The sequence below is a fragment of the Nonomuraea insulae genome, assembly GCF_042656245.1.
In genome coordinates, this window is sequence record NZ_JBHSPA010000084.1 from 1 (window position 1) to 55,011 (window position 55,011).

Annotated in this window: 57 protein-coding genes (1 of these 57 only partly in view); 30 read left to right on the top strand and 27 right to left on the bottom strand. The window is 71.5% G+C overall.

Features of this window, described 5'->3' with window-relative positions:
• The 5 genes from ACFPZ3_RS52965 to ACFPZ3_RS52985 all read right to left on the bottom strand — a co-directional run.
• Positions 1-2,483: amino acid adenylation domain-containing protein (locus ACFPZ3_RS52965; RefSeq protein ID WP_379522060.1), on the bottom strand; the 2,483-nt coding region annotated here is incomplete at its 3' end.
• A 43-nt stretch (positions 2,484-2,526) separates the two neighbouring features.
• Positions 2,527-4,302 carry an ABC transporter ATP-binding protein gene (locus ACFPZ3_RS52970; RefSeq protein WP_379522061.1) on the bottom strand — a complete coding sequence of 592 codons (1,776 nt, stop codon included), beginning with the start codon at positions 4,300-4,302 and terminating at the stop codon, positions 2,527-2,529.
• Positions 4,303-4,348: 46 nt separating this feature from the next.
• The gene (locus ACFPZ3_RS52975) at positions 4,349-5,383 is read right to left on the bottom strand and encodes an iron-siderophore ABC transporter substrate-binding protein (protein WP_379522062.1); all 1,035 of its coding nucleotides are present in this window, start codon (positions 5,381-5,383) and stop codon (positions 4,349-4,351) included.
• 120 nt (positions 5,384-5,503) lie between these two features.
• The gene (locus ACFPZ3_RS52980; protein ID WP_379522063.1) at positions 5,504-6,574 is read right to left on the bottom strand and encodes a FecCD family ABC transporter permease; all 1,071 of its coding nucleotides are present in this window, start codon (positions 6,572-6,574) and stop codon (positions 5,504-5,506) included.
• A complete protein-coding gene (locus ACFPZ3_RS52985) occupies positions 6,571-7,626 on the bottom strand; it encodes a FecCD family ABC transporter permease (protein WP_379522064.1) in 1,056 nt (351 codons plus the stop codon). The genes ACFPZ3_RS52980 and ACFPZ3_RS52985 overlap by 4 nt, the downstream gene beginning before the upstream one ends.
• A 75-nt stretch (positions 7,627-7,701) precedes the next feature.
• Here ACFPZ3_RS52985 and ACFPZ3_RS52990 point away from each other — a divergent pair, with 75 nt between their 5' ends.
• Positions 7,702-8,832 carry an alpha/beta hydrolase-fold protein gene (locus tag ACFPZ3_RS52990; RefSeq protein WP_379522065.1) on the top strand — a complete coding sequence of 377 codons (1,131 nt, stop codon included), beginning with the start codon at positions 7,702-7,704 and terminating at the stop codon, positions 8,830-8,832.
• Here the strand turns inward: ACFPZ3_RS52990 and ACFPZ3_RS52995 are convergent.
• On the bottom strand, positions 8,823-9,770 hold the full coding sequence (locus ACFPZ3_RS52995) for a methionyl-tRNA formyltransferase (RefSeq protein ID WP_379522066.1): 948 nt from the start codon (positions 9,768-9,770) through the stop codon (positions 8,823-8,825). The two genes, ACFPZ3_RS52990 and ACFPZ3_RS52995, sit on opposite strands and share 10 nt — an antisense overlap.
• Before the next feature lie 110 nt (positions 9,771-9,880).
• Between ACFPZ3_RS52995 and ACFPZ3_RS53000 the strand changes: the two genes are divergently transcribed.
• The 4 genes from ACFPZ3_RS53000 (at position 9,881) to ACFPZ3_RS53015 (ending at position 13,394) form a co-directional block, all read left to right on the top strand.
• Complete coding sequence (locus tag ACFPZ3_RS53000; RefSeq protein ID WP_379522067.1) at positions 9,881-11,191, top strand: lysine N(6)-hydroxylase/L-ornithine N(5)-oxygenase family protein; 1,311 nt, start codon at positions 9,881-9,883, stop codon at positions 11,189-11,191.
• A complete protein-coding gene (locus ACFPZ3_RS53005; protein WP_379522068.1) occupies positions 11,188-11,475 on the top strand; it encodes a hypothetical protein in 288 nt (95 codons plus the stop codon). Before ACFPZ3_RS53000 ends, ACFPZ3_RS53005 begins: the two co-directional genes overlap by 4 nt.
• A 180-nt stretch (positions 11,476-11,655) precedes the next feature.
• Positions 11,656-12,138: a MarR family winged helix-turn-helix transcriptional regulator gene (locus ACFPZ3_RS53010; protein ID WP_379522069.1), complete on the top strand. Its 483-nt coding sequence runs from the start codon at positions 11,656-11,658 to the stop codon at positions 12,136-12,138.
• Complete coding sequence (locus ACFPZ3_RS53015; protein WP_379522070.1) at positions 12,135-13,394, top strand: MFS transporter; 1,260 nt, start codon at positions 12,135-12,137, stop codon at positions 13,392-13,394. Before ACFPZ3_RS53010 ends, ACFPZ3_RS53015 begins: the two co-directional genes overlap by 4 nt.
• Before the next feature lie 76 nt (positions 13,395-13,470).
• Here the strand turns inward: ACFPZ3_RS53015 and ACFPZ3_RS53020 are convergent, their stop codons facing one another.
• Complete coding sequence (locus ACFPZ3_RS53020; RefSeq protein ID WP_379522071.1) at positions 13,471-15,075, bottom strand: arylsulfatase; 1,605 nt, start codon at positions 15,073-15,075, stop codon at positions 13,471-13,473.
• 18 nt (positions 15,076-15,093) lie between these two features.
• The gene (locus ACFPZ3_RS53025; RefSeq protein WP_379522196.1) at positions 15,094-15,918 is read right to left on the bottom strand and encodes an MFS transporter; all 825 of its coding nucleotides are present in this window, start codon (positions 15,916-15,918) and stop codon (positions 15,094-15,096) included.
• Between the two features lie 5 nt (positions 15,919-15,923).
• On the opposite strand from ACFPZ3_RS53025, the gene ACFPZ3_RS53030 reads away from it, so the two are divergent.
• A complete protein-coding gene (locus ACFPZ3_RS53030; protein WP_379522197.1) occupies positions 15,924-16,232 on the top strand; it encodes an IclR family transcriptional regulator domain-containing protein in 309 nt (102 codons plus the stop codon).
• A 27-nt stretch (positions 16,233-16,259) separates the two neighbouring features.
• On the opposite strand, the gene lexA is transcribed toward ACFPZ3_RS53030, so the two are convergent.
• Entirely contained in the window at positions 16,260-16,868 is a 609-nt protein-coding gene (gene lexA / locus ACFPZ3_RS53035; RefSeq protein WP_379522198.1) for a transcriptional repressor LexA, read from the bottom strand.
• A 185-nt stretch (positions 16,869-17,053) separates the two neighbouring features.
• On the opposite strand from lexA, the gene ACFPZ3_RS53040 reads away from it, so the two are divergent.
• Complete coding sequence (locus ACFPZ3_RS53040) at positions 17,054-17,794, top strand: MerR family transcriptional regulator (RefSeq protein ID WP_379522072.1); 741 nt, start codon at positions 17,054-17,056, stop codon at positions 17,792-17,794.
• 19 nt (positions 17,795-17,813) lie between these two features.
• Here ACFPZ3_RS53040 and ACFPZ3_RS53045 read toward each other — a convergent pair whose 3' ends face one another.
• The gene (locus ACFPZ3_RS53045) at positions 17,814-18,518 is read right to left on the bottom strand and encodes a TetR/AcrR family transcriptional regulator (RefSeq protein ID WP_379522073.1); all 705 of its coding nucleotides are present in this window, start codon (positions 18,516-18,518) and stop codon (positions 17,814-17,816) included.
• A 103-nt stretch (positions 18,519-18,621) separates the two neighbouring features.
• On the opposite strand from ACFPZ3_RS53045, the gene ACFPZ3_RS53050 reads away from it, so the two are divergent.
• On the top strand, positions 18,622-19,041 hold the full coding sequence (locus ACFPZ3_RS53050) for a hypothetical protein (RefSeq protein ID WP_379522074.1): 420 nt from the start codon (positions 18,622-18,624) through the stop codon (positions 19,039-19,041).
• Positions 19,042-19,079: 38 nt separating this feature from the next.
• On the opposite strand, the gene ACFPZ3_RS53055 is transcribed toward ACFPZ3_RS53050, so the two are convergent.
• Complete coding sequence (locus tag ACFPZ3_RS53055) at positions 19,080-19,667, bottom strand: TetR/AcrR family transcriptional regulator (RefSeq protein WP_379522075.1); 588 nt, start codon at positions 19,665-19,667, stop codon at positions 19,080-19,082.
• A gap of 96 nt (positions 19,668-19,763) precedes the next feature.
• Here ACFPZ3_RS53055 and ACFPZ3_RS53060 point away from each other — a divergent pair, with 96 nt between their 5' ends.
• Positions 19,764-20,066, top strand: a complete 303-nt coding sequence (locus tag ACFPZ3_RS53060) for a hypothetical protein (protein ID WP_379522076.1) — start codon at positions 19,764-19,766, stop codon at positions 20,064-20,066.
• Here ACFPZ3_RS53060 and ACFPZ3_RS53065 read toward each other — a convergent pair.
• A complete protein-coding gene (locus tag ACFPZ3_RS53065) occupies positions 20,033-20,575 on the bottom strand; it encodes an LOG family protein (protein WP_379522077.1) in 543 nt (180 codons plus the stop codon). The two genes, ACFPZ3_RS53060 and ACFPZ3_RS53065, sit on opposite strands and share 34 nt — an antisense overlap.
• A gap of 80 nt (positions 20,576-20,655) precedes the next feature.
• On the opposite strand from ACFPZ3_RS53065, the gene ACFPZ3_RS53070 reads away from it, so the two are divergent.
• A complete protein-coding gene (locus ACFPZ3_RS53070) occupies positions 20,656-21,285 on the top strand; it encodes a hypothetical protein (protein ID WP_379522078.1) in 630 nt (209 codons plus the stop codon).
• On the opposite strand, the gene ACFPZ3_RS53075 is transcribed toward ACFPZ3_RS53070, so the two are convergent.
• Both ACFPZ3_RS53075 and ACFPZ3_RS53080 read right to left on the bottom strand, forming a co-directional pair.
• The gene (locus tag ACFPZ3_RS53075) at positions 21,282-21,932 is read right to left on the bottom strand and encodes a phosphonatase-like hydrolase (RefSeq protein WP_379522079.1); all 651 of its coding nucleotides are present in this window, start codon (positions 21,930-21,932) and stop codon (positions 21,282-21,284) included. The two genes, ACFPZ3_RS53070 and ACFPZ3_RS53075, sit on opposite strands and share 4 nt — an antisense overlap.
• A gap of 10 nt (positions 21,933-21,942) precedes the next feature.
• Positions 21,943-22,686, bottom strand: coding sequence for a GntR family transcriptional regulator (locus ACFPZ3_RS53080; protein ID WP_379522080.1), 744 nt, complete (start codon positions 22,684-22,686; stop codon positions 21,943-21,945).
• Between the two features lie 114 nt (positions 22,687-22,800).
• Here ACFPZ3_RS53080 and ACFPZ3_RS53085 point away from each other — a divergent pair, with 114 nt between their 5' ends.
• Positions 22,801-23,913 (top strand): TIGR03364 family FAD-dependent oxidoreductase, encoded by a 1,113-nt coding sequence (locus tag ACFPZ3_RS53085; protein WP_379522081.1) that lies wholly within the window; start codon positions 22,801-22,803, stop codon positions 23,911-23,913.
• Positions 23,914-23,975: 62 nt separating this feature from the next.
• Here ACFPZ3_RS53085 and ACFPZ3_RS53090 read toward each other — a convergent pair whose 3' ends face one another.
• Positions 23,976-24,611 (bottom strand): response regulator transcription factor, encoded by a 636-nt coding sequence (locus tag ACFPZ3_RS53090; RefSeq protein WP_379522082.1) that lies wholly within the window; start codon positions 24,609-24,611, stop codon positions 23,976-23,978.
• A 5-nt stretch (positions 24,612-24,616) separates the two neighbouring features.
• A complete protein-coding gene (locus tag ACFPZ3_RS53095) occupies positions 24,617-25,627 on the bottom strand; it encodes a sensor histidine kinase (protein ID WP_379522083.1) in 1,011 nt (336 codons plus the stop codon).
• Between the two features lie 118 nt (positions 25,628-25,745).
• Between ACFPZ3_RS53095 and ACFPZ3_RS53100 the strand changes: the two genes are divergently transcribed.
• Both ACFPZ3_RS53100 and ACFPZ3_RS53105 read left to right on the top strand, forming a co-directional pair.
• Positions 25,746-26,750, top strand: coding sequence for a hypothetical protein (locus ACFPZ3_RS53100; RefSeq protein ID WP_379522084.1), 1,005 nt, complete (start codon positions 25,746-25,748; stop codon positions 26,748-26,750).
• Positions 26,751-26,999: 249 nt separating this feature from the next.
• Entirely contained in the window at positions 27,000-28,166 is a 1,167-nt protein-coding gene (locus ACFPZ3_RS53105; RefSeq protein ID WP_379522085.1) for a PucR family transcriptional regulator, read from the top strand.
• Between the two features lie 70 nt (positions 28,167-28,236).
• On the opposite strand, the gene ACFPZ3_RS53110 is transcribed toward ACFPZ3_RS53105, so the two are convergent.
• On the bottom strand, positions 28,237-29,241 hold the full coding sequence (locus ACFPZ3_RS53110) for a nucleoside hydrolase (RefSeq protein WP_379522086.1): 1,005 nt from the start codon (positions 29,239-29,241) through the stop codon (positions 28,237-28,239).
• 185 nt (positions 29,242-29,426) lie between these two features.
• On the opposite strand from ACFPZ3_RS53110, the gene ACFPZ3_RS53115 reads away from it, so the two are divergent.
• Positions 29,427-30,956: a serine/threonine-protein kinase gene (locus ACFPZ3_RS53115; protein ID WP_379522087.1), complete on the top strand. Its 1,530-nt coding sequence runs from the start codon at positions 29,427-29,429 to the stop codon at positions 30,954-30,956.
• Between the two features lie 20 nt (positions 30,957-30,976).
• Here the strand turns inward: ACFPZ3_RS53115 and ACFPZ3_RS53120 are convergent, their stop codons facing one another.
• The 3 genes from ACFPZ3_RS53120 to ACFPZ3_RS53130 form a co-directional block, all read right to left on the bottom strand.
• A complete protein-coding gene (locus ACFPZ3_RS53120; RefSeq protein ID WP_379522088.1) occupies positions 30,977-32,173 on the bottom strand; it encodes a glycosyltransferase family 4 protein in 1,197 nt (398 codons plus the stop codon).
• Positions 32,170-33,054, bottom strand: coding sequence for a sulfotransferase family protein (locus ACFPZ3_RS53125; RefSeq protein ID WP_379522089.1), 885 nt, complete (start codon positions 33,052-33,054; stop codon positions 32,170-32,172). The genes ACFPZ3_RS53120 and ACFPZ3_RS53125 overlap by 4 nt, the downstream gene beginning before the upstream one ends.
• Before the next feature lie 75 nt (positions 33,055-33,129).
• Positions 33,130-33,810 (bottom strand): CocE/NonD family hydrolase, encoded by a 681-nt coding sequence (locus ACFPZ3_RS53130; protein ID WP_379522090.1) that lies wholly within the window; start codon positions 33,808-33,810, stop codon positions 33,130-33,132.
• Here ACFPZ3_RS53130 and ACFPZ3_RS53135 point away from each other — a divergent pair.
• Both ACFPZ3_RS53135 and ACFPZ3_RS53140 read left to right on the top strand, forming a co-directional pair.
• Entirely contained in the window at positions 33,703-34,440 is a 738-nt protein-coding gene (locus ACFPZ3_RS53135) for a CocE/NonD family hydrolase (protein ID WP_379522199.1), read from the top strand. The two genes, ACFPZ3_RS53130 and ACFPZ3_RS53135, sit on opposite strands and share 108 nt — an antisense overlap.
• The gene (locus tag ACFPZ3_RS53140; protein ID WP_379522091.1) at positions 34,404-34,592 is read left to right on the top strand and encodes a MarR family winged helix-turn-helix transcriptional regulator; all 189 of its coding nucleotides are present in this window, start codon (positions 34,404-34,406) and stop codon (positions 34,590-34,592) included. The genes ACFPZ3_RS53135 and ACFPZ3_RS53140 overlap by 37 nt, the downstream gene beginning before the upstream one ends.
• Before the next feature lie 10 nt (positions 34,593-34,602).
• Here the strand turns inward: ACFPZ3_RS53140 and ACFPZ3_RS53145 are convergent, their stop codons facing one another.
• From ACFPZ3_RS53145 to ACFPZ3_RS53160, 4 genes are all read right to left on the bottom strand, one after another.
• Positions 34,603-35,016, bottom strand: coding sequence for an ATP-binding protein (locus tag ACFPZ3_RS53145; RefSeq protein WP_379522092.1), 414 nt, complete (start codon positions 35,014-35,016; stop codon positions 34,603-34,605).
• A gap of 89 nt (positions 35,017-35,105) precedes the next feature.
• Entirely contained in the window at positions 35,106-35,912 is an 807-nt protein-coding gene (locus tag ACFPZ3_RS53150) for an SAM-dependent methyltransferase (RefSeq protein ID WP_379522093.1), read from the bottom strand.
• 1,111 nt (positions 35,913-37,023) lie between these two features.
• A complete protein-coding gene (gene argG, locus ACFPZ3_RS53155) occupies positions 37,024-38,490 on the bottom strand; it encodes an argininosuccinate synthase (RefSeq protein WP_379522094.1) in 1,467 nt (488 codons plus the stop codon).
• Positions 38,491-38,840: 350 nt separating this feature from the next.
• Positions 38,841-39,596, bottom strand: coding sequence for an SDR family NAD(P)-dependent oxidoreductase (locus ACFPZ3_RS53160; RefSeq protein ID WP_379522095.1), 756 nt, complete (start codon positions 39,594-39,596; stop codon positions 38,841-38,843).
• A gap of 48 nt (positions 39,597-39,644) precedes the next feature.
• Here ACFPZ3_RS53160 and ACFPZ3_RS53165 point away from each other — a divergent pair, with 48 nt between their 5' ends.
• From ACFPZ3_RS53165 to ACFPZ3_RS53180, 4 genes are read left to right on the top strand one after another with little or no spacing between them, the layout of a single operon-like run.
• Positions 39,645-40,235, top strand: a complete 591-nt coding sequence (locus ACFPZ3_RS53165) for a TetR/AcrR family transcriptional regulator (RefSeq protein ID WP_379522096.1) — start codon at positions 39,645-39,647, stop codon at positions 40,233-40,235.
• A gap of 59 nt (positions 40,236-40,294) precedes the next feature.
• Positions 40,295-40,957 (top strand): TetR/AcrR family transcriptional regulator, encoded by a 663-nt coding sequence (locus tag ACFPZ3_RS53170; RefSeq protein ID WP_379522097.1) that lies wholly within the window; start codon positions 40,295-40,297, stop codon positions 40,955-40,957.
• Positions 40,954-41,148: a ferredoxin gene (locus tag ACFPZ3_RS53175; RefSeq protein WP_379522098.1), complete on the top strand. Its 195-nt coding sequence runs from the start codon at positions 40,954-40,956 to the stop codon at positions 41,146-41,148. Before ACFPZ3_RS53170 ends, ACFPZ3_RS53175 begins: the two co-directional genes overlap by 4 nt.
• Positions 41,145-42,344, top strand: coding sequence for a cytochrome P450 (locus tag ACFPZ3_RS53180; RefSeq protein WP_379522099.1), 1,200 nt, complete (start codon positions 41,145-41,147; stop codon positions 42,342-42,344). Before ACFPZ3_RS53175 ends, ACFPZ3_RS53180 begins: the two co-directional genes overlap by 4 nt.
• Here ACFPZ3_RS53180 and ACFPZ3_RS53185 read toward each other — a convergent pair.
• Entirely contained in the window at positions 42,334-43,515 is a 1,182-nt protein-coding gene (locus tag ACFPZ3_RS53185; protein ID WP_379522100.1) for an ROK family transcriptional regulator, read from the bottom strand. The genes ACFPZ3_RS53180 and ACFPZ3_RS53185 overlap by 11 nt on opposite strands.
• Positions 43,516-43,690: 175 nt before the next feature.
• On the opposite strand from ACFPZ3_RS53185, the gene ACFPZ3_RS53190 reads away from it, so the two are divergent.
• From ACFPZ3_RS53190 to ACFPZ3_RS53215, 6 genes are read left to right on the top strand one after another with little or no spacing between them, the layout of a single operon-like run.
• The gene (locus ACFPZ3_RS53190; RefSeq protein ID WP_379522101.1) at positions 43,691-44,767 is read left to right on the top strand and encodes a substrate-binding domain-containing protein; all 1,077 of its coding nucleotides are present in this window, start codon (positions 43,691-43,693) and stop codon (positions 44,765-44,767) included.
• Positions 44,768-44,798: 31 nt separating this feature from the next.
• On the top strand, positions 44,799-45,836 hold the full coding sequence (locus ACFPZ3_RS53195; protein WP_379522102.1) for an ABC transporter permease: 1,038 nt from the start codon (positions 44,799-44,801) through the stop codon (positions 45,834-45,836).
• A complete protein-coding gene (locus tag ACFPZ3_RS53200; protein ID WP_379522103.1) occupies positions 45,833-46,609 on the top strand; it encodes an ATP-binding cassette domain-containing protein in 777 nt (258 codons plus the stop codon). The genes ACFPZ3_RS53195 and ACFPZ3_RS53200 overlap by 4 nt, the downstream gene beginning before the upstream one ends.
• Positions 46,606-47,574, top strand: a complete 969-nt coding sequence (locus ACFPZ3_RS53205; protein ID WP_379522104.1) for a nucleoside hydrolase — start codon at positions 46,606-46,608, stop codon at positions 47,572-47,574. The genes ACFPZ3_RS53200 and ACFPZ3_RS53205 overlap by 4 nt, the downstream gene beginning before the upstream one ends.
• Before the next feature lie 40 nt (positions 47,575-47,614).
• Positions 47,615-48,499: a sugar phosphate isomerase/epimerase family protein gene (locus ACFPZ3_RS53210; protein ID WP_379522105.1), complete on the top strand. Its 885-nt coding sequence runs from the start codon at positions 47,615-47,617 to the stop codon at positions 48,497-48,499.
• Positions 48,496-49,128, top strand: coding sequence for a nucleoside/nucleotide kinase family protein (locus tag ACFPZ3_RS53215; RefSeq protein WP_379522106.1), 633 nt, complete (start codon positions 48,496-48,498; stop codon positions 49,126-49,128). The genes ACFPZ3_RS53210 and ACFPZ3_RS53215 overlap by 4 nt, the downstream gene beginning before the upstream one ends.
• A 5-nt stretch (positions 49,129-49,133) precedes the next feature.
• On the opposite strand, the gene ACFPZ3_RS53220 is transcribed toward ACFPZ3_RS53215, so the two are convergent.
• Complete coding sequence (locus tag ACFPZ3_RS53220; protein WP_379522107.1) at positions 49,134-49,502, bottom strand: hypothetical protein; 369 nt, start codon at positions 49,500-49,502, stop codon at positions 49,134-49,136.
• 208 nt (positions 49,503-49,710) lie between these two features.
• Positions 49,711-51,207: an alkaline phosphatase PhoX gene (locus ACFPZ3_RS53225; RefSeq protein WP_379522108.1), complete on the bottom strand. Its 1,497-nt coding sequence runs from the start codon at positions 51,205-51,207 to the stop codon at positions 49,711-49,713.
• A 218-nt stretch (positions 51,208-51,425) separates the two neighbouring features.
• On the opposite strand from ACFPZ3_RS53225, the gene ACFPZ3_RS53230 reads away from it, so the two are divergent.
• The 4 genes from ACFPZ3_RS53230 to ACFPZ3_RS53245 form a co-directional block, all read left to right on the top strand.
• A complete protein-coding gene (locus ACFPZ3_RS53230) occupies positions 51,426-52,151 on the top strand; it encodes a class I SAM-dependent methyltransferase (RefSeq protein ID WP_379522109.1) in 726 nt (241 codons plus the stop codon).
• 192 nt (positions 52,152-52,343) lie between these two features.
• Positions 52,344-52,586 carry a dihydrofolate reductase family protein gene (locus tag ACFPZ3_RS53235; protein ID WP_379522110.1) on the top strand — a complete coding sequence of 81 codons (243 nt, stop codon included), beginning with the start codon at positions 52,344-52,346 and terminating at the stop codon, positions 52,584-52,586.
• 104 nt (positions 52,587-52,690) lie between these two features.
• Positions 52,691-54,442: a 3-oxosteroid 1-dehydrogenase gene (gene kstD, locus ACFPZ3_RS53240; protein ID WP_379522111.1), complete on the top strand. Its 1,752-nt coding sequence runs from the start codon at positions 52,691-52,693 to the stop codon at positions 54,440-54,442.
• 76 nt (positions 54,443-54,518) lie between these two features.
• Positions 54,519-55,011, top strand: partial view of an SDR family NAD(P)-dependent oxidoreductase gene (locus ACFPZ3_RS53245; RefSeq protein WP_379522112.1) — the 5' portion only. It continues 221 nt past the right edge of the window; only the first 493 of its 714 coding nucleotides appear in the window; the start codon lies at positions 54,519-54,521; the stop codon falls past the right edge of the window.

Consider the following 55,011-nt stretch of genomic DNA (forward strand, 5'->3'; position numbering starts at 1 on the left):
GCCGCCCGGTCCGCCGCCCGGTCCGCCGCCCGGTCCGCCGCCCGGTCCGCCGCCCGGTCCGCCGCCCGGTCCGCCGTCTGGTCCGCCTCTGGGATGTCGAACCCCCAGCGGTCGCCGCGCACCAGCGTGGCCCGCAACATGTCGTGCCGCCCGACCACGGCGGCGAGGATCTCGCCGAGGGCGTCGGCGGTCAGGTCCGCCGGGGTGTTCAGCACCACGGACTGCACGAAGCCGTCGATCGCGTCCGTGGTCTCGCCGAGCCACCGCACGATGGGCGACCCCGTGACGGGACTGGTCGCGACATCCCCGTGGTCGACGGCGGAGACGTCATCGCGGCTCGCCACCGCCGCCAGCGACCCCACGGTGCCGCTGGTGAAGATCTCCGTGGCCGTGACGTAGAGGCCCGCGTCGCGCAGCGCGCTCAGCAGCGAGATCGCCAGGATGCTGTCGCCGCCGAGCTTGAAGAAGTTCTGGTCGACACCGATCTCCTCCAGCCCCAGCACCGACGCGACCACCGCGCACACCACCCGCTCGTTCTCGGTGGCGGGCGGGGCGAGCGGGCCCGCCTCGATGACCGGCTCCGGCAGCGCGCGCCGGTCCAGCTTGCCGTTCTCGGTGAGCGGGAACTCCTTCAGCACGACGAGGTGCGCGGGCACCATGTACTCGACCATGTGCTCGGCGGCCCACGCCTTGACCTCCTCCGGCCGCAGGCCGTCGTTCCCGGCCGCCGGGATCACGTACCCCACCAGGTAGGTGCCGCCCGCCGTGTTCTTCTTCGCGATGACACAGGAGTGCCGTACGCCGGGGTGCTCGGCGAGACCGATCTCGACGTCCTCGATCTCCAGCCGCATGCCGCGGATCTTGATCTGGTTGTCGGCCCGGCCGAGGAAGTCCAGTGACCCGTCCGGGGCGAAGCGCGCGAGATCACCGGTCCGGTACAGCCGGGACCCGTCCGCCGCGAACGGATTCGCCACGAAACGGGAGGCCGTCAGGCCGGGCGCGTTGACGTAGCCGCGTCCCAGGAGGAATCCGCCCGCGTACAGTTCGCCGCCGGCGCCGACCGGGACCGGGCGCAGTTCGTCGTCCAGCACGTACAACTCGGTGTTGGGGTTGGCCTTGCCGATCGACGTCGACAGGCGTTCGGCCGCGCCCCGGTAGATGACGTGCGAGACGCCGATCGTCGTCTCGGCCGGGCCGTAGCCGTGGTAGAGGGGGATGTCGAGCCGGGTGCGGAAGCGTTCGTACAGCTCCGGGGTCAGCACCTCGCCGCCGCACCACACGTGCCGCAGGCTGTCCAGCCGCCCGGAGTCGCCCGCGATCTCCAGCAGCACGTCCAGCATGGACGACACCAGGTAGGTGAAGGTGACGCGCTGTTCTGCGATCACGCTCAGCAGGTGGTGCGGGTCGCGTTCACCGCCGGGCCGCAGGATCACCAGCCTGCCGCCGCGCACCAGCGGCAGGAAGATCTCGTTGATGGAGATGTCGAACGACAGCGGCGCCTTGAACAACGACGCGTCGTCGTGGCCGAAGCGCAGGATCTCGCCGGCCTGCCACAGCAGGCGCTCGCTGATCGCCTCGTGCCGGATCATCGCGCCCTTGGGACGCCCGGTCGAGCCGGAGGTGAAGATCACGTACGCCAGCGCGGCGCCGGGGATGGCGACCTCGGCCCTCTCGGCAGGGTAGGAGCCGAATCGCCAGTCGTCCAGGTCGACGGCCACGGCCTCCGGTTCGCCCGGGTTCTGCTCGCCGGAGTCGTTGAGCTGCGCCACGAGCCCGGCGTCCTCGATGACGACCGCGCGGCGCGCGGCGGGCCACGCCGGGTCGAGCGGCACGAACGCGCACCCCGCCATGAGCACGCCCAGCAGGCCGATCACCATCTCGGCCGAGCGCTCCAGCGAGATGCCGACGACCTGTTCGGCGGTGAGCCCACGGTCGATCAGGTGGTGGGCGAGCTGGCTGGACAGCTCCGCCGCCTCACGGTAGGTCAGCGACCGACGCTCGTCCACGATGGCCACCGCGTGCGGCCTGGCCCGCGCCTGCTCGTGGAACATCTCCACGATGGTCGGGCGGACCCGGTCGACGTGGTTGTCGTTCCACCTGGCCAGGGCCTCGATCCGGGCCGCCACGCTGGACGGGCTGATGGTTCCCACGGGCCGGTCGGGGAAGTCGGCCAGGTCGTCCAGGGCGAGCTGCGCGTCGCTCAGCACGACGCCCTCGGGGACGGCGATGCTGCGATCGTCCGCGCCGACCTCCCAGCCGGCCCCGAGCCCGCCGTTGCCGACCCACCCGAGGACGTCGGTGAACAGCGTGCCGGGGGTGAGGTCGAGGCCGTCGGGGCTCCGGCCCGTCGCCCAGTACGCCAGTCCGACGGCGCACGCTCCGGCGAGAGTCCCGTCGGAGAATTCGCCGTGTTCGCCGGTCCGCCGGCGCAGGCCGGCGAGGCGCTCGGAGGAAAGCGATACGAGACGAGTGCCTGGTTCCACCATCGAAGACTCAGCCGTCCCTTCCGGGGTGTGTGAAAACTGCCTAACTGCCTTCTCGCCATGCGCGCCACAGCCGCGCGTACCGGCCGCCCAGGGCCACGAGTTCCTCGTGGGTGCCCTGCTCGACCACGCGTCCCGCGTCCAGTACGGCGATGCGGTCCGCCGCCATCGCCTGGGTCAGCCGGTGTGCCACGAACAGCGCGGTACGGCCCCGGCACGCGGCCAGGACGGCCCGTTCCAGCTCGGCGGCGCCCTGGCTGCCCGCCTCCGCGGTCGACTCGTCCAGCACCACCACCGGCGACCGGCCCAGGACCAGCCGGGCCAGCGCGATCTGGGCGACCTTGGCGCCGTCCAGGCGTTCGCCGCCCTCGCCGACCATGGTGTCCAGCCCGTCGGGCAGCGCCGTGACCCACGTGTCGGCGCCGACCGTGCGCAACGCGTCCATCAGCTCCGCGTCCGTCGCCTGCGGCGAGGTCAGCCGCAGGTCGTCGGCCAGCGGGCCGGAGAACACGTGTGTCTCCTGCGTCAGGATGCTCGCCAGGACCCGCGCCCCGGCCTCGTCCAGGCCGGCGATGTCGGTCGATCCGATGCGCACCGACCCGGCCTGCGGGGTGCCGATGCCCGCGATCAGCGCCGCCAGGGTCGACTTGCCCGCGCCCGTCGCCCCGACCAGCGCGAGCGATCCGCCCGCCGGGATCTCCAGGTTGACCTCCCGCAGGACCGGCTCTCCCGAACCGGGATAGCAGAACGTCAGCCCCTCCACCCGCACCGGGTACGGCCCGGCCCGCGCGGGAGCGACGGCACCGCCCACCAGCCGTTCCTCCGCGGCCTCTCCCAGCACCCCGACCAGCCGCGTCAGGCTCGCGCCCGACTTCTGCGCCTCGTCGAAGGTGAACATGATGGCGCCCAGCGGGTTGAACAGCCGGTGGAACAGCAGCGGCGCCGCCGCGGCCTCGCCCAGGGTGACGGCATCGGCCTCCAGCAGCGCGTAGCCCACCACGATGATCAGGACCAGCCCGATGAACTCGGCGCGGTTCTCCCGGCCGACGAACCGGCCGAAGAACCGGAACACCTCGACGCCGAGATCGCGCACCCGCCACGACTCAGTGGTGACCTTCTCGCGGAAGATGCCCTCAAGGCGGTAGGCCCGGACGGTCTCGATCCCGTTCAGGCCGCTGATCAGCGCCTGCGCGCGGTCGGCCTGGGCCTCCCGCTGCCTGCGGTAGAGCGGCGCGGACCGGGGGAGATACCAGCGCAGGGCCAGCCCGTACGCGGGCAGCGCGCAGGCGCCCGCCAGGCCGAGCCGCCAGTCCAGTCCGAACATGCCGGCCGTGGCGATGACGACCAGCACCCCCGCGGAGAACACCGTGGGGAGGGCCGTCCTGATGCCCTTGGACACCACGGCCACGTCGTCACCGACCCTGGACAGCACATCGCCCTGGCCGACCTGCTCGATCCGCGCGCTCGGCATGCCGAGCACGGCCCGGACGGCGCCTTCGCGCAGCCTCGCGAGCAGATCAGCGCCCAGCCGCCCGATCAGGTACGTCGAAGCCGCGGCGGCCGCGGCGCCGAGCAGNGCCGCGGCCACCATCAGCACCCCGATCGTGACCAGGATCGAGTGCGGCTCGTCCGCGACCACGCCGTCGACCACCCGGCCGAGCAGGAGCACGGGCAGCACCTGGAGTGCCGCCCCCGCCACCGTGGTGAGCGCGGTGGCGGCCGTCAGCCCCCGGGCTTCGCGGCAGCGCGCGCCGACCCATCGGCCGGCCTCGCGTCCAGTCGCCGTGCGCAGGATGGCGGCGCGGGTGTCGGTGCTCACATCCGGACCGCGGCGGGCCGGGGATGGGACATGTCCACCGGCACCTCTAACCGACCGACTTGACGAGCTCGTCGATCGCGTACGGCAGGGACAGGAGCGTGCCCTGCGACATGGCCGCGCCGATCGCCGGGCCCTCGCTGTCCAGCAGATAGGACACCTTGCCGTCCTTGACCGCGGGCAGGTTGGCGAACAACTCGAACTTCTTCAGCGCCGTCTGGTCCGCCTGGTCGGCGATGACGAAGATGTGGTCGACGTCGATCAGGTCGATGCGCTCGGGGGACAGCACGGTGTAGAAGCTGCTGCCCGCGATCTTGTCGATCTCCGGCGTGCCCTTGAAGCCGATGCCCGACACCAGCCGTCCGCGTACGTCGGTGGTGGTGAACGGGGCGACGGAATCCTTGTACCAGGACACCGCGACGGCGGTCTTGTCCGCGAACTCCGGATGTGCCTCACGGGCCGCGTCGAGCTTGGCGTCGATGTCCTTCACCAGCTGCGCGCCCTCGTCCGCCTTGCCGAGCGCCTTGGCGATGTGCACCGCGTTGTCCTGCCACGGCGCGCTGAACGGCTCCTTCTCGGCCTTGGTGCGGCCCACCGTCGGCGCGATCTTGGAGAGCCGGTCGTAGGCGGCCTGGTCGATCTCGGAGTAGACGGCGATGATCAGGTCCGGCCGCAGCGCGGCGATCTTCTCGTAGTTCGGGCCGGAGTCCCCGTTGGTCATGATGACCTCGGGGCGGGTATCGCCCCACTTGTCCTTCACCCAGGGCCACTGGGTGTTGACGTCGGGAGACTTGCCCGGCGGGTTCGGGTACTGGTCGACCATGCCGACCGGCTTCACGCCGAGCGCCAGGATGGCCTGGTCGTCGGTGTAGCCGACGGAGACGACCCGCTGAGGGGCCTTGTCGATCTGGGTGGACCCGAACGCGTGCTCCACGGTGACCGGGAAGGCGCCGCCGGCGGCGGCCGTGGTGGCCCCGGTCTCAACGCTCGGCTGCTCCGCCGCGCCGGAGCCGCATCCCGCGAGGAGGCCGGCGCCGAGGGCCGCGGCGGACAGCGTCACCACTAACCGCCGCACGGTCGTCACAACTGTCGTTCCTCGGAAAAGCATGCGGAGTCCCTTGCTTTAGTGCCTCGACTGGGGCCGGCGAAAACCGTAACACGCAGATATTAGGTTAGCCTAACTTTACTTAGGTGAGGCGGCCCTTCATAGACCCTTTCTGAGGTTCGCCCGTACCAGCAGGTAGACGAGGAAGGGGCCGCCGATCGCGGCTGTGACCACGCCGACGGGCAGCGAGAACGGCAGCGCCGCGCGCGCCACCAGGTCCGAGCCCATCAGCAGCAGCGCGCCCACCAGCCCGGAGGCCGGCATCGGCGGCGTCGGGTACCGCGACAGACGCATCGCCACCTGCGGCGCCATCAGCGCGACGAACGGGACGGGGCCCGCCGCGCTCACCGCCACACCGGCCAGCAGCACCGCGCAGAGCAGCAGGACCGCGCGCACCATCGAGTACCGGACGCCCAGGCTCGCCGCGACCTGGTCGCCGAAGTGCATCGGCCTGAGGTGGAAGGCGACGTACGCCACGACGGCCACGAGGGCGAGCGTGCACCACAACGCCACCCAGACCTCGCCCCCCGACCGGTTGTCCAGCGAGCCGACCAGCCACGCCTGGGCCCGCGCCACGTCCCGGATGTCGGCCGTGACCAGCAGCCAGGTGGTGATCGCCTGCATCACGGCGCTCACCGAGATGCCGATGAGGATGAGCCGGAGACCGTCGATCCCGCGCCGCCAGGCCAGGAAGTACACCAGCAGACCCGTGCCGAGACCGCCCGCGAGCGCCGCCGCGGACAGGCCCACGGAGTTGACGATCGCCGCGGCGGCCCCGCCCGACACCGTCACCAGGAACACCGAGACCGCGCTCGCGCCCCCGGTGATGCCCAGAACGTCCGGGCTGGCCAGCGGGTTGCGCGCGATGGACTGCGTGATCGCCCCTGACACCCCCAGCGCGACCCCCACGACGAGCCCGGCCAGGGCGCGCGGCATCCGCAGGTCCATGATCACGAACTCGTCGACCCGCTCGCCCCTGCCGAAGAGCGTGGCGATCACCTGGGGCAGGCCGATGGGGAAGTCCCCGAAGCCGATGGACAGGCAGAACACCAGGAAGGTCCCCGCCGCCAGCAGCAGTGTGACGAAGAGCATCCAGGGCCGCCACACGAACGACGCGGAGCCGAGCCGCACGCCCGCCGTCACCGACCGCTTCACGACTGTCTCGTTCATGCCGTCTTGAACTTTCTGCGCCACACCAGCGCCGCGAAGAAGGGGGCGCCGGCGAGAGCGACGACGACGCCGGCCTGCAACTCGCCCGGCCGTGTCACCACACGGCCCACGATGTCGCAGGCCAGCAGGATGACGGCGCCGAGCAGGCCCGCGTACGGCACCAGCCAGCGATAGTCGGGCCCGGTGACGTATCGGGCCACGTGGGCCACCATGAGCCCGAGGAACGCGATGGGACCGCACGCCGCCGTCGCCGCGCCCGCCAGCAGGACGACGGCGACGATGCCGACGGTCCGGCTCAGCGCGATGTTCGCCCCCAGCCCCCGTGCCACGTCATCACCCAGGTTGAGCAGGTTGAGGGTGGGCAGCGTGGTCAGCGCCAGCACCAGCCCGGCCACGATGAACACGCCCACCGGCCAGATGACGTCGAATCCGACGCCGGCCACGGAGCCCGCGTTCCAGAACCGCAGCGCGTTCAGCGACGCCTGGTCCGACAGTGCGATCGCCGTGGTCATCGCCGCCAGGAACACCGTGACCCCCTGCCCGGCCAGCGCGAGCGTCAACGGGCTGCCCGCCCCCCTGCCGAGGCTCGCCAGCCCGAAGACGACGACGCCGGCGACCCCCGCCCCCAGGAAGGCGAACCAGACGTACTGGTACGGATTGGCGAACCCGAACAGGAGGATCACCGACACCACGGCGAACGAGGCGCCTGAGTTCACCCCCAGCAACCCCGTGTCGGCGATCGGGTTACGGGTGAACCCCTGGATCAACGCCCCGCCGACCCCCAACGCGACCCCCGCCGCGATCGCGAGCACCGTCCTGGGCACCCGCACGGTCTGCACGATGAGTGTGATCTCGGTGAGCCGCTGGTCGGAGCCCGGCGCCGCGAAGAGCCCGTGCCACACCTCCGCGAGACTCAACGCGCGCGCGCCGACCACCAGCGACACCACCCCCACGACCACGAGCACCGCGACAAGCGTGCCCACCCCCACGACCCGCCGCCGGCGGGCCTGTACCGCGATCGCGCCCATCGCGACGTCATCCCCTTGATCCACTGGCGAACATCTCGATCAACTACTTAGGTAAAGCTATCCTTAGCCGCTGGCCGATGGTAGGGGAGGGGACTGCGCATGAAGGACACCTTCGCCGAGTACAGATGCCCCGGCGAACCCGGCACCGAGGAGTTCTGGGCGGCGGTGCGGGCACCGGCGTCGATACCCGGCGGTGACGGCGGCTGGGAGACCCTGTTCCTGTGGCGCGGGTCCCCGGCGAGCATCGGCTTCGAGAGCTGGTCGGAGCCGGTGCCCCTACGCCGATGGGGTGACACGGACTGCTGGTTCGCCGAGGTCGCCATGCCCGCGCGACTGCGGGTGACCTACCAGTTCCTCGCCGGCGGATCGGCGTACGCCGATCCGTACAACCCGGAGGGCGCGGGTGGTGACCGCTCCATCGCCGCGACCCCGGACGCCCCCGCCCAGCCGCACTGGCCCGCCGTCGGCGCCGCCGACGTCCTGCCCCTCCCGACCACCCGCCTGCGCTGGACCAGCGAACGGCTTCGCGGGCGCCGCACCGTGCGGGTCCACCCGGCGGGCGGCGGCGGGGCGATCGTCCTGCTGCTCGACGGGGACGACTGGTTGTACCTGCACCCGGCCATGACCGCGTTCGACTCTGCCGTCGCCCAGGGCGAACTGCCACCCGTCACGCTCGTCTTCGTGCCTGCCCAGGCCAGGGAGTCCGAGTACGCGTGCGAGCCCGGGTTGTGGGAGGCGATCAGGGACGAACTGCTGCCGCTGGTGGCGCGGAGCGGCGTACCCGCCGACCGGGAGCGGCTGATGGTCGCCGGGCAGAGTCTCGGCGGGCTGAGCGCGATGTACGCCGCGCTGGAGTTCCCCGGCCTGCTGACCGGCATCGCCTGCCAGTCGGCGTCGTTCTGGTGGACGGCCGGCGCCGCGGACCGGGCGGACCCCATGGGCGGACCGGTCGGCGGCGCCATCGCCGCGCGCCTGCGGGAGCGCCCCGACCTGTCCGGGCTGCGGGCCGCGTTCGACGTGGGGGAGCACGAGAGGCGGATGTTGCCGCACTGCGAGCTGGTCGAGACCCTGGCCGAGCAGGCGGGCGCCACCGTGCGGGTGTCGCGGTCGGCCTCGGGCCACGATCGGGCGGGGTGGCGGCACGCCCTGCTCAGGGATGTCGCCTGGGTCCTCGCGGATGGTGGCCCGGCGGCCGGGTCAGCGCATCGACGATCTTCCGCTCACGGCTGACGGTTGAGGTAGCCGCCCATGGTCCGGAACACCTCGGTGGCCGGCAGGTCCGTGCCGTCCTCCGTACGCACTCGTTCGATCACCAGCCCGTGGCTGCGGCCGCGGCGGGCCTCGGCCCCCGCGACGATGACCACGCCGTCGCCCTCCCGGATGAAGACCCGGCCTGGCGTGCCCCCGTACCTGCCCTTCGACACCGAGGCCTTGAGCACCCGGATGCGCTCGCCCTTGTAGTGGGTGAAGGCGTTGGGGTAGGGGTCGGACTGGGCGCGGACCAGCCGGGCGAGGTCCTCGGCGGGCCAGGTCCAGTCGATGTCGCTGTCCTGGATCGAACGTTTGTGGAAGAAGCTGGCCTTCGACCGGTCCTGCTTCGTCCAGACGGCTTCGCCGGAGTCGATGAGGTCGAGCGCCTCGGTGACGATCGGCCCGATCAGATCGACCGTGCGGTGGAACAGGTCGGTGGCGGTGTCCTCGGGCCCGACGGGCACGGCGCGCTGCACCACGATGTCGCCGGCGTCCAGCTCGTCGTTCATCATGTGCGCGGTGACCCCCACCTCCTCCTCGCCGTTGATCAGCGCCCAGATCAGCGGCGAGAAGCCGGCGTAGGCGGGCAGCAACGAGTCGTGCACGTTGAGGGTGCCGTGGCGGGGCAGGCCGAAGATCTCCGGTGGGATCCAGGTCCGCCAGTTGTTCGCGACGAGGAGATCCGGCTCGGCCTCCTTGAGCCGGGCCATCAGCTCCTCGTCGTCGGGCCTGTTGCGCAGGAGCACCGGGACGTCGTGCGCTTCGGCGAGCTCGGCCACCGAGTCGTTCCAGATTCTCTCGTACGCGTGCTCGCTCTTGGGATGGGTGACCACCAGCACGACCTCGTGCGCGGAATCCAGAAGTGCCTGGAGCGTGCGATGACCCCAGGTTTGGTATCCGAACATCACGACCCGCATGCTGCCTCCTTGTCGAGGGGATCTGACTAGGTTAGGCTAACCTTAATTAGGCCAGGCTAACCTAATTCTCACAATGTCTCCACCCCCTGATCCGGTCGCGAAAGGTTTCCATGTCCTCAGCGGAGCAGCACGTCCACGACCTCGTAGGCATCGGCTTCGGGCCCTCCAACCTCGCCCTGGCGATCGCGCTGCGGGAGCGCCAGACACGGACAGGAGACCAGGTCGACGCCGTGTTCCTTGACAAGCAGCCCGCCTTCGGATGGCACCGGGGCATGCTGCTCGAAGGCACCACCATGCAGGTGTCCTTTTTGAAGGACCTGGTCACCATGCGGAACCCGACCAGCGAATTCAGCTTTCTCTGCTATTTGCAGGACAAAGGGCGGATGCTCGACTTCATCAATCACAAAACAATGTTTCCGTCCCGGCTGGAGTTTCACGACTATCTCGAATGGGCGGCCGCTCGTTTCACCGAGGAGGTGGAATACGCCTCCGAGGTCGTCGCGGTCACCCCTGTCGAGGTGGACGGGACGATCGAGTTCCTGGACGTGGTCGTCAGGCAGGGCGACGGCACGCTGGTCACCCGCCGTGGCCGCAACCTGGTCCTCGCCGCCGGGCTCGAACCGGTCCTGCCGGACGGAATGGTGAGCGACGAGCGGGTCTGGCACAGCGAGGAATTGCTCAAAAAGCTGCCGGCGTTGCGCGACCCGCGCAGGTTCGTGGTGGTCGGGGCGGGGCAGAGCGCGGCCGAGGTGACCGAGCACCTGCACAGCGTCTTTCCCGACGCCGAGGTGTGCGCCGTTTTCGCCAAGTACGGATACACCCCCGCCGACGACAGTTCCTTCGCCAACCGCATCTTCGACCCGGTGGCGGTCGACCACTTCTACGCGGCGCCGGACGAAGTGAAAACGCGGCTGCGCGCCTACCACGCCTCCACGAACTACTCCGTGGTGGACATGGAGGTCATCGACGAGTTGTACCGCCGCCACTACCAGGAGAAGGTGCAGGGCAAGGAACGCCTGCGCATCCTCAACGCCTCACGGCTGGCGGGCGTCGAGCGGGACGAGAGCGGCCTGCGCGCCACGGTCGAGTTCCTGCCCACCGGCGAGCGCACCCTGCTGGAGGCCGACGTCATGGTCTACGCGACCGGCTACCGTCCCGCCGACCCGCTCACCCTGCTGGGCGCGACCGGCGAGCTCTGCGAACGGCTTCCCGGCGGCGGTGTGCGCCTGGGACGCGACTACCGGATCGTCACCTCGCAGGCGATGCGCTGCGGCATCTACGTCCAGGGCGCGAGCGAGCACACGCACGGCCTCACCTCTACCTTGTTGTCCAACACCGCGGTCCGGGTGGGTGAGATCGCCGAGTCCGTGGCCGATCAGCTCAGGAGCGGGAGCCTGAGCTCCTACGCGTTGTCACGGTGAACGGCGCCCGGGAGGCGGCCGGTGCGGGAATCGGCGGACGGCGCATCACCGCCCGGCCTGTCCGCGACGGCCGCCGCCTCGGGCTCCTCGCTGGCCGGCTGCCGACCGCTTCGGCAGAGCGCAACCGCAGGTGCGGCAGCCGGGTCTCAGGCTCCTCGTCGGCGCTGGGCTGGGGCATCCACATCGACCGCGTGGAGATCAAGGACGTGCAGCTGCCCGAGTCCATGAAACGCTCGATGTCGCGGCAGGCCGAGGCCGAGCGGACCCCGACGCCCCCGCTCTGACTGACTCCGACGCTCCTGCGCCGGCGGCCGCGATCGAGCACGACACGGAGATCGCCGCGAAGCGCCCGGCCTCTGACGACAACGCGCGCTGAGGCCGGCGCCGCCCGAGCTCGGTCAGCACGGGTCGGAGTGCGCCGCCCCCTTGTGCCCTTATATATAAGGGGGTGATATAAATTTCTTATGGAAGCCGATTCCCCCTCCCAGCCGGTGGACGAGCTGGAGCTGGCGGTCGGACTGGCCCGGATCAGGACGATGATGCGCCTGCTCGACGTTCCCCGAGACCTGTCGATCACCTCTCTGTCCACACTGGCGAGCCTCGAACGCATGGGCCCGCGCCGGCTCACCGAACTGGCCGCGATGGAGGGCGTCACCCAGCCCGCCATGACCCAGCTCGTCACCCGTCTCGAACGCGAGGCGCTGGCCGAGCGGCTGCCCGACCCCTCCGACGGCCGCGTCGTCGTGGTCGCCATCACCCAGCACGGCCGCGCCGAGCTGGCCCGGCGCCGCGCCACACAGGCCAAGCGGCTGGCCGAGCTGCTGTCGGAGCTGTCCCAGGCCGACCGCGCCAGCATCGCCGCCGCGCTGCCCGCCCTCGAACGGCTGGCCGCCCGCGCCTTCGGCTCCGCCGAACCCCCTGTCCCCTCCCCTGAGGTGAGCGAATGAGCAGCCCAGCCCCCAGTCCCTTCCGCCAGCCCAAGGCCGTCTGGGCGGTGGCGTTCGCGTGCGTGATCTCCTTCATGGGGATCGGCCTCGTTGACCCGATCCTGCCCGCGATCTCCTCCGACCTGAACGCCTCGCCCAGCCAGGTGACGCTCCTGTTCACCAGTTACCTGGTCGTCATGGCCGTCGCCATGCTGGTGACCGGCTGGGTGTCGAGCCGCATCGGCGCCAAGTGGACGCTGATCGCCGGTCTCGTGCTGATCGTCGTGTTCAGCGCGCTGGCCGGCACCTCCGACAGCGTCGGCGGCATCATCGGCTTCCGGGCGGGCTGGGGCCTGGGCAACGCCCTGTTCGTCGCGACCTCCCTGGCCGTCATCGTGGCCGCCGCCAGCGGCGGCTTCACCGGCGCGATCATCCTGTACGAGGCCGCCCTCGGCCTGGGCATCGCCATCGGCCCGCTGCTCGGCGGCGCGCTCGGCCACATCAGCTGGCGCGGCCCCTTCTACGGCGTCTCGGTGCTGATGGCCGTCGCCCTGCTCGCGACCATCGTCCTGGTGCGCCCGCAGCCCAAACCCGCCCGCAAGACCTCACTGCTCGACCCGCTCAAGGCCCTGCGCCACCGCGGCCTGCTGATCATGAGCCTGACCGCCCTGTGCTACAACTGGGGCTTCTTCACCGTGCTCGGCTACGCGCCCTTCCCCATGGAGCTGGACGCCATCCAGCTCGGCCTCGTCTTCACCGGCTGGGGCCTGATGGTGGCGCTCTTCTCGGTGGCCGGCGCGCCGTGGTTGCAGCGCAGGCTGGGCCTGGCCCGCACGCTCTACGGCAACCTCACGCTGTTCGCGATCGTCATCTTCGTCATCGCCGCCTTCGTCGACAACCGGCCGGTGCTGATCGCCGCCGTGATCGTGGCGGGGATCTTCATCGGCGTGAACAACACGCTGACCACGCAGGCCGTGATGATGGTCGCGCCGGTGGAACGGCCGGTGGCGTCGGCGGCGTACGGGTTCGTGCGCTTCATCGGCGGCGGCCTCGCGCCGTTCGCGGCCGGGCAGCTCGCCGAGCACTTCAACGTGCACGTCCCGTTCATCATCGGCGGTTGCGCGATCCTGATCGGCATCGCCATCCTGAGCACCGGCCACCGTGACCTGATGCGGGCCGAGAGCAACCAGGCGGAGCTCGACGCGCATGCCGGGCAGGGCGAGCCGAACGCCGAGGTGGCCGAGGCCGCCGAGGCCGGCACCGGCACCCCGAGCTGAGGAACGGCGTCCAGGACGTCGTGCCCGGCACCCCGAGCTGAGGCGTCCAGGACGTCGTGCCCGGCGTCCTGGACGCTCAGGTGGGCAGGCCGTGGCCGCGCGCGGCGTAGATCTCCAGCACCCGTTCGCGCGGCAGCACCCCGCAGCGCCCGGCCCACTCCTGGTAGGCGGCCGACAACTCGGCGACCAGGTGGGGATGGCCGGCGGCCACGTCGTTCAGCTCTGTGCGATCGAGCTCCATGTCGTACAGCTCCCAGCCGGAGCCGTACTTGCGCACCAGCTTCCAGTCGCCGCGCCTGACCCCGGCGTTCCCCTCGTGCTCCCAGAACAGGGTCCTGCCGGGGTCGGCGGGTTCGCCGCGCAGGGAGGCGAGCATGCTGCGGCCTTCGAGCGGCAGCACGGCGCGGCCGTCGAAGGTGGCGGGGTATTCGGCGCCGGTGACCTCGACGATGGTCGCCATGACGTCCGTGAGCTGGTGCGGGGCGGTCCGTACGGCCGCCTCGGCGCCGAGGCCGGCCGGCCAGTGGACGATGAACGGCGTGGAGATGCCGCCCTCGTGGATCCAGTGCTTGTACTCCCTGAACGGGGTGTTCGACAGGTTGGCCCAGGCGGTGCCGTAGGTGGCGTAGGTGCTCTCGGGGCCCGGATCGAGGCCGGGATGGTTGCCGGGCACGACCTCCCGGCCGTCGCGGGTGACGGGCGCGAAGTCGACGAACGCAGTGACGAAGTCCATGGCGCTCTCCGGCGGCATCTCCTCGGCGCAGCCGCCGTTGTCCGACAGGAACACGAACAGCGTGTTCTCCAGCCGCCCCGACTCCTCCAGCTGGTCGATTATGCGGCCGACGCCCTGGTCCATGCGGTCGATCTGGGCCGCGTACACGGCCATCCGCAGCGCCTCCCACTCCTTGTCGCCGGCCTCGGCCCAGGCGGGGACGTTCGGGTCGCGGTCCGTCAGCGGCCAGCTCTCGTTGATGATCCCCGTCGACACCAGCCGCCGCAGCCGCTCGCGGCGCAGCTCGTCCCAGCCGGCGGAGAAGCGGCCGAGGTACTTGCCGACGTCCTCCTTCAGCGCGTGCAGCGGCCAGTGCGGCGCGGTGTAGGCGACGTAGAGGAACATGGGATCGGCGGGGCGTTCCGCGTGGTGCTCGCGGGCGAAGCCGACGGCGTTGTCGGAGATCGCGTCGGTGTAGTAGAAGCCCTCTTCCAGCGCCTCGTCCTCGATGTTCCGCTCGTCCCTGGTGAGCGTGGCGGGCTGGAAGTAGCTGCCCGCGCCCGCGAGCGTGCCGTAGAAGCGGTCGAAGCCACGCCGCGTCGGCCAGGCGTCACTGGGATGGCGCAGGTCGTTGGACATGTGCCACTTGCCCGACAGGTACGTCGAATAGCCCGCGGAGCCGAGCACCTCGGCGATGGTCACGCAGGAGTCGTTGAGCGTGCCGGAGTAGCCGTCGGGCGAGTCGTCGTAGTTGAGGATGCCGATGCCGGTCTGGTGCGGGGGCAGCCCCGTGATCAGTGACGCCCTGGACGGGCTGCACCTGGCGGTGTTGTAGAACTGCGTCATCCTGGCGCCGGAGGCGGCGAGCCGGTCCAGATGGGGCGTGGACACCTCGCCGCCGTAGCAGCCGATGTCGGAGAAGCCCATGTCGTCGGCGAGGACGAGCACGATGTCGGGCCTGGTGGCCATGGAGAGGAAGCCCTTCTGTCAGGTACGGGTGGGGGCGGGCAGCGCGGCGTCCCTGTTGAGCCGTGAGGTCTCGGGCGTGAAGGCGAGCGCGAGCAGCGCGATGGCGGCGAAGACGACCACGTACAGGGCCACCGGCCACGAGGCGCCGCCGCTGCCCTCCACCATGGCGGTGGCGACGGCGGGGGCGACGGCGCCGGAGGGCAGCACGCCGAGCTGGTAGACGATCGACATGCCGGTGTAGCGGACGCGCGCCGGGTAGATCTCGGCGAAGAAGGCCGCCTCGGGGCCGAACATCGTGCAGGCGCCGAAGGCCCATCCGACGACGATGCCGATCCAGATCAGCGGCGTGCTGCCGGTGTCGATCGCCGCGAAGACCGGGAACGCCGAGACCCCGGAGATGAGCGCGCCGATGGCCAGCACCGGCCGCCTGCCGATCCGGTCCGACAGCCGTCCGCCGAGCGGGATGATGGCGAAACCCACCACGGAGGCGATGAGCAGGCCGTTGAGCGCGACGTCCTTCGGCAGCCCGAGCACGATCGTGGTGTAGGTGAGGATGAACGCGTTGTAGATGTTGAACACCAGGCTCTCGCAGAACCTGGTGCCCATGGCCAGCAACGTGATCTTCGGGTACGTCCTGAACACCTCGATGAAGGGCACCTTGGACCGGGTGTCCGACTCGATGACCTGCTCGAAGACCGGCGGCTCGCTGACCCGGAGCCTGACGAAGAAGCCGACGGCCACCAGCACCACGCTGAACAGGAACGGCAGCCGCCACGCCCACGCCGCCAGGGCCTCGTCACCGAACGCGGAGGCCGCGTTGACCGCGACCGTCGCCAGCAGCAGGCCGGATTCTGCTGGCCTGCCTCCCGAGGGCCGAGGCCGGGCCGGTGCTGGCCCGCGCGGGCGAGCCGCTCACCGACGAGTCCTTCCTCGACCGGCTGGCCGCCATCAGGGACAGGGGGCAGGATCGTGCCTTCAACGAGACGATAAAGGGCGTGAGCGCGCTCGCGGTGCCGGTGTACGACGCCTCGTCCCGCGTGGCGGCGGCCCTGTCGGTGTCGGGGCCGAGCGGCAGGATGAGTGAGGAGGAGATGGACCGCATCGAGGGTGACGTGCTGCGTGCGGCCCAGCTCATCGGCCGGTCACTGGGAGCCTGACGCGCCCGCCCGGGCATGGCGGGCCGCTCAGAGGTTGCGCAGGACCGTGACCACGACGCCCAGCACCACGGCGCCGTCGCCGTCGATGACGTCGTAGGCGGGATTGCGCGGTTCGAGCCGCACATGCCCGTTACGCCGGCGGTAGACCTTGACGGTGGCCTCGTCGTCGATCAGCGCGGCGACGATCTGGCCCGAGTGCGCCTCGGGCTGCTGCCGTACGACGACGATGTCTCCGTCGCAGATCGCGGCGTCGATCATCGAGTCGCCGCGCACCCGCAGGCCGAACACGGTGCCGCGCCCGGTGAGGTCGCGGGGCAGCGTCAGCGTGTCGTCCACGTGCTCGACGGCCGGGATGGGGCTGCCCGCGGCGATGTCCCCGACCACGGGCACGGTCACCAGGTCGCTCGCCGGTTTCGGCGCCGAGGCGCGCAGGAACGGGCGCACGTCGATCGGCCGGGTCATCGCCGCGCCCCGGCGGAGGAACCCCTTCTCCTCCAGGCTCTTCAGGTGTTTCGACACCGAAGAGGGCGACCGCAGCCCTACGGCGTGGCCGAGGTCGCGCGTGCTCGGCGGATGGCCGTACCTGACCGCCCAGTCCCGGATCGTGGCCAGGATCCGCTGCTGGCGCGGCGGCAGGGCCGAGAAGTCCAGGTACTCGAACTCGTCATGATCGTCGTAGGTGGTCACCTGCGAAATGTTAGGGGGTCGACGGCCGGGCCCCGGTAAAGCCGCGGCTCGCGCTCAGCGTGACCGCGTTCACGGGGAAGCCCCCTTGCACCTGACGCGACGTCACGTCATAGCGTCTGCGGTGGGTGATCGATGTGACTGAACGATGCTGGAAGATCGGCGAACTCGCCGCCGCGACCGGCCTGACGGTGCGTACGTTGCGCCATTTCCACCAGGTCGGGTTGTTGTGCCCGGCCGGACGCTCGGCCGCCGGCCATCGCCTCTACACCGGTGATGACGTGCGCCGCCTGTACCGGATCCTGGCGCTGCGCGAGCTGAGGCTGCCGCTCAGCGAGATCGCGCGATCCCTGGACGGCGACGGCGACGGCCTGCCGACGGCCATCGAGCGCCAGCTTCACCAGGTGGAAGGCCAGATCGTCCTGCATCGCACCCTGCACCTGCGGCTGCTGGGCCTGGCCCAGGCACTGCGCCAGGCCCAGCAGCCGGCGATCGACCAGCTCATCCAGACGATGGAGGCGATGATGCAGGCCAAGAACTTCACCACAGAGCAGCTCGCCCTGCTCAGGCACCAGCACGAGGAGGCCGGTCAGGAGGGGTTCGCCCGCTGGCGCCGGCAGATGGCGGACCTGGCCGGCCAGGCCGCCGCCCACGCCGGACGCGGCACCGATCCGGCCGACCCGGCGGTCCAGGAGCTGGCGAAGGAGTGGCACGCGACGGTCACCGGCATGACCGGGGACGACAGGGGCGTTCTGTCGTCCCTCTACGCCAAGATCGACCGGCAGGGGCCGGAAGCGGCGACGAAGGGCGTTCTCACCACCCCGGCGTGGGAGTACCTCAAGAGGGCCTTCGCCGTCGGCTTCGGAAGCGCGCCATGACCGGTCCCGCCGGAAGTCGTCAGGACTGATCGGCGCCGACCGCGTTGACCACGGTCTCGATCTCGGCGGCCAGCAGGAGGCCGGCGTCCATGCCCATGTTGGCGAAGGCGCCGGCGATCTCGAGCGAGACGAGCCCGTGGACGCGCGACCAGCCGAGCACGCCGAGCCGCAGCGCCGCCGGCGTGATGTCCGCGGGCGCGCCGATCGCCTGCCCCCAGCGCAGCAACGACTCGTCGAGCGGGGTGTCGCCGGCGGAGGAGGTTGGCGGCGCGATCTCGTGCAGGGCGGTGAGCAGCGGAAGCATGCCCTGGTTGACCGCGACGACACCCTCAGGGGGATCCTGCGCGGCGGGTGAGCGTTCGGAGAAGAGCATCGCGTACCGGCGCGGGTGGGCCAGGGCCCAGTGCCGCCAGGCGTGGGCGATGAGGGCGACCCGGGCGCGGGCGTCCTGATCCGGCCCGTTCCGCGCGGCCGACGCGACGGCGGACCCGAGGTCGGCGTAGGCGTCGACGACGAGCGCTTCCAGCAGCGCCTCGCGTGAGGGGAAGTAGCGGTAGAGCGCCGGCGGGGTCATGCCCATGGCCTTGCCGACCGACGCGATCGTCACCTCGTTCAGCCCGCCGGTGTCGACGAGCTCGAAGGCACGTTGCTTGATCTCCTCGATGGTCTGCTGCCGGATCCGCTCGCGGCGGGTCAGGCGTTCGGTGCTGGCGTTCATGGACATATCCGAAGTGTAGCTCCATTGCGTTCGCTAAGAGAAGAAGCTAAAGTTAAGGCTCGTAACAAAAGAGATTATCCATCACAGATCATCGACACAAGGAGTTCTCATGGCTGTCTCCCCAGCCCCCTGGGCAGATCGCATCGGACGTGGGCTGATGGCCCTCGACGCGATCGCCACCCTCGTCGCGTTCGCGGGCGGGCTCGCGATCATGGCCGAGGTGTCCGACGATCGCGCCATCACCGAGGCCTGGCGGACGTCCGCCTACATCGTCTTCGCGGGGCTGTGGGCCCTGCTCGCCATCGCACCGCGCAGACAATGGGGCCTGTGGGAGATGCTGCTCTTACAGAAGGGCGCCATCACCACGTACGCCTTCGTGATGTCGGATCTGCCCGACGCCCAGAGCACCGCCGTCGTCGACCTCATCCTCACGGTGACGACCCTGGCGGCCTACGTGCTGTGCCGTGGCTGGCAAGCCTGGCGGAGCGGCGCCCCCGAGCCGGTGAGCGGCGCACGGCTCGCCGGGTGACCCGGCCCCCGCCCGCGTCCGCCGAGGGTTTCGCAACCTCACCTGCTGGTGAGCTGGTGGACGAGGGGGAGGAGGATGTCGCCGACGATGGAGTCGATCGCGTCGCCGGAGGGCGGGCGGCCGAAGACGACCGCCTCATTGCGTATCAGGTCGAAGGGCAGCCGGAGCACTCGCGGCGGCAGGTCCGCCGCGGGGAGCTCGCCCCGGTCCGCCGCCCTGGCGATGACGGCCGCCATCCTGTCCTGGGGGGTGGACCGCGCGATCCACGCGTGCAGGGCGGCGGTGCCGTCCGGGTCGCGGGCCGTTTCCGCGGCCAGCCCCGCCAGCACCTCGCCGCGTACGGCGTCGAACCCGTTCGCCGCCTGCCGGAGCAGCTCGACCAGGTCGGAGCGCAGGGCGCCGGTGTCCGGCGGCTCCGCGCCGGCCGGGAGGGTGTGGTCCATGGCGGCCAGTGCGAGTTCGGCCCGGGTGGGCCATCTCCGGTTGACCACCGGGCGGCTGGTGCCCGCCAGCGCGGCGACCGCCTCGAACGTCAGCTTGGCGTAGCCGGCCTCGGTCAGGATCTGCCAGGTCGCCTCCAGGATGGCGTGCTCCAGCCGTTCTCCGCGTCTCCGTGTGGCCGTCACGCGATCGCTCCTTTAGATGCACTACGCATCTTACATCTGCTGGCGTCCTGCCATCCGGAAGCGATCATCAAACTCATCGCCCACGAGCCTCCGGTCATGTCCGTCCTGTCCGACCTCGACCGGATCCGCGCCAACGGGGTGGCGATGGTCAGCGCCGCCGGGAGCGCCAGCACCGGCGCGTTCTACGCGCGCACCGCGAAGGTCGTCGCCGAGCGCACCGGCTGCCCGTACGTCGAGTTCCGGGCAACCACATCGCCTTCATCACCGATCCCGAGCCCTTCGCGCAGGCGCTCCGCGACGCCCTTCGGTAAGTCCTCGATGGTGATGGGGCAGGCCGGCCGGGGCGCCGGCCGCACGATGACCGCTCAGCCCTGGAGGCCGGCCCGCTCCTCCAGGTAGGAGAGGGCCCCGACCGCCTCCTCGGCGAAGAACACCAGCTCGGTGAGGGGGATCGGCAGGAAGCCCTCCGCCTCCATGCGCTGGAACTGCTGCTTCAGCCCGTCGTAGAAGCCCGCGGTGTTGAGCAGGACGACGGGTTTGTCGTGCAGGTTGTGCTTCTTCAGCTCCAGGATCTCGGTGGCCTCGTCGAGCGTCCCGGTGCCGCCCACCATGATGACGACGGCGTCGGCGCGGGCCAGGAGCTGGGCCTTGCGTTCCGCCAGGTCGCGGGTGATCACCATCTCGTCGGCGTTCGCGCGGGCCTTGCCGGCGAGGAACTCGACCGAGATGCCGACCAGCCGCCCGCCCGCCTGCTGCACACCGTCGGCCATGACCTTCATCAGGCCCGTGTCGGAGCCACCCCACACCAGCGTGTGGCCGCCCTTGCCGATGAGCTGGGCGAACTCGCGGGCGGGCACGGTGTAACGGTCGTCGAGGTCGGCGGCGGAGCAGAAGACACAGATGTTCACAGCCGCCACTTTATGCCCTTCACCCGAAACGACCGGCCGGGCAGCGGGCCGGCGCGAGAGCGGAAACGTAGGGTGGGGCCATGTTCTTCGAGCCCCCATCGGCGCAGGAAGAATCGACTCGCCCGCCCAAGCCCGGCTTGCCGGCCTGGCACGCGCCGCCGGCGGAAGAGATGGGCGCCGTCATGGTCAGCGGCCTGATGCTGGCCCGTACCCCGAACGTCGTCATCGCCGTGCCCACGATCCAGGCGTTCAGTACCGGCTGCCTGATCAACGCGGACATCGTCACGAGACGGCACACGCTGTCCCCAGACGACTTCCAGGCCCTCCAGCTGTCCGTCTACCCCCATATGGTCACCGGGGTGAGCGCCGGCCGGTCGTTGCCGGACAACCTGCTGCGGTTCGGCGTGCGCTTCGCCGATGGATCCAAGGCGACCACCGTCGGACAGAAGCTGGACAGGACAGGCCTCCCGCAGGACCCGCCCCCCGGCCCGCGGCTTTCCTGGTTGTTCGGCGGCATGTCCATGCGCAGCGGCGACGACGGCGCGGGCAACCCCGTCATCCCACTGTGGCTGTGGCCCTTGCCGCCCCCGGAGACCTTCGAGCTCGCCGTCGAGTGGCCCGCCGGCGGCGTCGAGCTGAGCATCGTCGAGCTGGACGGCGCGGCCATCGTGTCCGCCGCCCGGCGGTCGGCGCCGTACTGGCCGGACTAGTTTGCGAGCAGGGCGGGGATGGCGGCCACGCTCGGCAGCAGGTGCGTGTGGCGGACGGCGCCGAGCACGGCGGCGTCCTGGCCGCCGGTGAGCACGCCGGCCACGATCGCCGCGCCCGCGTTGGTGCCCGCCTGCAGGTCGCGAACGGTGTCGCCGGCGGTGAGGACGCGGCCGACGTCGTGGACGCCGGTCGCCTCCATCGCCCGGAAGATCATGTACGGGGCCGGCCGCCCTGCCGGGACGTCGTCCACGCACACCACGGCGTCGAGGAACCCGTCGTCCCAGCCGATCGCGCCCAGCAGCGCCCCGGTCACCTCGCGGTCGAACCCGGTGGTCAGCGCCACCTTCACCCCCGCGGCGCGCAGCGTCGCGATCGCCTCGGGGACCCCGGGCAGGGGCGTCGGCGGCGTGCCGGTGTAGGCGGCGCGCAGGCGGGCGCGGAAGTCGGCGAAGGCGCCGTCCACCGCCTCGGGCGCGGCCAGGAGCGCGCTGATCGCCTCGCGTTTGCCGGCGCCCATCCAGCGCTGGATGTCGGCGGCGTTAGGGGTGCCGCCCGCCGCCCGCACCGCCTCTTCGAGGGCGACGTAGACGGCGCCGTGCTCTTCGACGGTGGTGCCGGCGATGTCCAGAACCGCCAGTTCGATCATGGCTGAGCTCCTAGGCAGAGGAGGTGCGCAGCAGCGCCGGGTGGGCCTGCTGGGAGTTGTCGATCGTGAAGGAGACGAGGTCGGGGCGGTAGCGGTCGTCGGAGTGCTCGACCGGGCGGCCGTCGGCCGAGGAGGTGCGGCGGCGCTCGCGGAGCAGGGCCGAGCCGGGGGCGACGGTCAGCAGGGCGGCGTCGCTCTCGTCGGCGACGATCGCGTCGATCACGTGGCGGGCGGTGCTCAGGTCCACGCCGCGCCCGTTCAGGTAAGCGAAGACCGACCCCTGGTCGCAGTCGAAGTCGAAGAGCAACCGGCCCACGGGCCAGACGAACGTGGTGCGTTCGATCATCGCGGGCACCCCGTCGAGCAGCCGCAGGCGCAGCAGGTGCACGACCGGCTCGCCCTCGTCCACCAGCAGGGCGTCGGCCGCCTCCGCCGAGGCGGGACGCCGCGCGACCTCCAGCGTGCGCTGGCCGGGCGTGCGGCCCATCTGCTCGGCCCACCGCGAGAACGACAGGAACGTCTCGAACGGCTGCGGCATTGTCCGGCTGCGCACCACCGGCGGCCTGCCCCGGCCGCCGCCGATCAGCCCTTCCGCGCGCAGCGTGGCCAGCGCCTGCCTGATCGGCCCGCGCGAGGCTCCCCATCGCTCGCACAACTGCGACTCGGAGGGCACGGCGGCGCCCACCGGCAGCTCGCCGGAGCTGATGCGGCGACGCAGATCCGCCGCGACGCGTTCGTGGAGAGGCCCGTCCATGAGACTTGACCATACAACAGGTGACGATGCCGTTGACATGGGGAGATGGCGACGAGACGAACGTCTGGTGACAGGTGTTGACGAGAGTCTGGCGGGCTTGGCACTTTACTTGTCATGACAAGTCACCAGCCGGTCGATCTCGTCGTCGTCGGCGCCGGCATCGTCGGGCTCGCCCACGCTGTGGACGCGGTGCGCCGCGGGTTGTCCGTCGCCGTCGTCGAGCGCGACGAGCGGGCCGTCGGGGCCTCGGTCCGCAACTTCGGGCACGGCTGCTTCACCGCCCAGGCCGGCGACGCCCTGCGCTACGCGATGGCCGCCAGGACCGCCTGGCTGAGCCTGGCCAAGGAGGCGGGGCTCTGGCTCAACGAGGGCGGCACCGTCGTGGTGGCCAGGGCCGACGACGAGTACGCGGTCCTGGAGGAGTTCGGCGCCGCCCGTGACGGCCAGGTCGTCCTGCTCGACGCCCGCGAGGTGGCCGAACGGGCGCCGGTGGGCCCCGGCGTGGTCGGCGGCGCCTGGCTGCCCATGGACGTACGCGTCGACCCGCGCCACGCCGTCCACGCCATCGCCGCCTGGCTGGCCCGGCAGGGGGTGCGCTTCCACTGGGCCACCTCCGCGCACCTCGTGGAGCCGGACGCCGTGATCACCGGCCGGGGCCGGATCGAGGCCGGCCGGGTGGTCGTGGCCGTCGGCCACCACGTGGACCGGCACTTCCCCGACCTGGCCGAACGCGAAGGGCTGCGCCGCTGCGCGCTGCACATGTTGCGGGTGGCCGACCCGCACGGCCGCCGCGTGGATCCCGCGGTGTTGTCCGGCTTCTCGCTCCTGCGCTACGCCGGCTTCACCGCCTGCCCGACCGGGCCCGCCCTGCGTGAGCGGCTGGAGTCCGAGCACCCGGCGCTGACCGGGATCGGCCTGAACCTGATGTTCACCCAGCGGCCGGACGGCGACCTGATCATCGGCGACACCCACGCGTACGGCGGCACGTTCGACCCCTTCAAGGACGACGACCTCGACCGGCACGTCCTGGACGAGACCGCGCGCCTGCTGGGCGCCGCCCGCCTGACGGTGCGCGAGCGCTGGCGCGGCGTGTACGCCTCGGCCCCCGGCCCGTTCCTGGTCGCCGCACCCATGCCCGGAGTGCGGGTGGTGTCGGTGACCTCCGGCATCGGGATGACCACCGCCCTGGGCCTGGCCCCCGAGGTCCTCGACGACCTCCTCGGCTGACCGCGGGCTCATCGAGCACGTTCAGGCCCTCGGCGACGCGGGCCGCTCAGCCGCGCGGCGGGCTAGTCGGCCATGCCGGAGTTCCAGGCCCAGGCGGCGATGGCGACGCGGTTGCCCACGCCCAGCTTCGCGCTGATGCCGGCGATGTGGTTCTTGACCGTGCCCGGCGCCAGGAAGAGCTCCTCGGCGATCTGGGCGTTGGTCTTGGCCTGGGCGACCAGGCGGACGACGTCGGCCTCGCGCTCGGTCAGGCCGGGGTCGGGCGCCGGTTCCCGGGGCCGGCTCACCCTCGGCCGGCGCAACAGGCCGAGGGTGAGCTGGGGGCTGATGAGCACGTCGCCGTTCACCGCCGCGCGTACGGCCTCGACGAGCAGCGCGGGGCCCGAGCGCTTGAGGACGAATCCGGCCGCGCCGTGGTCGAGCGCGGCACGCGCGTACTCCTCCAGCCCGAACGTCGTCACGACCACGACGTGCGTGCCCGTGCCCGCGAGGGCCCTGGTGACCTCGATGCCGTCCGCGCGCGGCATCCTGATGTCGGCCAGCACGACATCGGGCTTCAGGCGCAGCGCTGTGTCGATGGCCGTGCGGCCGTCGGCGGCCTCCGCGACGACCGTCATGTCCGGCTGCGCGTCGAGGATGAGGCGGAAGGCGCCGCGGATGCCCTCCTGGTCATCGGCCACGAGGATGCGGATGGACATACCGCTCATCGTGGCAGAGGCAGCCGGGTGGTCAGCCGCCAGCCTCCCCGTACGGCCGCGGAGCTCAGCTCGCCCCCTGCCGCCTCGACCCGCTCCCGCAGCCCGGCCAGGCCGAAGCCGCCGCGAGGCCCGCCGGTCGCCGGGGCCCCGCCCTCGTTGCCGACGGTGATCAGCAACTGGTTCCGTTCTGCGTGCACACGCGCGCCGACCGCGGTGGCGCCGGGCGCGTGGCGGCGCACGTTGGTCAGCGCCTCCACGACGATCCGGTACGCCAGGGCGCCCGTCTCATCCGGCACGTCCAGCCCCTCCTGGAGGTCGAGCCGGACCGGGGGACCGGCGGCGGAGAAGCGGGCCGCCAGGGCGGGCAGGTCGGCCAGGCCGGGAGCGTGCAGTTCCAGCACCGTCCTGTCGAGCGTCTCCATGGCGCGCAACCCCGCCTCCTCCACCCGCCGCAGCGCCAGCAGCGCCTGGGCCGGGTCCGCCACCCCCACGACCTGGCCGGCCTGGGCCTGGGCGAGCATCTCGCCCACGTCGTGGGCCACGAAGTCGTGCAGGTCGCCGGCCAGCCGCAGGCGCTGCTCGGTCCTGGCCCTGCGCACCGCGCTCGCCCGGCCGTCGTCCAGGTAACGCAGGTACAGCGCCACGCCCACGGCGGCGATGACCCCGAGCGACCAGAAGGCGCACATGCCCACCGCCTCCAGCGGCGAGGCGGGCACGAGGTAGCGCAGCAGCCACGTCGAGGCGGCGGCTCCGGTGAGCACGCACGCCGGTACGGCCCGCCGTGCGGGAGAGCGGCGGGCGACCAGGCCCGTGACGGCGATGAGCAGGAAGCTCTCGGCCAGGCCGATCAGGTCCTCGCCCCGGCCAGGACCGTCCATGATCAAGAAGCCGGCCGTGACGGCCAGGGACAGCGCCCCCGCCGCTCCGGCCACCCAGGGGAGCGCGGGTCGCCGGGCGAGCGCCCACATCAGCGCCGCGCCCGCGGCCAGGGCACCGGCTGCGTCCAGGAGGTTCACGAAGGGGACAGTACTGCTGAAAGTTCCCCAGGACTTGTGCCGAACGGCACCCCCACCCCGGCTCGAACCTGCCGAACGGCACCTCGCCGGGCGGATCGGGGGCCGGAAGGCTGGGGGCATGTCGAAGATTCCTTCATGGTCAGGACCGGCGGCGCTCGTATGGTCCTGCGTTTACGCCGTGCTCGGCCTGGCCTGGGCGCTCGGTGCGCCCGCCTTCCCCTGGGGCGCGAGCGACCCCGACCCCGACGGGCAGTTGTCGCTGCTGGCCGGACTGGCGCCCGAGTCCGGCGGCTGGTGGGTGGCCGCCTTCGCGGTGGTGTCGGGACTGACGGCCTGGGCGCTGGCGAGGCGGGAGGGGACGAGCCGGGTGCCGCTCTGGCTCGCCTGGCCGATCGTGCTGTTCCTCGTGGTGCTGGTGCCGGATTCGAGGCTCATGATGGGGGTGGCGTACACGCCGCTGCTGCTGTTCGCCCCGCTGCTGGACGGGCCGTTCGGACAGGTCGGGCTGGGCGACGCGTGGCCGTGGCCGGTGCTCAACCAGCTCGGGTGCGTGCTGGGCGGGCTGCTGCTGGCGGGGGCCGCGCTGCGCTACCGGCGGGGCGGGCGCGACGGCGGATGGACCAGTGCCGCGTCGGCCGCCCGCTGGGGCCGGCCCGCCGTGGCCGTGGCCGTCGCCACCCCGCTGTTCTACTGCGCCACCCGCTGGGCCTGGGCGCTGGGCATCCCGCTGGGGGTGAGCCCGGAGTTCCTTGAGGCGGGCGCGAGGGACACGCCGGGCATCTGGCTGGCGGGCGCGTACCTGGCCACGGTCGGCGCGCTGGGCGGGGTGCTCACGCTGGGGCTCGTACAACGCTGGGGCGAGGTCTTCCCCCGCTGGATGATCGGTCTGCGCGGACGGCGCGTCCCGATCCTGCTCGCCGTCATCCCGGCCGGATTCGTGGCGGTGATCATCACCGTGGCCGGGCAGACCTACATTCGCCGCGGCCTCGCCGGTCACTTCCGCATGGACGAGTGGGGGGCGTGGCTGCCCGAGTGCTTCTGGCCGATCTGGGGCGCGGCCCTGGCCGCCGCCGCCCTCGCCTACTACCTGCGCAGACGCGGTGCGCGTGCCGGTCGTCAGTGAAGGAGCAGACCCATGTAGTACTCGTCCCACCCGGCTCCAGCAGCATGAAGCTCGACTCCCGGTCCAGTCCGTCCTGGAGATCGAGCAGCACGGGGTGTCGTCGGGCGTGGCGCGGCGAATCTCGATCACGCCGCAAGCCTAACCACGGCGTCTACATCGGTTTGATCCATCTCGGCGCCCGGCGCGAATAGGCGATGAGCGCGTGTGATCGGGACATGAAACATCACCGCTACCGGGGAGCTTTTTCATATGGGGGACTTACTTCGCACGCTCGGCCGCCGGGTGGAGGCCAATGCCGAGCGGGCGGTCGAAGCATGTGTCCGCGAGATACCCGACTACCAGGCCATCGCGCCGGTCGCCTGGGACTCCATGGTGGATGTCGCGGTCGTCAGCCGCAACCGCATGATCGAACTGGTCGATGCCGACCTGCCGCTGCAAGAGCGCGACCTGGCCTTCGCCGAGTCGGCAGGGGAGCAGCGCGGGGCGCAGGGCGTGTCGCCGGCCGGGCAGCGCGGCGCGCTCGCCCTGCACAGCGCCCTCGTGCTGCGCGACATCTCCGAGGCGGCCGGGCCGGGGGACCTCGACGACACCATGCACGCACTGGACTGGCTGGTCAGGCACGGCGGGGCGGCGCGGGCCGCCTACACCAGGGGCTACTTCAGGGGCCAGGTGTGCTTCCTGCCCGTCGAGGCCCGCGTCCAGCACCTCGTCGCCATGTTGCTGTGCGACGACCCCGCCGCCGCGGAGCTGGCCAAGAGCCTGGGCATGCCGGTGTCCGAGCGGTACATCGTGACGGTGATCCGCGTCGCGGAGCCGCGGGGGTGCAGGCAGGAGGTGGCGGTGGTGATGGTGGAAGAGCACCGGGTGCCCCTGGGGTGGTGCGAGCCGGGGGAGTTCGTGGCGCTGGTGCCCTACAGGGGCGGCGATCCCGCGGCCGAGGGGCGGGTGCTGGCCATCGGGCGGGACGTCGCCGCGGCGGTCGGGCGGCCGTGCTCGGTCGGCACGGCCGTGGGGCGGCTGCACGCGCTGGCAGTGGCGGTCGCGCTGGCGCGGAAGGTGGCCAGGGTGGCGCCGATCGAGCGGGTGCCGCGCCGGCCGTACGGGATGGGGGACGTGTTCGCGGAACTGGCCGCCGTACAGACGCCGGAGGTGGACGGGTGGCTGCGGGAGGTGGCGCAGCGGCTGGCCGGCGGGCCCGATCTGGTGATCACGCTCGACGCCTACTACCGCAGCGACATGAACCGCACGCTCGCCTCGACGTCGTTGCACATCCACCCGCGTACGCTCGACTACCGGCTGCGGCGGGTCCGCGACCTGGTCGGCATCGAGCCCGGGTCCACCCGGGGCGTGCGAGTGCTGAGCACCGCCGTCACGCGGGCGCTGGCGGGGGCGTGGGAGGATCCCGGGACGCCCTGACCCGGCGGATGCCGATCCGGCCGCGGGCAGAAGGTCAGGTTCGGGCGTTCAGGGTGTCCAGGAAGCAAGGTCAGGTTCGGGCGTTCAGGGTGTCCAGGAAGCGTTGCTCGAACGCGGCGGTGCCGGCCGTGGTGCCGTACCGGAGCGGGCGCCCCGAGGGCGACAGGATCGTGCGGCCGGCCGAAGGGCCGGTCACGAGCACGTCGACGCGCCCGGAGGTGAACGTGACGTGGCCGGGATGGATCGCCGACATCGCGGCCAGCGGGTCCCACCAGTAGAGCAGGCCCGCCGCGATCAGGGGGCTGACCTCGGGATGCGTGACGATCTCCAGTACGGTGCCGGCGGCCGCGGTGCTCTGGTCGGCGGCGAGCCGGTCGAGGAACGCGGCCGTGATGGGCGCCTGGTTGGCGGCGTCCAGCGACACCATGCGCACGCTCCCGCGGCTGCGGGTGAGCGCCGCCCGCGCCGAGGCGGGGTCGAGCCAGTAGTTGAACTCCTGCGTCCCGTCGAACTCCGGCGGGGTGCCGCAGCACAGGTTGCCCGGCACCCGCACGGCGCCGCCCATCGAGGTCAGGCGGGAGGCCGAGTACGGCAGGGCGGCGGCCACGTTCGTGAGGGGGCCGGTGGCGATGATCTGGGCCGAGGGGTCGGCGCGCAACACGTTCCTGATCAGTTCGGGGGCACGGATGCCCGACGGCGTCTCGTCGCCCGTGCAGCCGGGTGTGGCGGCGGTGAGCACGCGGTCGAAGAGCTGCCTCAGCTCGGCCGGGAAGGAGTTCGGCCCCGTGGCAGAACCGTCGGCGATGCGCACGCCGCGCAGCCCGAGGCGCTCGGCCAGGCACCGCGCGTGCCGGATCGCCCTGCCGGGTAAGCCGGCGCCGCCGCCCGTCACCGTGATGGCGCGCAGGTCGATGCGGCCGGCCCGGTGCTCCTGGGAGAGGTAGGCCAGCGTGGCGGCGTCGTCGAAGTCCATGTCGGTGTCGAAGATGATCGCGGGGGGACGGGCCTGCGCGGCGGCGGGCAGCGGGGTCAGGGAGGTCAGGGCCAGGACGAGGGAGAGCAGAAGTCTCTTCATGGGTTCCCCGGGTTCGAGCCGATGGTCCGAGATCCAGTCAAGCCGAAACCGGAGGGCCGAGATAGGCGACGTCACCCCGTCGAAGCGGTGCGACCAGGTGGATGCCTGGAAATTACCGACTAACGGGATCTATCCCGCTATGGTGCATGGGATCCGTCCCGGCCGTCACAGGAGTCACGCCGCTCATGCCCCATGCCGAACCGCTGCAGCCAGGCGATCCCGAGGCGATCGCCGCCTACCGGATCGTCGGGCGGCTCGGCGAGGGCGGCCAGGGCACCGTGTACCTCGGCCAGGACCCTGACGGCCGGCCGGTGGCGGTCAAGGTGCTGCGGGAGTCCGTCGGCGGCGACCGTTTCGCCAAGGAGATCGCGGCGGCGCGGCGGGTGGAGCCGTTCTGCATCGCGCAGGTGCTCGACGCGTCTTTGGGGGCGCGGCCGTACATCGTCAGCGAGTACGTCGAAGGCCCCTCCTTGCAGCAGGCCGGCCGTCACCACGGCGCGGACCTGCAGCGGCTGGCCGTCAGCACCGCCACGGCGCTGGCCGCCATCCACCAGGCGGGCATCGTGCACCGCGACTTCAAACCGGCCAACGTGCTGCTCGGGCGCGACGGGCCGCGCGTCATCGACTTCGGCGTCGCCCGCGCCGCCGACTCCGCCGTCACCATGACCAGCAGCATCGTCGGGACGCCCGCGTTCATGGCTCCCGAGCAGCTCGCCGGCGCGTACGTCGGCCCGGCGGCGGACGTCTTCGCCTGGGCCTCGGTCATGGTGTACGCGGCCACGGGCACGTCGCCGTTCGGCAACGACTCGCTGCCCGCGGTCATCAACCGCATCCTCAACCAGGAGCCGTACCTGGGCGACCTGGCCGAGCCGCTGCGCTCGATCGTGTACACCTGCCTGGCCAAGGACCCGGCCGCCCGCCCGCGCATGCAGGACGTGCTCCTCCGCCTGATCGGCGGCCGGCCCCAGCCGCTCGCCCAGCAGCCGCAGACCGGTCCATGGAACGCCCCGGGGGGTCACACCCTCCCGCCTCGCCGCCAGGCCAGGCGGTTCCCGCTGATCGCCGGTCTGTCCGGTGGGGTGGCCGCGTGCCTGGTGGCCGCCGCCGTCATCTGGAACGTCTCGGCGGACCGCGATCCGGTCTCCCCGGCCCTGGCCGCCGACTCCAGCGAGCAGCCGTCCCCTTCCGCCACCACCCCGGTCAGGCGGAAGAAGACCGTACCGCCGAAGAAGCGGCGCACCCCGACGCCGGCAGTCAGGACCACGCGTCCCACCCCGACCCAGGCGCGCTCCACGCCGACCCGGACGCGCCCCACCACCACGCCGTCGAAGAAGCCGACCACCACCCGGCCGACCACCACCCGGCCGACGCCGGCGAAGACCAAGGCCAAGGCGACGGCCTCGTTCAGCCTCGTCTACGTGCGGGTCACCGGCCGTTCGCGGATCAACCAGGACGGCGTCACCTGCTACTCGGGCGACGTGGGCTTCGGCATCGCCCTGGACGCGAGCGAGATGGGCGCCCCCTTCTCCTACCAGTGGCTCGTGGACGGCCAGGTGGTCGAGAGCGGCTCCAGGCGCATGCCGTCCTACAGCCGCGGCGACTATTTCGGCTCGAAGAAGCTGATCACCCCGGAGCTCGGCTCCTCCCACACGGTCGTCTTCCGGCTCACCTCACCGGTGAGCAGGACCAAGTCGGCCTCCTGGACCATGTGCTGAGCCCGCCACCGGACAGCGGTTCAGCGGGCGGTCTGAGATCCGTCCGCGGTCTTCGGCCCGCCCGAACCGCCCGAACCGCCCGACAGCGAGGCGAACAGGTCCTCCCAGAGCGGCATCACGACCTCAGGCGTGTAGGCGTGGGCCGTCTCCGCCGCCGCGGCGCCCAGGCGCAGCCGCAGCTCGCGGTCGTTCATCACCTTGCTCAGGGCCTCGGCCAGGGCGTCCACGTCGCGGGGCGGCACCAGCACCCCGTCCTTGCCGGGCGTCAGCACGTCGGCGGGCCCGGTGGGGCAGTCGAAGGCGACGATCGGCAGGGCGTGACCCATGGCCTCGATCATGGCCATCGGCAGTCCCTCGATCCGGGAGCTGAGCGCGTAGACCGACGCCTTGGCCAGCTCCTCGTGGATGCGGTTGCTGCGGCCCATCAGCTTGATCCGGTCGCCTGCGCCGGCCTCGTCGATGTGGGCCTGCAGGCGTTCCTTGGACGGCCCGGTGCCGAAGATGCGCAGCTTCCACTCGGGATGCCGGCTCGCGATGGCGGCGAAGGCGGGGATGAGCATGTCGAAGCCCTTTTGGGGCACCAGCCGGCCCACCGCGATCACGGTCGGCTCGCTCTGGTCGGAGTGCTTGCGCTGGTCCATGTGCACCGCGTTGGGGATGCGCACGACCGGCGTGCCGGGCACCAGGTCGTGGTATTCGTGGCGGCTGGTCTCGGTGAGCACGGTGATGATGTCGAAGCGGCCGTAGTGGCGGCCGATCTGCTCGCGTACCGCCTCGTGGTAGGAGCCCAGGTTCATGTGCTCCTGGGCGACGCGGATCACGCCCTCAGGGGTACGGCGGGCGGAGATGAGGTTGAGCGCGGGCCGGGTGGTGACCAGGACGCCGTCGCTCAGACCGGAGACGTAGTCGATGACCGTCGCCTCCACCCGCTCGGTGAAGTAGTCGGCGGCGAACTCCCCGTACGGGACGATCTTGCCGCGGGCGCGCCGCCACACCTTGCGGGCCAGCGAGTCGGCCGCGATGCCGTCGCGCTGGTCCACCAGCGCCGACAGCCCTACGCGCGGGTCGATGGCGAACTGCGGATCGTTCCTGCGCCGGACCGCGCTGACGATCTCGACGTCGTGGCCCGCCTCGGCCATCGCGTTGGCCTGGTTGACCACGGTGCGGATCGTGCCGCCCATGCCGTAGGCGTGCAGCAGCATGTAGCGGATCTTCACGCGAGGTACTCCCAGGTCCGGCAGATGTCCATCAGCGACGCGGGGATCTCTTCAGGACGGGGCAGCTCGCGGCCTTGTTGCACCGTGCCAGAGCGGATCTTGTCCTTCCAGTCGCCCAGGCCCTTGGTCACGACGTCGGGCGTGCCGTACGAGAGCAGTTCGGGCGCCCAGGGCACGCCGAGGAAGTCGCAGATGCCGTGGCCGATCTTCTCGGGGTCGGCGGTCAGCTCCTCGTAACGCACGGTCAGGCCCGGCAGGGCCGTGCGGGCGCGCTGCACGGCCTTCATGTACCGCAGCGCGTCGGCCGCGGCCTCCTCCGGGGTGCGCTTGCCGGGGCTGGCCTCGTGCCAGGAGGTGGCGATCGAGGCCGGATGGCGCAGGAGGAACACGAACCGGGCGTCCGGCCAGCACGCGGCCAGCCGCTCGTAGGCGAAGGCGTTGGCCGGCGTCTTCTCCACGATGAAACGTTTGCCGCTGCGTACCAGCTCACGATGGAGCACCCGGTCCCAGAGCAGATGCTCCAGGTCGGCCTTGTTGTGCCCCAGGGCGGCCATCGCCCTCTCCGCCAGCGAGGTATCGAATTCCACCCTCAACCGCCGTACGTGCAGCTCATGCGGAGCGTGCAGGTCCGGGTGAGCGTTCAGCATCGCCCGCAGCAGCGTCGAGCCCGACCGGACCGGCGAGATGATGAAGACCGGCGCCGTCAGGAGGCGATCGGTCTCCGGGTCCGCCGGCGGCCGGAAAGGCGAGTCCTGCCGCTTGGCCGGGGCTGAGGCAGGGCTCGTGGCGGGGGACGCCGCTTGCCCTGCTTTACCTACTCGGTTGACCTGGAATCCTGTGTACCTGGCCAGCGCGCCGTTGATTGTGCGCTGCCATTTCATGCCGAGCGAGAGTACCTGTCGTACCTGGAAATTCCCTGTGGACGGGAACGGTCTAATCGGCCCGTCACCACGAGGCTACCTCCGGTCGCGCGGAACCAGCGGCAGTGCGATGAAGGAGGCAGGGAAGACGCGCTGGTGCTGGACGACCAGGTCGCTCTCGGCGGCCCGCGCGGCAGGGCGGCCGGTGCCGGGGTTGCGGTCGAAGCGGGGGAAGTTCGAGCTGGAGACCTCCACCCGGATGCGGTGGCCGGCCTTGAAGACCTGGCTGGTGGCGACCAGGTCGATGGTGTACGTGCCGGACGGCGTCGTGGTGCGCACGATGCCGTCGATCACGCTCATCGCCCGCCCGTCGGGGTGCACGTTCACGAGTTTGGCCGTCCAGTCGGTGGCGGCCCCCGAGGTCTCCCCGTGCAGCGTCACCGACACCGGTCCGGTCACCTCCACGTCGGAGTCGAGGACCTCGGTGGTGTAGCAGAGCACGTCGGGGCGCCGCTCCACGTCGCGCTGATCCTGCGGCCCCGCGTTGGTGGGATCGGGCAGCAGGGTCGGCCCGCCGGCGGTCGGGGCCGGGTCACGCGGGTCGAAGGTGAACGTGGACGGCTCGGCCGTGGCGGGCGGCTCGGGGGAGAGCAGGCCGTCGGCGTGCAGGTGGTAGCGGGTCTCGACGGCTCGGGCGAGCGGCCAGGCCTCCTCCTCCCGCCACACGTCGTCGCCCATCACGAAGATCTGCACCGGCGGCCCGGCTGGGTCTCGCACACGGAGCGGGACGCGTACTGGGAGGAACTGGCCGAGACGCTGCGGCACGACCGGATCGAGGCGCCGGTCATGCACGTGGCGGGCTGGTTCGACCTGTTCCTGTCCGGGACGCTGGAGAACCACCGCCGCGTCGGCGGCCCGCTGGTCATCGGCCCCTGGTCCCACCTGACGATGGGCGCCTCCGGCACCGGGCGGGTGGACTTCGGGTTCGGGGCCTCGGCGCAGGCGATCCAGCTCGAACAGCGGCAACTCGCGTTCCTGAAGGGCCAGGACACCGGGCCGCCACGGGATGCCCTGGATCGTGTCCACCGGCAGCGTCCGCACCGCCGTGCCCTGGTCGCCCATGACCGGCAGCAGCGCGCCGAACGCCGCTCCGACGTCCTCGCCCGCCTCCGCCGCGTGCATCAGCCCCAGTGCCGCCTGCATCGCGCCCCAGTTGAGCGCGGAGCCCAGCGCGAGCGCGCCGCCGTGGTACTTCAGGCCGTCGTGGAAGTCGTGCGGCGTCATCGCGGCGAACACGGCCGTGAGCCCCGGCGGGCGGGTGGCCGCCGCCTGGAGGGCGCAGCCGGCCAGGGCTCGTCGAGCGCCGTTCGATGCCGGAGGACGGCCGGGCGGTGGTGGTCGCGCTGACCGCCGCGGGCGAGGCCGCCGTACGGGAGGCGTTCGCCGACCAGGCCAGGAGGGAAGGGCAGTGGTTCGAGCCGCTGGCGGAGACCGAACGCGAGCAGCTGACCGGCCTGCTCACCCGGATCTTGCGTGCCCGTCCGGTGGATGTTCCATGAAGGAGCGGCCTCAGGCGGTGCAGTCGACCGAGAACCACACCACCTTGCCGTCGTTCGCCGTGGTCACGCCCCAGTCGTCGGCGAGCGCGGCGACGATCTGCAGCCCGCGTCCCGACAGGGCGTCCAGATCGGGGGAGCGCGGGCGGGGCACGCCGTCGCCCGGATCGAAGACCTCCCCGTACAGCCGGCCGCCCTCGCGGATCTCCAGGCGCAGGGCGTAGGCCGAGCCGCCGTGGCGGACGGCGTTGGTGACCAGTTCGCTGACGATGAGCAGGCAGTCGTCGAGGACGTGTTCGAGGCCCCAGCCGGTCAGTTCCGTACGGATGAGGGAGCGTGCCTTGCCGACCCCGGCGGGCACGGACGGCAGCAGGTACTCGGCCGTGCGGACCGGCAGGGCGGACAACGGTACGGAATGGAGGCCCACGCGCATCACATCCCTTGCCGTTGGGAGCGCTCCCAATTACACGATAATCTCTCATCTTCACTTTTGTGAATGTGCGAAGGAGAAGATTCCTAGGGGAGATGTGCCACGGCGCCGTAGTTCCCCGACGAGGCGGGCTCGTCGAGGCAGGCGAGATCCCTCCCGCCGGGCCGCCACTCGGGGACCCAGACCAGCCCGGGCGCCACCAGATCAAGCCCTTCCAGCAGGGTCGCGACCTCCTCACGGGAACGGATCGCGAGGTGCGGCAGGGTCATGGCTAGCACGTCGCGGATGGCGGGCAGCAACTCCGGCGGGATGCCGTCGAACGTGGTCTGCAACAGCGCGAGGAAGCTGCCCGGGGGCGCCGTGTGGCGCAGGCGCTTGATCGCGTAGTGGGCGAGCTCGTCGTCGTCGAGGCTGTACGTGGACAGCACCAGCACGGCAAGAGGCCGATCCCAGTCGAGGAACGTCTGCACCACATGGTCCCGTAACATCTCGTCGATCTCCCGCACGTCGCCCTCGACCACACGGACCAGATCGGTGAAGGGCTCGATGGTGGCCTGCGCCATGGCCACGACCATCGGGTTGCTCTCGACGTACAGAACACGCGGGTCCGGACCGGCGGCGTTGCGCGCCAGATCGTGCAGCCGCTGGCCGGCGGACAGGCCGCTCGGGATGCCGCTGCCCACGATCAGATATTGATCGACACCTTCGCCGGCGAGATGGCGGATCACGCGGGAGAGATATTCCAGCACCGCGCGGGCCGCGTTCGTGAGGGCGGGGGTGGCTTGATCAAAATGGCGTACCGTGTTCTTGTCGGCCAAGAAGTTGTTCTTCCCGCCGGCCGCCGCGTCGAATATCCGCGTGATTCTGGCCTGCGTGGTCTCGAGCTTGGCCAAGTTCCGGACAGCACGCTGGTTCACGAGCGTTGCCCCTTTCCCCTCGCCGCCACCCTTATTCCGGTAAGCGATCTATGGACCTCACTCAATGACTCGAACCATATGTTCCAACAATTCCAGTCAATGACAACCCGATAGACCGGTTATTTTGGGAAATGTTTGTTACCAGAATCACCGCGCCAGCCCCTCACCAACCCCACCACCCCAGCAAAGCCCCAGGCCGACGGCGCAGCCGGGCAAGGCATCGCAGCCAGACGGACAGGGCCAGGCAGGCAGGCGGCCAGGCGGACGGGCAGGGCAAGCGAGCCCAGGCGTCCAGGTCGGTGGTCGGCCAGGGGGGCGGGCGGTCCGGGCGGAACGCACGGGGCAGGCGAGCGCAACCGGGCCGAGGCAGCCTTCGACCAGCTGCGCAGGACGGCCCAGACGGACGCCCAGACGGACGGGACGGGCGGACGGGACGGTGAGGCAGAGCAGGCGGCCAGGGGAGACGGGCGGCGAGGCGGACGGGCGGCGCGGGCGAGGCAGACGGACGGGCAGACCGATGAGGGCGGCGCAGGAGGGCAGGCGGGCGAGTCAGGGCAAGCGAGCCCAGGCAGCCGGGCCGGCGGGCGGCGGCCGGGCGGGCCGGGCGGCCAGGCCAGCGGCGGCGGAAGCGATTGGGCGAGCGCGACAAGGCGCGAGGAAGTGGCCGCCGTAGGCCAAAGGCGCGGCGGGGGGCGAGGAAGAGGCGGTCGTGGGCCCCATTCCTGGGCGCCGCGTCGGTGGGGAGTCGGGCAGTGGGGCTCGGCGCAAGGCGAACGGTGCGGCACCCCAGTAGTCCTGCGAGCAGCCGGGCTGAGGTAGCCGGGCTGAGGTAGCCGGGCTGAGGTAGCTGGGCTGAGGTAGCTGGGGAGAAGCGGCCGGTTGAAGTGGCCGGGCCGGAGTGGCGGTGTTGGGGTGGCGGTGTTGGGGTGGGCGGTCCGGAGGGGGCGGGCCGGAGTGGCGGTGTTGGCGTAGCCGGGCCGGGGTAGCCGGGCCGGGGTGGCTGGGTTGGGGTGGCTGGGTCAGGGTGGCCGTCGGCCGAGCGGGTTGGGGTCGGCCGACGGTTTTGGGTGGTGGCGGAGGCTTTGGGTTAGTCGGTGCCGGCTTCCATGGCGGCGGCGTCGAGCAGTTCCTCGTCGTCAGGGACGTCGCTCGGCGACGCGATCTCGCCCCGTGCGGCGATGGCTTCGGCGCCGCCCTCGGGCATGGCGCCGATGAGGCCGGTCGGGGCGACCTGGGTGGAGCCGAGGAGGGTCGAGTGGGAGCTGCCGACCATGCCGATCTCCGCGTACTGCTCCAGCTTGGCGCGCGAGTCGGCGATGTCGAGGTTGCGCATGGTGAGCTGGCCGATGCGGTCGAGGGGGCCGAAGGCGGCGTCCTCGGTGCGCTCCATGGACAGCTTGTCCGGGTGGTAGCTGAACGCCGGTCCGGAGGTCTCCAGGACCGAGTAGTCTTCGCCGCGCCGCAGCCGCAGGGTGACCTCGCCGGTGACCGCCGCGCCGACCCAGCGCTGGAGCGACTCGCGCAACATCAGCGACTGGGGGTCGAGCCAGCGGCCCTCGTACAGGAGCCGGCCGAGCTTGCGGCCTTCGTTGTGGTAGCTGGCCAGGGTGTCCTCGTTGTGGATGGCGCTGACCAGCCGCTCGTAGGCGGCGTGCAGCAACGCCATGCCGGGCGCCTCGTAGATGCCGCGGCTCTTGGCCTCGATGACGCGGTTCTCGATCTGGTCGGACATGCCGATGCCGTGCCGGCCGCCGATGGCGTTGGCCTCCAGTACGAGGTCGACGGGGGAGGCGAAGTCCTTGCCGTTGATCGCGACGGGCCGCCCGCGTTCGAAGGTGATCGTGACGTCCTCGGCCGGGATCTCGATGTCGGGGTCCCAGTAGCGCACGCCCATGATCGGCTCGACGATCTCGATGCCCGCGTCGAGGTGCTCCAGCGCCTTGGCCTCGTGGGTGGCGCCCCAGATGTTCGCGTCCGTGGAGTAGGCCTTCTCGGTGCTGGACCGGTAGGGCAGGTCACGGGCGAGCAGCCACTCCGACATCTCCGTGCGCCCGCCGAGCTCATGGACGAAGTCGGCGTCCAGCCACGGCTTGTAGATCCGCAGGGACGGGTTGGCGAGCAGGCCGTAGCGGTAGAACCGCTCGATGTCGTTGCCCTTGAAGGTGGAGCCGTCTCCCCAGATCAGCACGGCGTCGTCGAGCATCGCGCGCACCAGCAGCGTGCCGGTGACGGCCCGCCCGAGCGGGGTGGTGTTGAAGTAGGTGCGGCCGCCGGACCGAATGTGGAACGCCCCGCAGGCCAGGGCCGCCAGACCCTCCTCCACCAGGGCCGCCCGGCAGTCGACCAGACGGGCGACCTCCGCGCCGTACGCCGTGGCGCGACCGGGCACCGAGGCGATGTCGGGCTCGTCGTACTGACCGATGTCAGCGGTATAGGTGCACGGCACGGCACCCTTCTCGCGCATCCACGCGACCGCAACCGAGGTGTCGAGGCCGCCGGAGAAGGCGATCCCGACGCGTTCGCCGACAGGAAGGGAGGTGAGCATCTTGGACACGAGTAGAAGTATATACATACGACTGCATGACCATTCAAAGACCCCCGCCTCCAAGTCGCACCCGTGTCGGAGAGGCTGAGGAGGTTTCGGCGGTGGACCGGCCTCCGTCCACGGGGGCGACGGGGAGGTTCAGGCGGAGGGCCAGCCTGCGTTCAGACGGAGGACCAGCCTGCGTTCAGGAGGCGGAGCAGGCAGCGGACCAGCCTGCGTTCAGGAGGCGGAGCAGGCAGCGGACCAGCCTGCGTTCAGGAGGCGGAGCAGGCAGCGGACCAGCCTGCGTTCAGGGGGCGGAGCAGGCAGCGGAGCAGTCTGCGTTCAGGAGGCGGAGCAGGCAGCGGAGCAGTCTGCGTTCAGGCGGCGGACCAGCCGCCGTCCACGGGGACGATGGCGCCGTTGATGAAGGAGGCGGCCTCGGAGGCGAGGAAGAGGGCGGCCTCGGCCATCTGCTCGGGCTGGGCCAGTTGTTCCCCGAGGGCGAGCACGGGGCGGAGCCGGGCGGCGCCGGTCGGGTCGAAGGCGGCGCCCTCGGCGATGTTGGTCATGGTGGGGCCGGGCAGGATGGCGTTGCAGCGGATGCCGTCCTTGGCGTACGCCCAGGCCACGCTGCGGGTCAGGCCGACGACGCCGTGCTTCGAGGCGGTGTACGCGGCCCCGGCGGCCCCGCCCCTGATCCCGGCCTCCGAGGCGGTGTTGACGATCGCGCCACGGCCCTGGCTCAGCATGTGCGGCAACACGGCGTGCGTGACCAGGAACGTGCCGGTCAGGTTGATCCGCAGCACCCGTTCCCACTGCTCCACCGAGATGTCGGCGGGCAGCGCCATGTTGTCCATGATCCCGGCGTTGTTGCACAGCACGTCGATCCGCCCGTACGCGCCGATGGCCGCCTCCGTCAGCGCGGTCACCGACCCCTCGTCGCCGATGTCGGCGGTCACGGCGGTCGCGCCGTCGCCGATGTCGGCCGCCGTTCGTCCGGCGCGCTCCTCGGAGATGTCGCAGCACACGACGCGGGCGCCCGCCTTGGCGAAGGCGATGGCCATCGCCCTGCCGATGCCGGAGCCCGCGCCGGTGATCAGGATGATCCGGTCGTCAAAGGTGCCGCTGGTCATGGAGTCCTCCCAACCGGACAGAGTTGTCCGGTTGCTACCATAACCGCTATGCCTGCCGAGCGTCGACCCAACAGAGGGCCCAGCGCCGCCGCCGGGAACCGGGCGGCTCTGGTGGCGGCGGCTCGCCAGGTCTTCGCCGCCAACGGCTACGACGCGCCGCTCAGCATGGTGGCCCGCGAGGCCGGGGTCGGGCAAGGCAGTCTTTATCGGCACTTTCCCGATCGCATCAGCCTCGCGCTGGCGGTGTTCGAGGACAGCGTGTCGGAGCTGGAGGCGCTGGCCGCCGTGCCCGGCACGACGCTTGACGACGTACTGGCGCTGATCACCGAGCAGACCATCGCCTCGACCGCGTTCATCACGATGGTCAGCGTGCCGGCGCGGCCCGACCCGCGCATCATCGAGCTGCGTGATCGGGTGGCGAAGGTGCTGGAGGAGAGGCTGGGGGAGGCGCGGCGCGCGGGCCTGGTCCGCGCGGACCTGACGTCCGACGACCTGGTCCTGGCCGTCGGCATGCTGGCCGGGGTGCTGTCCAAGGTCCCGGCCTCCGAGCGGGTCGACAAGGCCGAGCGGTTGTGGGTGCTGATCCGTGGCGGCATCGACGCGCGCCCAGGAGATGGGCCAATACTTCGTCAAATTTAAAGCAGCTGCTTGACTTAAGCTGACCTGCCTTGATTAGCTTCCAACTCAGGAGGCACACCTTGAGTCAAGTAGCCGGTGAACGCCGCGCGCGGGTCACCGCCACGCGAGAGCAGATCCTGACCGCGGCCGAGCGCCTGTTCGCCGAGCACGGCGTGTACGCCGTCTCCAACCGCCAGGTCAGCGAGGCCGCCGGCCAGGGCAACAACGCCGCCGTCGGCTACCACTTCGGCACCAAGGCCGACCTGGTCCGCGCCATCGTGCGCAAGCACGCCGACCACGTCGAGAGCCAGCGCCGCCGCCTGCTGGCCGAGATCGAGGGCTCGGGCGACGTACGCGACTGGGTCGGCTGCCTCGTACGCTCCCTCACCGGGCACCTGGCCGCCCTCGGCAACCCCACCTGGTACGCCCGCTTCGCCTCCCAGGTGATGACCGACCCGGGACTGCGCAGGATCATGGTCGACGAGGCGCTGACCTCGCCCACCACGCGACGCCTCGTCGAAGGGCTGAACCGCTGCATCCCCGAACTTCCGGCCGAGGTACGCGCGGAGCGCGACGACATGGCCGTCCAGCTCATGATCCACATGTGCGCCCAGCGCGAGCGCGCCCTGGCCGAAGGCCGGCCCCTCCCCAGGAAGAGCTGGCATGACACCGCGAACGGCCTGATCGACGCGATCGTCGCGATCTGGACCGCTCCCGTAACCGATGGAGGAACACCCTCATGAAGATCACTGTGGACGAGGACAAGTGCTGCGGCGCTGGTCAGTGCGTGCTGCTCGCGCCGGACGTGTTCGACCAGAGTGAGGACGACGGCATCGTCATCCTGCTCGACGCCGCGCCGCCCGAGGCGCTGCACGCGATCGTGAACGAGGCCGCGGCCGTCTGCCCGGCGGGCGCCATCGAGGTGAACGCATGACACCCGGCACGCTGGAGGAGTTCCCCGGCACCAGGGCCGCGAAATGCCCGTTCGACCCGCCGCCGGAGCTCCGCGCCCTGCAGCAGGACGGCCCGCTGGCCAAGGTGCGCCTGTGGGACGGCAGCACGCCGTGGTTCGTGACCACGCACGCCGAGCAGAAGGCGCTGCTGGGCAACCCGAACGTCAGCGCCGACGTCACCCGCCCCGGCTACCCGATCCACTCGGCCAACGCCGGCGGCGGCTCGCTCAGCTTCATTCTCATGGACGACCCGGAGCACGCCCGGCTGCGCCGCATGGTGCAGGGGGCGTTCACGGTCAGGCGGGTGGAGGGCCTGCGGCCGGCCGTGCAGCGGATCGTGGACGACCTCATCGACGACCTGCTGGCCGGGCCGAAGCCGGTGGACCTGGTGGAGGCGTTCGCGCTGCCGGTGCCGTCACTGGTGATCTGCGAGCTGCTCGGGGTCCCGTACACCGACCACGACTACTTCCAGGAGAACAGCAAGACCATCATCAGGCGGAGCGCGTCGCCGGAGGAGCGCGCGCTCGCCTTCGGGCGCCTGTTCGAATATCTGGACGGGCTCGTGGGCGAGAAGCTCACGAACCCGGGCGACGACCTGCTGTCCAAGGTGGCCGAGCGGGTCGCGGCCGGTGAGCTGACCCGTCCCGAGGCGGCCCAGATGGGCGTGCTGCTGCTGATCGCCGGGCACGAGACCACCGCGAACATGATCGCTCTCGGCACCCTCGCCCTGCTGCGCAACCCCGGTCAGCTCGCGCTGCTGCGTGAGAGCGACGACCCCAAGCTGGTCGCGGGGTCGGTGGAGGAGCTGCTGCGCTACCTCAACATCACCCACAGCGGACGCCGCCGGGTCGCGACGGAGGACATCGAGATCGCCGGCCAGGTCATCCGCGCCGGCGAGGGCATCATCCTGCCCAACGACATCGGCAATCGCGACCCCCAGGTCTTCCCCGGCCCCGACGAGCTCGACGTGCGCCGCGACGCCCGCCGCCACGTGGCCTTCGGCTTCGGCGTGCACCAGTGCCTCGGCCAGCCGCTGGCCCGGGTGGAGCTGCAGGTCGTCTACGGCACCCTCTACAAGCGCATCCCGACCCTGGCCCTGGCGGCCGAGATGGAGGAGATCCCCTTCAAGCACGACGGCCAGGTCTACGGGGTCTACGAGCTGCCCGTCACCTGGTGACCGCGCGGATCAGCCGGTCGACCCGGTCCGGCGCGAAGACCGCGTCGGTGACCAGGCGGGTCAGCCCGTGCACGCCCGCCCGGTCCTCCAGCACGCTTGGCACGATCGTCAGGTTGCGGGTGGCCAGCGGCAGCGACCGGCCGTAGACCGCCTCCCGCACGCCGGCGAACAACACGTCGTCGATGGCCGCCAGTTGCCCGCCGATGACGACCTTGCGCGGGTTGAGGATGTTGACGATGTCGCTGATCGCCATGCCGACGATGACGGCGGCGCGCTTGACGATGCGGATGGTGTCGGGGTTGCCCGCGTGGGCCTCGTCCACGACGTCGTGGACGGAGTCCACGCGGTGCCCCAGCGCGCGCAGGTCGCGCACCATCGCCCAGCCGCCCGCGTACGCCTCCACGCAGCCGGTGTTCCCGCACCGGCACACCGGCGGGTCGGTGACGCCCGCCGCGGCCAGCGGAATGTGCCCGACGTCCCCGGCCGCGCCGTCGGAGCCCCGGTAGATCCGGCCGTCCACGATCAGACCGGTGCCGATGCCGGTGCCGATCTTGACGAACACGATGTTGGGCGTGTCGGGGTGGGTGAGCCGGTGCTCGCCGTAGGCCATCGCGTTGACGTCCTTGTCCACCACCACGGGGCAGTCGTAGTCGGCGGCGAAGCGGGCGACGATGTCGTAGTCGTGCCACCCGGTCATGATCGGCGGGTTGACCACGCGCCCGCTGGCGGCGTCCACCGGCCCCGGCACGCTGAGGCCGATGCCCAGCACCTCGGCCTTCGAACGCCCGGCCAGCTCCAGGAGCCGGGCGAAGCGGCCGGTCACCTGGTCGAGCACCGCGCGCGGCCCGTCGGTGATGTCGATCACGACGTGCTGCTCCCCGATGAGGCCGGCGACGGCGTCGGCCAGGGCGACCCGCATGCCCGTGGCGCCCGTGTCGGCGATCAGCACGACCCCGCGTTCCGGGTTGACGTCGAACCGGTCGGCGGGCCGGCCGCCCGTGTTGGCGTCCTGAGATGACGGGACGATCAGTGACTGGGCCAGCAGCGCCTCGATGCGCTGGTTGACCGCCGTGCGTGACAGTCCGGCCAGCCGGGCCACCTCGGTCTTGGTGAGCCCTTCGGGATGAGACCTGAACAACGCGAACACCGCGCCGGGACTGTCCTTCGACACCCGCTCGCCCCTTCCCTCGGCCGGACCCATGGATTGTAGATCCACCGACCACACTACCCTTATGACCTGGATGTTAATAAGTTATGACACTTTCGGTCGTAATGGTGTTACCCTGGGGAAACTCGGCGTTGTACCCGAATCATGGGGCGCCGCAGCTCGACCAGAAGGAGTGGGGATGGGCCGCACACCACCGATGCGTCGCCGCCGTCTCGTTGCCATGGCCACCGCCGGCCTCGTCACGGCCGCGCTCGGTCTGACCGGATGCGCGGGCGACTCGGGGTCCGGAGGCGATCCCACCTACGTCACGCTCATCACCAAGGATCCGGACAACCACTTCTGGACCGCGATGGTGGAGGGCGCCAAGACGGCGGCCAAGCAGTCCAACGTGGAGATCACCACGGCGGCGGGCCGCGACCAGAGCGACGCCGACGGGCAGATCCGCGCGATCGAGGACGCCATCTCGCGCGGCGACGACGCCATCCTGATCGCCAACAACGGCCCGGCCGTCAACGACGCCATCAAGCGCGCCCGCGACGCGGGCATCTACGTGCTCGCCCTCGACACTCCGACCGAGCCCGCCGACCTGGTGGACGGCACCCTGGCCTCGGACAACTTCGAGGCGGGGCAACTGGTCGGCAAGTGGGCGGCCGGGGCGCTCGACGGCAAGAAGGCCACCATCGCGCTGCTCGACCTGTTCGCCGACAAGGTCGTGACCGTCGACTACCAGCGCGACCAGGGCTTCCTGTCCGGCATGGGCATCGACACCAAGGACCGCAAGAAGAACGGCGACGAGGCCAAGACCGGCGCGTACTCCGGCGGCGACTACCAGATCGCCTGCAACCAGGCCACGAACGGCGCCGAGGACGGCGGCCGCTCGGCCATGGAGAACTGCCTGTCGCTCAACAAGGACATCAACGTCGTGTTCACCGCCAACGAGACCTCGGGGGTCGGCGCCGCGCAGGCGCTGAAGGCGGCCGGCAACACCGGCGCCCTCCTCGTCTCCATCGACGGGAGCTGCGGCGGCGTCAAGTCCGTCACCGAGGGCTCGTTCGGGGCGGTCGCCCAGCAGTACCCCAGTGAGATGGGACGCCTCGGCGTCGAGGCCGTGGTCAAGCACCTGCGTGACGGGGTGAACCCGACGCCCTCGGAGGGCCTCGATTTCGTCAACACCGGAGTGCGGCTCGTCACCGACAAGGCCGTGAACGGTATCGAGAGCATCAGCTCGGCCGAAGGTGCCAAGAAGTGCTGGTAGGCCCCGAGATCACCGCCACGAGGAGTACGCCGTGACCACCACCGACACCCCGGGCATGACGGCCGCCGAGGCGTTCAGACAGCGGCCGCTCACACCCCTGCAACGCCTCCAGCGAATCCTGCACCGCCATCCCCAGATCAGCCCGCTCGTCGTCCTGATCGCGGCCGTCATCGTGTTCGGCCTGCTCAACCCGCGCTTCCTGGAGCCGTCGAACATCTCGCTGGTCCTGCAGCAGGTCGCGATCATCGGCTCGCTCGCCATCGGCCAGACCCTGATCATCCTCACCGCCGGCATCGACCTGTCCGTCGGCGCCGCGATGATCCTCGTCGCGATGGTCATGGGCAGCCTGGCCGGGGACGCCGGGGTGCCGGGCATCCTCGCGTTCCTGGTCGGCATGCTCTGCGGCGCCGTGACCGGCCTGCTCAACGGCTGGCTGGTCTCGACCGTGAAGCTGCCGCCGTTCATCGTCACGCTGGGCACGCTCAACCTCTTCACGGCGCTGGGCCTGCTCATGAGCGGCGGCCGGTCCATCCCGGGTGACCGGCTCGGGCCGCTGCTGACCTGGACCTCCACCTCGTTCTCCGTGGGCCCGTTCCGGCTGACGGCCGGCGTGGTGCTCGTCGTGCTCATGTACCTCGTGATGGGATACGCGCTGTCGCAGACGGCCTGGGGCAGGCACGTGTACGCGGTCGGCGACGACGCGGGCGCCGCCCGCCTGGCCGGGATCCGCACCCGCCGCGTGCTGCTCAGCGTGTACGTCGTCGCCGGCGTCATCTTCGCCCTCAGCGCATGGGTGCTCATCGGCCGCGTCGGCGCGGCGACCACCAACTCGGCCGCCGACGCCAACCTCGACTCGATCACCGCCGTCGTCATCGGCGGCACCAGCCTGTTCGGCGGGCGCGGCCGGCTGCTCGGCACGTTCATCGGCGCCCTGATCGTCGGCGTCTTCCGCAACGGCCTGGCGCTGGCCCGGGTGGACGTGCTCTACCAGACCCTCGCCATCGGCGTGCTGATCATCGCGGCGGTGACGCTCGACCAGTGGATCAGGCGGACGGGAGCACAACGATGACCGGGACCCCGATCCTGTCGGCGCGCGGGCTGATCAAGACCTACGGGGCCGTCGTCGCCCTCGACGGCGTGGACCTCGACCTGTACGCCGGAGAGGTCCTCGCCGTCATCGGCGACAACGGCGCCGGCAAGTCCACCCTGATCAAGTGCCTGACCGGCGCGGAGATCCCCGACATGGGCACGCTCACGGTGGACGGCGAGCAGGTCCGCTTCCGCAAGCCCCAGGACGCCAGGGACGCCGGCATCGAGACCGTCTACCAGACCCTCTCGCTCGCCCCGGCCCTGGACATCTCCGCCAACCTCTTCCTCGGCCGCGAACGCCGCCGCCCCGGTGTGCTCGGCTCGGTGTTCCGCATGCTCGACAAGAAGGGCATGCGCGGCGACGCCTCGGCCAAGGTGGACGATCTGGGGATCCGTACGATCCAGGACATCAGCCAGGTCGTCGAGACCCTGTCAGGCGGCCAGCGGCAGGCCGTCGCGGTGGCCCGCGCGGTGGCGTTCGGCAGCAAGGTCGTCGTGCTCGACGAGCCCACGGCAGCGCTCGGCGTCAGGGAGTCCGCGCAGGTGCTCGGGGTCGTCCGCGAGCTGCGCGAGCGCGGCATGGGCGTCATCCTCATCAGCCACAACATGCCGCACGTGTTCGAGGTGGCCGACCGCATCCACGTCCAGCGGCTGGGCCGCAGGGCGGCCGTCATCACACCGCGTGACCACACCATGCCCGAGGCCGTGGCGATCATGACGGGCGCGGCGGAGGCGAAGGAAGGGCAGGCATGACCAAGATCATCCTCGACACCGACCCCGGCGTCGGCATCCCGGGGACGGACGCCGACGACCCGCTGGCCCTGATGCTGGCCCTCGCCGACCCCCGGCTGGAGCTGCTCGGCGTCACGACGGTGTTCGGCAACTGCCCGCCCGCCCTGGGCGCCCGCGGGGCCGCCGCCGTCCTGGCCGCCGCCGGACGGAGTGACGTGCCGGTGGCCGTCGGCATGGGCACCCGGCTGGACGGCGGGCTGCCCGAGCCGCTGGTGGAGGCCTACCGGGGGGCGCGCGGCGAGCCCGGCGCGATCGAGCTGCCCGACCTGGCCGGCGCCGCGGTGAAGCAGCACGCCGTCGATCTCATCATCGACACCGTCCTGGCCCACCCGGGCGAGGTGACGGTCGTGGCCATCGGCCCCCAGACGAACCTGGCCATGGCGCTGCTCAAGGAGCCGTCGCTGGCGCGGAACCTGCGCTCCGTGGTCTTCATGGGCGGCGCCCTCGGCCTGGAGCCCCGCTACGGACGCGGCAACATCACCCCGGTGGCCGAGTGCAACATCTGGTTCGACCCGCGGGCGGCCGACGTCGTCTTCCGCTCCGGCGTCGATCTCACCATGGTCGGCCTGGACGTGACGAACCCCGCGACGGGCCTGGTGCTGGGCGACGACGCCATCCGCGGCATCGACCGCACCGCCTCGCGGATCGCCCCGATGCTGGCCGACGTCTGCGCTACCTACCTGGACGCGCCGATGTTCGACTGGGCCGACGGCTGCGTCCTGTACGACCCGCTCGCCGTCGCGGTGGCCGCGGACCCCGGCGTGGCGACCTTCACCGACCTGGCCGTCGGCGTGGAGACGCGCGGTGAGCTCACCCTCGGGCAGACCGTCCCGCTGCGCGACCGCGAGCCCAACCTGCGCGCCTGCGTCGACGTGGACGGCGCCCGGGTCGTGGACGGCATCCTGAGCCGCATCCTGACCCTCTAGCGCCCCCGATAATGATCCCCATCCTGATCCGAGGAGAGTCGTGAGTCACTCCGCCGTACCCAACCCGCTCGGCATCCACGCCCTGGTGTGGGCGGGAGACACCTCCAGGGAGTCCGTGGACCGCGCGGTGAGCCGCACCGCGCAGGCGGGCTTCGACCTGCTGGAGCTGTCGCTGCACGATCTGGACAACCTCGACGTCGCGCACGCCCGCGACGCCATCGCGGCCGCGGGCCTGCGGGTGGCGTGCTCGCGCGGGCTGGCCTTCGACGCCGACGTGTCCAGCGACGACACCGCGGTCGTCGCCAGGGGCGAACGACTGCTGGAGACCTCACTCGAGGCCACGGCGGCGCTGGGCGGCACGATCTTCACCGGAGCCCTGTACAGCGCCCTCGGCAAGTACGGGCTGCCGGTCACCGGACGCGGCCGCGCCAACGCCGTCTCCGTCATCCGCCGCCTGGCGGAGCGCGCCGCCGGGCAGGGCATCACACTGGGGCTGGAGGTGTGCAACCGCTATGAGACGAACGTGGTCAACACCGCCCGCGAGGCCCTCCGGCTGGCCGACGACATCGGCGCGGACAACGTGATGGTGCACCTGGACACCTACCACATGAACATCGAGGAGGACGACCTGATCAGGCCCGTCCTGGAGGTGGGCGAACGCCTCGGCTACGTGCACGTCGGCGAGAACCACCGGGGCTTCCTCGGCTCCGGGCACCTCGACCTCAACGGCTTCTTCCACGCCCTGGCCGACATCGGCTACCGGGGTCCGATCACGTTCGAGTCGTTCTCCTCGGCGGTCGTCGCGCCCGGCCTCTCCAACGACCTGGCCATCTGGCGCGACCTGTGGACCGACGGGGGCGCGCTGGCCGAGCACGCCCACCGCTACCTGGTGACCGCCCTGTCGGTGAGCGGGAGCGTGCGGTGACCGGAGCGCGGCTGCTCGACCGCGTCCGCGACCTGGCCGCCGGCGGCGATCGGGTGCTGATCGGCATCGCCGGCTGCCCCGGCGCGGGCAAGTCCACGCTGGCCGGCTGGCTGGCCGGCGCCCTCACCACCGCCGGGCTGCCGGCCGTCTGGGTGCCGATGGACGGCTTCCACCTGGCCGACGTCGCACTCGAACGCCTCGGCCGGCTGGGCCGCAAGGGCGCCATCGACACCTTCGACGGCCACGGCTACCTGGCGCTGCTGCGCCGCCTGCGCTCCGAGACCGCCAACGTCGTCTACGCCCCCTCCTTCGACCGCGACATCGAGCAGCCGCTCGCCGGCGCCATCGCGGTGCCGGCGCGGGCGCGCGTCATCGTCAGCGAGGGCAACTACCTGCTCTCCGGCGAGGAGCCCTGGCTCGGGGTGCGGGCCGCCATGACCGAGGTCTGGTACGCCGACCTCGACGACCGCGTCCGCCTCGACCGCCTCACCAGGCGGCACGTGCAGTTCGGCAAGACCCCCGACGAGGCCGTGCGGTGGGTCGCCGAGGTGGACGAGCCCAACGCCGCCGCCATCCGCGCCACCCGCGGCGCCGCCGACCTGATGGTCGACATCGACGCGCTGTTCTGATCCGGCTAGTGGTGGACGGTGGGCGCCAGAAGGTTCTGGTAGAGCTCGTAACCGACGAACAGGACCACCGGGGCGCCCACCGCGATCAGCAGGCGGCGTGGCAGAGGCGCGCGGACGTCGGACAGCGCGATGTCCTTGATGGGCATGGCCGGCACCCTGGCCAGCGGCTTCGGCTCGGGCGCCGCCGTGAGCTCGGGGTGACGGGCCAGGTAGCCCGCTGGGAACGACGTGAGGTGGAAGGCGCCGCACGCCGGGCAGCACAGCCCCGACCAGGGCGGTTGCACGGTGACACCCGAGGTGAGCCAGATCTCCACCTCATTTCCATGGTCGTCGGTCAGATGACGGACGACGTAGTCCTCCTCCCAGACGTACAAGCAGCGAAGGCACTCGAAAGGCCAGGATTCGCGGGATTCGAACCCGTCGCGCACGAGGAACCACCCCCGGGCCGGCGATGAGTATGTCTTTCGAGTGTCCGCCCGGCCCCGCACCCTCACGCAAGAAGGAGGTTGTGACACTTTCCGCCACAGAATGCTCACCTGGTGTCAGGTTAGGTGCCCCTTTTCCACGTGAGCAGGAGCGCGGTCAGAGGGGGCCGCGGTGCCAGGGTCCGCGGATGGCGTACGTGCGGCCCGGCGGTTCCACCGAGGCACCGTCGCCGAGCTGGTTGACGAACAGGACCGAGCCGTCGGGGCTGAAGCACGCCCCCGCGAACTCGCTGTCGTCGGCGATGTTGACCGCGAACTCGAACGGCTGCCCCCTGCGCGGATCCAGCCCGATCAGCCGGTTGACGTTGACCAGCCCCGGGGCCAGCGGGTGCGGGTCGGCGTCGGCGGAGGAGGCGTCGTCCTCGCACAGCACGATGCCCCCTCGGGGGGTGAACACCAGGTTGTCGGGGGAGTCGAGCACCCTGCGGCCGGGCGACTCGTACACCAGCACCAGGGTGCCGCCGTCGCGGCGGCCGGGGACGTACTGCCAGACCTGGCCGTAACCCTCCACGTAGCCGTCGGCGCCGGGCGCGTCGCCGTTCTTGACGTCGCCGCCGCTGGTGGAGTTGAAGAAGACGCCGCCGTCGCCGTACCAGCAGCCCTCCAGGCGGTTGAACCTGGCGCCGCCCTTGGCCAGGCCCTGCTGGGTGCAGGTCGGAGCGCCGTTCTCCAGGTCGGGGTCGGGATCGTCGATGCCCACCCACTCGACGAGGAGCCGGGCGCCCATCGTCTGGCCCTCGCGGCAGTCGTAGCCGTCCACGCCCCTGACCTTGAGCATCTCCAGTACGCCCCCGGCGGACAGATCGCGCGGGTCACGGGGGCGGAAGCGGTAGAAGCCGTCGGGTTTGCCGGAGTCGTCCTCGGTCTCGTAGACGTACCCGGTGCGCGGGTCCACCGCGACGGCCTCGTGGGAGAAGCGGCCCATGGCCGTCAGCGGCTGGGAGGGGGCGGGCCTGCCGGGCTCGGGGCCGGTCAGCGGCACCTCGAAGATGTAGCCGTGCTTGCGCTGCCAGCCCTGCGCCGGGCCCGCGGTGGTCTCCTCGCAGGTCAGCCAGCCGCGCTCGTGCAACATCCGCCCGCCCGCGCAGTTGACGATCGTGCCGTTGAGGCTGACGAAATCGCGCAGCACCTCGCCGTTGCGCAGGTCCACTTCGAGCGTGGTCGTGCCGGCCACGCCCAGCTCGTCGTAGCGCCGCGAGCCCTCGACGTGCACCCGGCCGACCGGGGAGCCGGGGGTGGTGCGGACCTCGTGGTTGCGGATCAGGCGGGCGGTGTGGCGGCGGGTGCCGGGGAAGGCGGCCATGCCGTCGTGGGCGATGGGGGTGGCGACGCCGTCGGTCATGGGGGTGCCGGTCCTGCCGAGCATGACGTAGGAGAAGCCGGCGGGAAGGGCGAGGAGCTCCTCGCCGGTGTTCTTCGAGGGGGTGCGGCGCAGCGGGCCGTAGCCGGTCTCGCGCGGGTCGCCGGTGGGGCGGCCCGAGCCGGCCCAGGACGCGTGGGCGGTCAGGGTCTCGACGGCGATGCCGCTGGCCAGCATGCCACCCGTGGTGGCCAGGCCGCGGCCGAGAAAGGATCGTCTATCAAGCTCGGTCATGGGGCATCCCCTCGGGACAAGGGCAAATGGCGCAGATGATGAACGAGTGCTCTCGACAGCGTAAACGCCGGATTGCGCGCCGAGAGGACCCATTTATGCCTTTCGTCACGCGTGGGAGAGGATCGTCACAGCCAGGAAGACGGCCGCCGCCGCTGATCGTCGACCCGCGCCGTCGACCCGCGCCGTCCACCCGCGCCGTCCTCACGTATCGTCGTCGCATGGCTGACGCGATCTTCGAGAACCCCAGGCTGGCCGCCATCTACGACCCGCTGGACCCCGACCGCGGCGACCTGGACGTCTACGCCGCCATCGCCGCCGAGGCCGGCGCCCGCGGCGTGCTCGACATCGGCTGCGGCACGGGCACGTTCGCGCTGCTTCTGGCCGGCCGTGGCCTGGAGGTGACCGGCGTGGACCCGGCCGCGGCCTCGCTCGACGTGGCGCGGGGCAAGCCGGGCGCCGAGCGGGTGACCTGGATCCACGGTGACGCCACGGCCGTCCCGCCGATCGGCGCCGACCTGGCCACGATGACCGGGAACGTGGCCCAGGCGATCGCCGGCCCGGCGGACTGGCAGGCCACCCTGCGGGCCGCCCACCGGTCGCTGCGGCCGGGGGGACTGCTGGTGTTCGAGACCCGCGACCCGGCCAGGCGGGCCTGGCTCGAATGGAACCGGGAGGCGACCCACGGGGTCACCGACGTGCCCGGGGTGGGCGAGGTGGAGCACTGGACCGACCTGCTCGACGTCAGTGGCCCGCTGGTGACCTTCCGCGGCACGCACGTCTTCGCCTCGGACGGCGAGGTGCTGACGTCGGAGTCCACGCTGCGCTTCCGCGAGCGCGACGAGGTCGAGGCGGATCTGGCGGCCGGCGGTTACGTGCTGGAGGAGGTCCGTGACGCGCCCGACCGGCCTGGGCGGGAGTTCGTGTTCCTGGCCCGGCGTCCCTGATCGGGAGAGGCCCGCGGGCACGGCCTTAAGAACGGCGTCCCTGATCGGGAGAGGCCCGCGGGCACGGCCTCAAGAACACCGGCAGGATTCGGTAAGCGGGCTCCGCCAGGCTGAAGCCATCAGTCAGGACGAAGGGGACCATCATGAGGAAGCTCGTTGAATCGACGTTCGTCACGCTGGACGGGGTCATCGGTGACCCGCAAGCTCAAGCGGCAGCCAGGGGAGAACATCCTGAAGTTCGGCACCGGCTCGCTCGACCGCACGCTGATCGAGAACCGGCTGATCGACGAGTTGCACCTCTGGGTGTTCCCCGTCATCGCCGGCGGCGGCGACCGGCTGCTCGACGGGCTCGTGGGCGTCACCCACCTGGAACTGGCGGAGACGACCCGCTTCGAGTCCGGCGTCATCGTCCTCACCTACCGCCCCAAGCCGTAGCCAGGGGGCGGGACCTCCCGTCGATTGACAACCTGACCAACCAAGCGCATGCTTCGGGGCGGCGAGGGAGCCAAGGGGCTCTCCCCGGTCGAAGGGATCGATCGATGGGACGTGCCGTGCCGGCCCCCGAGGGCCTGACCGCCGAAGGGCGGAGCCGCCGTTCGCTGCTTCTCGCGGGCGGGATCCTGGTGACCGGCGCGGCGCTCGGGCAGGCGCCCGCGTACGCGGACGCCGAGTACGACGTCGTGGTCGTCGGCGCGGGGGCCGCCGGCATGACCGCCGCGCTCACGGCCGCCAAGCGCGGCCTGCGTACCGTCGTCCTGGAGAAGGCCCCGACCTACGGCGGGTCCGCGGCCCGGTCCGGGGCGGGCATCTGGATCCCGTGCAACGAGGTGATCCTCGCCGCCGGCGTGCCGGACACCCCGGCCAAGGCCGCCGCCTACCTCGCCCGCGTCGTCGGCGCCGAGGTGCCCGCCGAGCGGCAGCGGGCGTTCCTGGAGGCCGGGCCGGCCATGATCTCGTTCGTCATGCGGAACAGCCCGCTGCGGTTCCGGTTCATGCAGGGCTACTCCGACTACTATCCCGAGTTCCCCGGCGGGATGCCGGACGGGCGCTCCATCGAGCCGGGCCAGCTCGACGGCCGCATCCTGGGGGAGGAGCTGGCCAGGCTCAACGCCCCCTACATCCCCACCCCGGCCGGCATGGTCGTCTTCAGCGCCGACTACAAGTGGCTGACGCTCAGCGTGGTCAACCCGAAGGGCACCGAGGTGGCCGCCGCGTGCCTGCTGCGCGGCACCGAGGCGGCGCTGCGCGGGGAGAAGCCGCTCACCATGGGCCAGGCGCTGGCCGGCGGGCTGCGGGCCGGGCTGCTCGCGGCCGGGGTGCCGGTGTGGCTGAACACGCCGCTGCTCGACCTGCACGTCGAGGCGGGCCGGGTCGCGGGCGTGGTCACCTCCGCCGGCCTGGTCAGGGCGCGGCGCGGGGTGATCGTCGGGTCGGGCGGGTTCGAGCGCAGCGCGGCGATGCGCGCGGAGTTCCAGCGCCAGCCCATCGGCACGGCCTGGACGGTCGGCGCGAAGGAGAACACCGGCGACGGCATCGAGGCCGGCGAGCGGGCCGGGGCCGCGCTGGAGCTGATGGACGACGCCTGGTGGGGGCCGGTGATCCCGCTGCCGGGCGAGCCGTACTTCTGCCTGGCCGAGCGCACCCTGCCCGGCGGCCTCATGGTCAACGGCAACGGCGTGCGCTTCGCCAACGAGGGCGCCCCGTACAGCGACATCGTGCACATCATGTACGAGCGCAACACCCCCTCCGCGCCGCACATCCCCGCCTGGCTGATCGTCGACCAGAACTACCGCAACCGCTACCTGTTCAAGGACGTCGCCCCGCTGCTGCCCTTCCCCGACTCCTGGTACGCCGGCGGCGCCGTGCAGCGCGCCTGGACGATCGAGCAGCTGGCGGACAAGATCGGCGTGCCCAGGGCGGCTCTGCGCGGCACGGTCACCCGCTTCAACGGCTTCGCCCAGACCGGCCGGGACACCGACTTCCACCGCGGGGACAGCGTCTACGACCGCTACTACGCCGACCCGTACGTCAAGCCCAACCCCTGCCTGGCCCCCCTCTGGCTGCCGCCCTTCTACGCCTTCAAGATCGTCCCAGGCGACCTGGGCACCAAGGGCGGCATGCGCACGGACGCGCGCTCCCGGGTCCTGCGCGCGGACGGCTCGGTCATCCCCGGCCTGTACGCCGCCGGCAACGCCAGCGGCGCCGTCATGGGCCACAGCTACGCCGGCTCCGGCTCGACCATCGGACCGGCGATGACGTTCGGCTACATCGCGGCCAACGACATCACCTGAAATCGATGCGACGAGGAGCGCGATCTCCTAGTAACGTCATGCGCTGCGTTCGCCGTCTTCCGGAGGAAAGCAGCACATGAAGTTCACCAACGCCGTCGTCACCGGCGCCGCCGGCGGGATCGGCCGGGCCCTGGCCGCCCGCCTCCGCTCCGAGGGCACGCACGTCGTGCTCGCCGACATCGACGCCGACGCGCTCACCGCGACCGCCGGTGAGCTGGGCGGTGAGGCCGTGCCCGCCGACGTCTCCGACGCCGCGTCGATGGCCGCCCTGGCCGCCGCCGCGCCGGACACCGACCTGGTGTGCCTGAACGCGGGCATCGTCGGCCGGGACCTCGGCGTGCCGTGGGAGGTGAGCGCCGAGGACTGGGCGCGCGTGTTCGCGGTGAACGCCGGCGGTGTGAGCAACGGGCTGCGCGCTTTCGTGCCCGGGATGCTCGCGAGCGGCCGGCCGGGGCACATCCTCATCACGGCGTCGCTGGCGGGGCTGGTGACCTTCCCCGCCGGGGGCGCGTACGCCGCCTCGAAGCACGCCGTCGTCGCCCTGGCGGAGCAGGCGGCGCTGTCGCTGG

Bases quoted from the DNA above. Each gene is read 5' to 3' on its own strand.
- ACFPZ3_RS53140 (WP_379522091.1), top strand. From the start codon at position 34,404: ATGCCGGAGGACGGCCGGGCGGTGGTGGTCGCGCTGACCGCCGCGGGC.
- ACFPZ3_RS53100 (WP_379522084.1), top strand. From the start codon at position 25,746: ATGTCGAAGATTCCTTCATGGTCAGGACCGGCGGCGCTCGTATGGTCC.
- ACFPZ3_RS53160 (WP_379522095.1), bottom strand. From the start codon at position 39,596: ATGACCAGCGGCACCTTTGACGACCGGATCATCCTGATCACCGGCGCG.
- ACFPZ3_RS53175 (WP_379522098.1), top strand. From the start codon at position 40,954: ATGAAGATCACTGTGGACGAGGACAAGTGCTGCGGCGCTGGTCAGTGC.
- ACFPZ3_RS53050 (WP_379522074.1), top strand. From the start codon at position 18,622: ATGGCTGTCTCCCCAGCCCCCTGGGCAGATCGCATCGGACGTGGGCTG.
- ACFPZ3_RS52980 (WP_379522063.1), bottom strand. From the start codon at position 6,574: ATGAACGAGACAGTCGTGAAGCGGTCGGTGACGGCGGGCGTGCGGCTC.
- ACFPZ3_RS53060 (WP_379522076.1), top strand. From the start codon at position 19,764: ATGTCCGTCCTGTCCGACCTCGACCGGATCCGCGCCAACGGGGTGGCG.
- ACFPZ3_RS53225 (WP_379522108.1), bottom strand. From the start codon at position 51,207: ATGACCGAGCTTGATAGACGATCCTTTCTCGGCCGCGGCCTGGCCACC.
- ACFPZ3_RS53105 (WP_379522085.1), top strand. From the start codon at position 27,000: ATGGGGGACTTACTTCGCACGCTCGGCCGCCGGGTGGAGGCCAATGCC.
- ACFPZ3_RS53180 (WP_379522099.1), top strand. From the start codon at position 41,145: ATGACACCCGGCACGCTGGAGGAGTTCCCCGGCACCAGGGCCGCGAAA.
- ACFPZ3_RS52990 (WP_379522065.1), top strand. From the start codon at position 7,702: ATGAAGGACACCTTCGCCGAGTACAGATGCCCCGGCGAACCCGGCACC.
- ACFPZ3_RS53015 (WP_379522070.1), top strand. From the start codon at position 12,135: ATGAGCAGCCCAGCCCCCAGTCCCTTCCGCCAGCCCAAGGCCGTCTGG.
- ACFPZ3_RS53090 (WP_379522082.1), bottom strand. From the start codon at position 24,611: ATGTCCATCCGCATCCTCGTGGCCGATGACCAGGAGGGCATCCGCGGC.
- ACFPZ3_RS53115 (WP_379522087.1), top strand. From the start codon at position 29,427: ATGCCCCATGCCGAACCGCTGCAGCCAGGCGATCCCGAGGCGATCGCC.
- ACFPZ3_RS53085 (WP_379522081.1), top strand. From the start codon at position 22,801: ATGACAAGTCACCAGCCGGTCGATCTCGTCGTCGTCGGCGCCGGCATC.
- ACFPZ3_RS53080 (WP_379522080.1), bottom strand. From the start codon at position 22,686: ATGGACGGGCCTCTCCACGAACGCGTCGCGGCGGATCTGCGTCGCCGC.
- ACFPZ3_RS53020 (WP_379522071.1), bottom strand. From the start codon at position 15,075: ATGGCCACCAGGCCCGACATCGTGCTCGTCCTCGCCGACGACATGGGC.
- ACFPZ3_RS52995 (WP_379522066.1), bottom strand. From the start codon at position 9,770: ATGCGGGTCGTGATGTTCGGATACCAAACCTGGGGTCATCGCACGCTC.
- ACFPZ3_RS53010 (WP_379522069.1), top strand. From the start codon at position 11,656: ATGGAAGCCGATTCCCCCTCCCAGCCGGTGGACGAGCTGGAGCTGGCG.
- ACFPZ3_RS53000 (WP_379522067.1), top strand. From the start codon at position 9,881: ATGTCCTCAGCGGAGCAGCACGTCCACGACCTCGTAGGCATCGGCTTC.
- ACFPZ3_RS53110 (WP_379522086.1), bottom strand. From the start codon at position 29,241: ATGAAGAGACTTCTGCTCTCCCTCGTCCTGGCCCTGACCTCCCTGACC.
- ACFPZ3_RS53205 (WP_379522104.1), top strand. From the start codon at position 46,606: ATGACCAAGATCATCCTCGACACCGACCCCGGCGTCGGCATCCCGGGG.
- ACFPZ3_RS53165 (WP_379522096.1), top strand. From the start codon at position 39,645: ATGCCTGCCGAGCGTCGACCCAACAGAGGGCCCAGCGCCGCCGCCGGG.
- ACFPZ3_RS53125 (WP_379522089.1), bottom strand. From the start codon at position 33,054: ATGAAATGGCAGCGCACAATCAACGGCGCGCTGGCCAGGTACACAGGA.
- ACFPZ3_RS53230 (WP_379522109.1), top strand. From the start codon at position 51,426: ATGGCTGACGCGATCTTCGAGAACCCCAGGCTGGCCGCCATCTACGAC.
- ACFPZ3_RS53190 (WP_379522101.1), top strand. From the start codon at position 43,691: ATGGGCCGCACACCACCGATGCGTCGCCGCCGTCTCGTTGCCATGGCC.
- ACFPZ3_RS53075 (WP_379522079.1), bottom strand. From the start codon at position 21,932: ATGATCGAACTGGCGGTTCTGGACATCGCCGGCACCACCGTCGAAGAG.
- kstD (WP_379522111.1), top strand. From the start codon at position 52,691: ATGGGACGTGCCGTGCCGGCCCCCGAGGGCCTGACCGCCGAAGGGCGG.
- ACFPZ3_RS53200 (WP_379522103.1), top strand. From the start codon at position 45,833: ATGACCGGGACCCCGATCCTGTCGGCGCGCGGGCTGATCAAGACCTAC.
- ACFPZ3_RS53070 (WP_379522078.1), top strand. From the start codon at position 20,656: ATGTTCTTCGAGCCCCCATCGGCGCAGGAAGAATCGACTCGCCCGCCC.
- ACFPZ3_RS53045 (WP_379522073.1), bottom strand. From the start codon at position 18,518: ATGTCCATGAACGCCAGCACCGAACGCCTGACCCGCCGCGAGCGGATC.